Raw genomic sequence first — 56,661 nt, 5'->3', positions numbered from 1 at the left:
TCGTTGGCCCAATCCACCGCTTGTTCCAGCTCATCGAAACGGGTCACGGTGACCACCGGCCCGAACACTTCGCGCTGGACGATTTCATCGCCTTGCTTGCAACCGGCGAGCAGGGTCGGCTGGTAATAGAAGCCGGCTCCGGAATGCACCGCCGCACCGGTCACCCGTTCGATATGTGGCTGGCCGAGGGCGCGCTCGACGAAACTGGCCACGCGATCGCGCTGGCGGGTGCTGATCAGCGGGCCGATCTCGTTGTCGGCATCGCGTTTGCCGGCGAAACGCAGGCTGCTGACCGCCGCACCGAGTTCGGCCACCAGGCGGTCGTGAATACCGGCCTGGGCATACACCCGGCACGCGGCGGTGCAGTCCTGGCCGGCGTTGTAATAGCCGTAGGTGCGCACGCCTTCGACCACCGCTTGAATGTCGGCATCGTTGCAGACGATCACTGGCGCTTTGCCGCCCAGTTCGAGGTGCGTGCGCTTGAGGGTTTTTGCCGCGGCCTGGAGGATTTTCTGCCCGGTGACGATATCGCCGGTCAGCGACACCATGCGCACCTTGGGATGGCTGACCAGGTGACTGCCGACGCCTTCGCCACCACCGCAAACAATGTTGATCACGCCAGGCGGCAGGATTTGCGCCAGCGCCGGGGCCAACGCCAGGATCGACAGGGGCGTGTGCTCCGAGGGCTTGAACACCAGGGTGTTGCCGGCGGCCAGGGCCGGGGCGATTTTCCACGCCGCCATCATGATCGGGTAATTCCAGGGTGCAATCGATGCGACCACGCCAATCGGATCGCGCCGCACCATGCTGGTATAGCCCGGCAGGTACTCGCCGCTGAGCTGGCCGGTCTGGCAGCGCACGGCGCCCGCGAAAAAGCGGAACACATCGACCGTGGCGCTCAGGTCGTCCTGGCGGGCCAGGTGCAACGGTTTGCCGCAGTTCAGGGATTCGAGGCGGGCGAGCAGGTCGGCGTTTTTTTCGATGGCGTTGGCGATATCGAGCAACAGGTTCGAGCGTTGCTGCGGGGTGGTCCGCGACCAGCCGGCGAAGGCGCGGTGCGCTGCGAGGATAGCGGCTTCGACTTGGTCGGTGCTGGCTTCGGCGATGTGCGTCAACACTTCGCCTGTTGCCGGGTTGAGGATTGCCTCGACACGACCTTGCCCTGCGACTAATTCACCTTCGATCAACAATGCGGTGAACAACGGGGTCTGTGCGCCAGCCATTCTTCGGGTTCTCTTTTCTTGTGTGGCCATGCTGCTCCCTGTGACCGGGGCTGGCCGTCTTATATAGATACGACAAGACTAGTGCGCAGACCCGAGGTCGACAAATTCTAAATACTGAAGGTGGCGTTCGATTAAATAGATGGCTTGCGCCCGCCGTGGGGTTGCTCGCGCGCCACGGTCAGGAATGGGTCGACCAGTGCCGGACGCGCCGTGCCACGGCGCCAGGCGAGGCCGACATCGAGGGTCTGGCTCAGGTCGGCAATCGGCCGCGCTTCGATGATGTCGCCCTCCAGTGACCAGGGGCGGTAAGTCATGTCGGGCTGGATCGACACGCCGAGGCCGGCCGCCACCAGGCTGCGCACCGCTTCGGTCGAGGCGGTGCGCAGGGTGATGCGTGGTTGCAGGGAGGCGGCGGTCCACATGCGCTGGCCGTTGCGGTCCATTTCATCGACGTTCAATTGAATCAGCGGCTCGCGGGCCACGTCGGCGAGGTTGATGCTGTCGTGTTCCAGCAGCGGATGCTGGGCTGGCAGCCACAGTCGATGGGGCGAATGGGTCAGTACTTCGGTCTGCAGAGCGTGGCGGTCTTCGAGGTTGGAGAGGATCAACACGCCGACATCGATCTCGCCGCTGACCAGCAAGTGTTCGATGTACGGGCGTTCGTCTTCCATCACACGGATTTCGACGTTGGGGTAGGCGCGCTGGAAGCGCGTGAGCAAGTCCGCCAGGTAGTAACCGGCCACCAGGCTGGTCACCCCGACGATCAATTGCCCGGCCACCTGGTCGGTGCTTTGTTGCAGGCTGCGCTTGGCGTTGTCCACAGTGGCCAGGATCAAGTGCGCCTGGCGCAAGAACTGGTGCCCCTGATGGGTCAGGGTCATGCCCTTGGCGTGGCGATTGAACAGGCCGACGCCGATCTCCTGCTCAAGCTGCTGGATCGCCAGGGTCAGGGTGGACTGGGAGATGAACGCGGTTTGCGCGGCAGCGGAGATCGAGCCGGTCTCGGCCACCGCAATGAAGTGACGAATTTGACGCAGGGTCATCATGTGGCCGTACCGAGTGAGCGGTTTTATAGATTTTTTTGAGTGTATATCTTTTTTTCGATGGGGCGGCTGAGCCGTAGTGTTGGGCGCGCACTCCCAAGGCCTAATCATTTGCGGTTTTTTGCCGACTACTCTTGGGACTTCACAATCTTTGAGCTGGGAGGGTGCGCGATGAGTATCAGGAAAATGTCGCTGGCATTGGGACTGTCGCTGGGCCTGGCAGGAAGTTGCCTTGCGTCTGCGCCGATAATCCATTTCCAGGGTGCAATAGTGGAGGCGCCATGCAAGGTCTCTGTTACCGGCCAGGGTTTTGTATTGCGTGGCTGTCCGGGGAGCGCGCAAGGAGACCTGATCAGTGCGCAAAACCTGGAGCCAGTGGTAACTGTCAGTTCTCTCGACTCGCCAGCCGCCTTCGCCAGATTGCAGGTCAATGAGGGGCAGTACAGGTTGGTGGACGCTGCATCCAGACCGATCACTTCGGGCAACTATCGGATAACCCTGGCGTATCCCTGAGCATCATTGCCCCCGGGAATCTGCCGCCCCAGCAACATCTGGAAGCAAACCCGCCGAGAGTCGTCGGGCACTTTCGATCTAGTCTGATGGCCTTAGAGTGCGGTTGAACCCTTTTGTGGAGGCGGAAAATGATCACCCGTGGATTGCTCGACCAGTTGCTCAAGTCGGGCCAGGATTTGTTGCAAAAAAAGACCGGCTCGACGCAGAACCAGGGGGCGAACAGTGGCATCGGCAGCTTGCTCTCCGGTGCAGGCGGCGGTGCCCTGGCGGCCGGGGCCATGGGCCTGCTGCTGGGTAACAAGAAGGCGCGCAAGGTCGGGGGCAAGGTCGCTATTTACGGCGGGCTCGCGGCGCTAGGCGTTATTGCCTACAAAGCCTACGGCAACTGGCAGGCCCAGCAGGGCACAGCCCCGAGGACCGAACCGCAAACCCTCGATCGCTTGCCGACGGCGCAAGTCGAGCAGCACAGCCAGGCGATTCTCAAGGCCCTGGTGGCCGCGGCCAAGGCCGACGGTCATATCGACGCGCGCGAACGCGAGCTGATCGAAGGCGAGTTCAGCAAGCTCGACAACGATCAGGAACTGCAACACTGGCTGCATGCCGAACTGAACAAGCCGCTGGATCCGACCGATGTGGCCCGTGCCGCCAGGACCCCGGAAATGGCGGCCGAAATGTATATCGCCAGCGTGATGCTGGTGGATGAGGAGAGCTTCATGGAGAAGTCCTACCTCGATGAACTGGCGCGGCAACTCAAGCTGGACCCGGGGCTGAAGGCCGAGCTGGAGAATCAGGTGAGGCTGGCTGCGGTGTAACCCTCAAGACCGCCATCGCGGGCACGCCACGCTCCTACGGACAGGTTGACCTGTAGGAGCGTGGCTTGCCCGCGAAGAGATTTCGGGCACGCCCGACTTCTTGTTGGCCAATCCACGGTCCCTTTCCTGCGAAATGCCACTGGCACACTTCCCAAGCAATATCGGAAAATCCCCACCCAAAAGCCCATCCTGGATTTTTCCGCGGGATGAGAAGTGGTGCGCAACCGTCTTATAAATGAAACAGCGCCCTCGGCTATACTCCCCGCATTTCGAATGCCCCCGAGGACTGACTGTGAAGAACTGGACGTTGCGCCAACGCATTTTGGCGAGCTTTGCGGTAATTATCGCCATCATGTTGCTGATGGTGGTCGTCTCGTATTCGCGGTTGTTGAAGATCGAGACCAGCGAAGCCAGCGTTCGTGAGGATGCGCTGCCGGGCTTGTATTACAGCTCGATGGTTCGCGGCGCCTGGTCCGACAGTTATCTGCGGATGCTGGAGATGCTGGGACTGGAGCAGGGCCAGGGCTTCACCGCCAAGGATGCGGCGGACTTCAAGGACTTCTCCGCGCGCCTGCAAGAGCAGATGGAGCTTTATCGTGCCACGGTGACGACGGACGAAGACAAGGTCGAGTATGCCGCATTTGAAAAACTCCACGAGGACTACCAACGGATCCTGCTCGCCGTTACCGAGTTGCATAAACGCAATCAGGACGCCGAAGCCATCAGGATGTTCAACGAAGAGCTGACCCCCACCTGGACGGCCGGTCGAATGAAGCTCAGTGATATTCTGCGTCACAATAAAGCCGTGGCGGATCAGGATGTGGCGGCTATCGATGATGCAGTCGTCACCGCCAAAGTCATCATGGGCATTTCCCTGGTGATCGCAGTGCTGGCCGCCGGCCTTTGCGGCCTGCTGCTGATGCGCGCAATCATGGCGCCGATGAATCGCATCGTGAACATCCTCGAAATCATGCGCACTGGCGATCTGAGCTCGCGTCTCAATCTTGAGCGCAAGGACGAATTCGGTGCCGTGGAAACCGGCTTCAACGACATGATGACCGAGCTGACCTCCCTGGTGTCCCAGGCCCAGCGCTCGTCGGTGCAAGTGACCACCTCGGTCACCGAGATCGCTGCGACGTCCAAGCAACAGCAGGCCACCGCTACCGAAACGGCCGCCACCACCACTGAAATCGGCGCGACTTCCCGGGAAATCGCCGCCACCTCACGGGACCTGGTACGCACCATGACCGAAGTGTCCACCGCCGCCGACCAGGCCTCGGTGGCTGCCGGTTCCGGGCAACAGGGCCTGGCGCGCATGGAAGAGACCATGCATTCGGTGATGGGTGCGGCCGACCTGGTCAACGCCAAGCTGGCGATCCTCAACGAGAAGGCCGGCAACATCAACCAGGTGGTGGTGACCATCGTCAAGGTCGCCGACCAGACCAACCTGTTGTCGCTCAACGCGGCGATCGAAGCCGAGAAGGCCGGCGAATACGGTCGCGGTTTTGCCGTGGTCGCCACCGAAGTCCGGCGCCTGGCGGACCAGACCGCCGTTGCCACCTATGACATCGAACAGATGGTGCGTGAGATTCAATCGGCGGTGTCGGCCGGTGTGATGGGCATGGACAAGTTCTCCGAGGAAGTGCGCCGCGGCATGTTCGAGGTGCAGCAGGTCGGCGAGCAGTTGTCGCAGATCATCCATCAGGTCCAGGCGCTGGCGCCGCGGGTATTGATGGTCAACGAAGGCATGCAGGCCCAGGCAACCGGTGCCGAGCAGATCAACCACGCGCTGGTGCAATTGGGCGATGCCAGCAGCCAGACCGTCGAATCCCTGCGCCAGGCCAGTTTTGCCATCGACGAACTGAGCCAGGTGGCCGTAGGGCTGCGTAGCGGCGTTTCGCGATTCAAAGTCTGATGAGCGAACTCACGGCCAAGCGCACTGCCGTGAAGCAGGCCGCGCATGCGTTGTTCCTGGTGTTTCGCATCGGTCACGAGCGGTATGCCTTGCAGGCGATCGAGGTGGCGGAAGTAATGCCGCGCCTGCCATTGAAGCCGATTGCCCAGGCGCCGCACTGGGTCGCGGGGGTATTGGCCTATCGCGGCGCGGTGGTGCCGGTCATCGACCTCAGCGCATTGACCTTTGGCACGCCCGCGCAGGCGCGCACCAGCACACGCCTGGTGCTGGTGCATTACCGCCCGGATGCAACCGCCCCCGCGCAGTTGCTCGGGCTGATCCTGGAACGGGCCACTGACACCTTGCGATGCAACCCGGCGGATTTCCAACCCTATGGCCTGGACAATCCCCAGGCGCCGTACCTGGGCCCCGTGCGTGAAGATGCCCAGGGTTTGTTGCAATGGGTGCGGGTGGCCGATCTGCTGGACGATCAGGTGCGTGCGCTGTTGTACCCGACGCCACCCCTGGACCCGGTATCGCTGGAGCAGTGGCAATGAGCAGCGACCAGCGGTTTTTCGACTTCCTCAAGGAGCGCATCGGCCTCGACGTGACGTCTGTCGGCCCGGCGATCATCGAGCGTGCGGTACGTCAACGCAGTGCCGCGTCCCAGGTGCAGACGGCCGACGAGTACTGGCGCACCTTGCAGTGTTCCAGCGACGAGCAGCAAGCGCTGATCGAGGCGGTGATCGTCCCTGAGACCTGGTTTTTCCGTTACCCGGAATCCTTCGCCACCCTGGCGAAACTGGCGGCCAGGCGCCAGGCCGACCTCAACAACATGCGCGCCCTGCGAATTCTCAGCCTGCCGTGCTCCACCGGCGAAGAGCCTTATTCGATTGCCATGGCGCTGCTGGATGCCGGGTTCAAGCCGCACCAGTTCAAGGTCGAAGGCATGGACGTCAGCCCGTTGTCGGTGGAAAAAGCCCGGCGAGCGCTGTACGGCAAAAATTCGTTTCGCGGGCAGGACATTGCGTTTCGCGACCGCCATTTCACCGCCGAAGATGACGGCTATCGACTCAGCCCCCGGGTGCTGGAACAGGTGCACCTGCAGGTCGGCAATCTGCTCGATCCGGCCTTGCTCGCCAACGAGCCGCCCTATGACTTCGTGTTCTGCCGCAATCTGCTGATCTACTTCGACCTGTCGACGCAAAAACAGGTTTTCGAGGTGCTCAAGCGCCTGACCCATGTTGATGGCGTACTGTTTATCGGCCCGGCAGAGGGCAGCCTGCTGGGGCGCCTGGGCATGCGTTCGATTGGCATCGCGCAATCCTTTGCCTTCAGTCGCCATAGCGCGCCAGAGCCCGAGCCTCTACCGACATTCGTACCCACGCCGTTGCCGGTGCCACAACCTGTGCGCAGGATCGCGCCGGTGCCGACTCAACGGCGCCCGTTCGCCAGCGTTACGCAGGCATCGCGCTCTGTTGCTCCGAACAAATCCGACGCCGCCGCGCTGCTGGCCAACGTCGCCGCGCTGGCCAACGAAGGCCGAAGCGCCGAAGCCCGTGCCGCCTGCGATAACTATCTACGCCACCACGAACCGGTGGCCCAGGTGTTTTATTGGCTGGGACTGCTCAGCGATGTCGCCGGCAGCGTCCTTGAAGCCCAGGGTTTTTATCGCAAGGCGCTGTACCTTGAACCGCAACATGCCGACGCGTTGATGCACCTGGCCGCCTTGCTGCAATCCCAGGGCGATACGGCGGGAGCCCGACGATTGCAGGATCGCGCCGCCCGCAGTGAGCGCGCCGCCGACAGTGAGCGTAAACGATGATCGCCTCCGACTCCTTGAGCGTCACCCATGACGATGCCCAGGCCATCGACGACTGCTGGAACCGCATCGGTATTCACGGCGACAAGTCCTGCCCGCTGCTGATCGAACACATTCATTGCCGCAATTGCGCGGTGTACTCGGCGGCCGCCACGCGACTGCTGGATCGCTACGCGTTGCAGCAGGAAGACCGCGCGTCAGCGTCCGTTGCCGTCGAGAGCGAGGTGAAAACCCGTTCGCTGTTGATGTTCCGCCTCGGCGAAGAATGGCTGGGCCTGGCCACTCGCAGCCTGGTGGAAGTGGCACCGTTGCAGACCATTCACTCATTGCCGCATCAACGCTCCCGCGCCTTGCTCGGGGTGGCGAATGTGCGGGGTGCGTTGGTGGCGTGCCTCTCTCTGGTCGAATTGCTGGGGCTCGATAGCACCAGCAGCGTGGCCGCAGGCGTCCGGGTCATGCCGCGTATGCTGATCATCGCCGCCCACGGCGGTCCGGTGGTGGTACCGGTAGACGAAGTGGACGGGATTCATGCCATTGACGAACGCATCCTCGAGGCGGCGTCCCGCTCTGGCTCGCAGGCCAATGCCAGGTACACCCGTGGCGTGCTGCAATTCAAGGGTCGCAGCCTGCGTTGGCTGGATGAAGAGCAGTTGCTGTCCGCCGTGACCCGGAGTCTCACATGACCCCCGAGCAAATGCGCGACTCCTCTTTGCTGGAACTGTTCAGCCTGGAAGCCGAGGCCCAGACCCAGGTGCTGAGCGCAGGTTTGTTGGCGCTGGAGCGTGATCCGACCCAGGCCGATCATCTCGAATCGTGCATGCGTGCGGCGCATTCGCTAAAAGGCGCAGCCCGGATCGTCGGTGTCGATGCCGGCGTCAGCGTCGCGCATGTCATGGAGGATTGCCTGGTCAGTGCCCAGGAAGGGCGCCTGTACCTGCGTCCGGAACACATCGATGCGTTGCTGCAAGGCACCGACCTGTTGATGCGCATCGCGACGCCGAACAGTGTGTCGGGGCCTGCGGAAATCGACGCCTATGTCGCGTTGATGGGGCGCTTGCTCGATCCGATGGCCGCTGTGGTACCGAACCTGGCTCCCGCTGCACCTGCGATGGCAGAGCTGCAACTGGAAGCGCTCGTACCGGTGATGGAAGAGCCGGAGCCGCTGCCGGTCCCGCCGAAACAGTCCCGGCGCACCACCGAAAACGGCGAGCGCGTGCTGCGGGTCACGGCCGAACGCCTGAACAGCCTGCTCGATCTGTCGAGCAAATCCCTGGTGGAAACCCTGCGGCTCAAACCGCACCTAGCCACCATGCAGCGGCTCAAGCGCATGCAGAGCAACAGCCTGCGGGCCCTGGAAAATCTCAACGTCCATCTCAAGGACCAGGCCCTGAGCCTTGAAGCCCGGGAAGCCCTCGAGGATGCCCGCCGGCTCTTGTCTGAGTCCCAGCAATTACTGGTGGAAAAAAACGCCGAGCTGGATGAGTTCGCCTGGCAGGCCAGTCAGCGCGCGCAAGTGCTGTACGACACCGCCCTGGCTTGTCGCATGCGGCCGTTCGCCGATGTCCTGACGGGGCAGGTACGGATGGTCCGCGACCTCGGTCGCAGCCTCGGCAAGCAAGTGCGGCTGGAAATCGAGGGGGAGAAAACCCAGGTCGACCGTGACGTCCTGGAGAAACTCGAAGCGCCCCTGACGCACCTGCTGCGCAACGCCGTGGATCACGGTATCGAAACCCCGGAGCAACGATTGTTGGCCGGCAAGCCGGAGGAAGGCCTGATTCGTCTGCGCGCATCCCATCAAGCCGGCTTGCTGGTACTGGAACTGAGCGATGATGGCAATGGCGTCGATCTGGAAAAGGTCCGGCGCAGCATCGTCGAACGCCAATTGTCCCCGGCCGATACCGCCGCGCAATTGAACGAAGAGGAACTGCTGACCTTCCTGTTCCTGCCCGGCTTCAGTCTGCGCGACACGGTCACCGAAGTCTCCGGGCGAGGCGTCGGCCTGGATGCGGTGCAGCACATGGTGCGCCAGTTGCGCGGCGCGGTGGTGCTCGAGCAGACGGCGGGCGAGGGCAGTCGCTTCCATCTTGAGGTGCCACTGACCCTGTCGGTGGTGCGCAGCCTGGTGGTGGACGTCGGCGGCGAGGCCTATGCCTTCCCGCTGGCCCACATCGAACGCATGTGCGATCTGGAACCGGCCGATATCGTCCAGGTCGAGGGGCGCCAGCATTTCTGGCATGAAGGCCGGCATGTCGGGCTGGTCGCCGCCAGCCAATTGCTGCAGCGTCCGGCGAGCCCAGGCAGCCAGCAAACCCTGAAAGTCGTGGTGATCCGTGAGCGCGATACGATTTATGGCGTTGCGGTCGAGCGCTTTATCGGCGAGCGCACCTTGGTCGTGCTGCCCCTGGATGAGCGCCTGGGCAAGGTCCAGGACATCTCCGCCGGGGCTCTGCTGGACGACGGTTCGGTGGTGTTGATCGTCGACGTCGAAGACATGCTGCGTTCGGTGGACAAATTGCTCAACACCGGGCGTCTGGAGCGCATTGCGCGCCACAGCAACCAGGCCGTCGAAGTGACCCGCAAGCGGGTCCTGGTGGTCGACGACTCCCTGACCGTGCGTGAGCTGCAGCGCAAGTTGCTGCTCAATCGGGGTTATGACGTGGCCGTGGCGGTCGATGGTATGGACGGCTGGAATGCCTTGCGTTCGGAAGATTTCGACCTCTTGATCACCGACATCGACATGCCGCGCATGGATGGCATCGAGTTGGTGTCGTTGTTGCGCCGGGACAATCGCTTGCAATCGCTGCCGGTGATGGTGGTGTCCTACAAGGATCGTGAAGAAGACCGTCGTCGTGGACTGGACGCCGGGGCCGACTATTATCTAGCCAAAGCCAGTTTTCACGACGACGCCCTGCTCGATGCAGTGGTTGAGCTCATTGGAGGAGCACGGGCATGAAGATAGCAATCGTCAACGACATGCCAATGGCCGTGGAAGCCTTGCGCCGGGCATTGGCTTTCGAGCCGGCACACCAGGTGATCTGGGTCGCGGGCAATGGCAAAGAAGCGGTACAAAAGTGTGCCGAACAGACGCCAGACCTGATCCTGATGGATTTGATCATGCCAGTGATGGACGGTGTGGAAGCCACCCGGCGCATCATGGCGCAAACGCCCTGCGCGATCGTCATCGTTACTGTCGATCGCCAGCAGAACGTGCACCGGGTATTCGAGGCCATGGGCCATGGCGCGCTGGATGTGGTCGACACGCCGGCCCTCGGCGCGGGCAATGCCCAGGAAGCGGCGGCACCGTTGTTACGCAAGATCATGAACATCGGCTGGCTGATCGGCGATAAGGGCAATCGGGAGCGCTCGGCACCGAACCCGACGCGCAGCTCGGGCACGCGCCAGAGCCTGATCGCCATCGGTTCGTCCGCTGGCGGGCCGGCAGCGCTGGAACTCCTGCTCAAGGGGCTGCCCCGGGAATTTTCCCCGGCCATCGTGCTGGTGCAACACGTCGACCAAGTGTTTGCCGCCGGCATGGCCGAATGGCTCGGCAGCGCCAGCGGCCTGAATGTACGCCTGGCCCAGGAGGGCGAACCGCCGCAAGGCGGCACCGTGCTGCTGGCGGGCACCAACCACCATATTCGCTTGTTGAAAAACGGCACGCTGGCCTACACGGCCGAACCGGTCAACGAAATCTACAGGCCCTCTATCGATGTGTTTTTCGAGAGCGTGGCCAGTTACTGGCATGGCGATGCGGTCGGCGTTTTGTTGACCGGCATGGGGCGTGACGGGGCGCAAGGGCTTAAACTCTTGCGCCAGCAGGGCTACCTGACCATCGCACAGGACCAGCAGAGCAGTGCGGTGTACGGCATGCCGAAGGCGGCAGCGGCCATCGATGCCGCCGTGGAAATACGCCCGCTGGAAAAGATAGCGCCACGATTGCTGGAGATTTTCCCCAAGTGATCCTCTCAACCGCAATCCTGGCCCAAGTAATATTCAGGTGAACGCACATGAATGATTTACAGCTCGACGATTTCAAGACTGACGAATATGCCGCCATGGTGCTATTGGTGGACGATCAGGCCATGATCGGCGAGGCAGTACGACGCGGTTTGTCGAACGAAGAAAACATCGACTTCCACTTTTGCGCCGACCCGCACCAGGCCATTGCCCATGCGGTTCGTATTAAGCCGACGGTGATCCTGCAGGACCTGGTCATGCCCGGCCTGGACGGCCTGAGCCTGGTGCGCGAATACCGCAACCACCCGGCGACCAAGGACATTCCGATCATCGTCCTGTCGACCAAGGAAGACCCGCTGATCAAGAGTGCGGCGTTCGCAGCCGGGGCCAATGATTACCTGGTCAAGCTGCCGGACAACATCGAGCTGGTGGCGCGCATTCGCTATCACTCGCGCTCCTACATGACGTTGCTGCAGCGTGATGCGGCGTACCGTGCCTTGCGGGTCAGCCAGCAGCAGTTGCTCGATACCAACCTGGTGCTGCAACGCCTGATGAACTCCGACGGCCTGACCGGGCTGTCGAACCGTCGGCATTTCGATGAGTACCTGGAGCTTGAATGGCGCCGCTCGCTGCGTGAGCAGACCCAGCTGTCGCTGCTGATGATCGATGTGGACTACTTCAAGACCTACAACGACACCTTCGGCCACCTGGAAGGCGACGAAGCCCTGCGCCAGGTCGCCGCGGCGATCCGTGACGCCAGCTCCCGGCCTTCCGACCTGCCGGCCCGTTACGGCGGCGAAGAATTCGCCCTGGTGCTGCCCAACACCTCACAGGGCGGTGCGCGCCTGGTGGCGGAAAAACTGCGCATGACCGTGGCGGCGCTGAAGATCCCGCATATTGCCCCGACCGAAGGATCGAGCCTGACCATCAGCATCGGCCTGTCGACCATCACCCCGACAGCAGGCAGCAATTGCCGGGAATTGATCTCGGCGGCGGACAAGGGGCTGTACCTGGCGAAGAACAATGGGCGTAATCAGGTGGGCATCGCGTAGGCAGGCCTTTTCGGCCAAGCGGACTGCCGTTCCAGGCCGTTTGCCGTTATACTCGCCGGCTTTCAAAAGTTCGCCAACGAGTGCTGCCCGCCATGGAAATCAACCCGATCCTTAACACCATCAAGGACCTGTCCGAGCGCTCCGAAACCATTCGGGGGTATCTTTGACTACGATCAAAAGCATGAGCGTCTGACCGAAGTCAATCGCGAGCTTGAAGATCCGAGTGTCTGGAACAAACCTGAGTACGCCCAGGAGCTGGGCCGCGAGCGCTCTGCGCTGGCGCAGATCGTCGAGACGCTGGACGAATTGAACACGGGTCTGGCCGATTGCCGCGACCTGCTGGACATGGCCGTCGAAGAAAACGACGAAGGCGCAGTGGGCGATGTCGTCGCCGAGCTGGCCCGTCTTGAGGAAAACCTCGCCAAGCTTGAATTCCGCCGCATGTTCAGCCATGAAATGGACCCGAACAACGCGTACCTGGACATCCAGGCCGGTTCCGGTGGCACCGAGGCCCAGGACTGGGCCAACATCCTGCTGCGCATGTACCTGCGCTGGGCCGATAAACGCGGTTTCGACGCGACCATCATGGAGCTGTCGGCCGGTGAAGTCGCCGGGATCAAGGGCGCCACCGTGCACATCAAGGGCGAATACGCCTTTGGCTGGCTGCGTACCGAGATCGGCGTGCACCGCCTGGTGCGCAAGAGCCCGTTCGACTCCGGCAACCGCCGTCACACCTCGTTCTGCGCGGTGTTCGTCTCGCCAGAGATCGATGACAAGGTGGAAATCGAGATCAACCCGGCCGACCTGCGGATCGACACCTATCGTTCCTCCGGTGCCGGTGGCCAGCACGTAAACACCACCGACTCGGCCGTACGTATCACCCACGTACCGACCAATACCGTGGTCAGCTGCCAGAACGAACGTTCCCAGCACGCCAACAAGGACACCGCCATGAAAATGCTGCGGGCCAAGTTGTACGAGCAGGAAATGCAGAAACGCAACGCCGCGTCGCAAGCGCTGGAAGACACCAAGTCCGACATCGGCTGGGGTCACCAGATTCGCTCGTACGTGCTTGATGCGTCGCGGATCAAGGATCTGCGCACCAACATCGAACGTAGCGACTGCGACAAGGTACTCGACGGCGACATCGACGAATACCTGGAAGCCAGCCTGAAATCCGGGCTGTAAAAGACGCAATACAGCATCGGCTGATTCAACCCGATCCCTGTAGGAGCCAGCCCTGCTGGCGATCCTCGGGCCGCAAGGCCCGGGGGCAACGAACCTGATGGAATATTTAAAGACATGAGCGACCTAGAACTCGATCCGCAAGCCCTGCAACAGGAAGAAAACTCCCTGATCGCCCTGCGCAAGGAAAAGCTTGCTGCCGAGCGCGCCAAGGGCAATGCCTTCCCCAACGACTTCCGCCGCGAAAACTACTGCCAGGACTTGCAGAAGCAATACGCGGACAAGACCAAGGAAGAGCTGGCAGAGGCTGCAATCCCGGTCAAGGTTGCCGGTCGCATCATGCTCAACCGTGGCTCGTTCATGGTCATCCAGGACATGACCGGGCGCATCCAGGTCTACGTCAACCGCAAGACCCTGTCCGAAGACACCCTGGCAGCGGTGAAAACCTGGGACATGGGCGATATCATTGCCGCCGAAGGCACCCTGGCCCGTTCCGGCAAAGGCGACCTGTACGTTGAAATGACCCACGTGCGCCTGCTGACCAAATCCCTGCGCCCGCTGCCGGACAAGCACCACGGCCTGACCGACACCGAACAGCGCTATCGTCAGCGCTACGTTGACCTGATCGTCAACGAAGACGTGCGCCAGACGTTCCGCGTGCGTTCGCAAGTCATCGCCCACATCCGCAGCTTCCTGATGAAGCGTGACTTCCTGGAAGTGGAAACGCCGATGCTGCAGACCATTCCAGGCGGCGCGGCAGCCAAGCCCTTCGAAACCCACCACAACGCGCTGGACATGGAAATGTTCCTGCGTATCGCGCCTGAGCTGTACCTCAAGCGCCTCGTTGTTGGCGGCTTCGAGAAAGTGTTCGAGATCAACCGCAACTTCCGTAACGAAGGCGTCTCGACCCGTCACAACCCTGAATTCACCATGTTGGAGTTCTACCAGGCCTACGCCGACTACGAAGACAACATGGACCTGACCGAAGAACTGTTCCGTGAGCTGGCACAGCTGGTCCTGGGCAGCACCGACGTGCCTTACGGCGACAAGGTGTTCCACTTCGGCGAGCCGTTCGTGCGTCTGTCGGTGTTCGACTCGATCCTCAAGTACAACCCTGAGCTGACCGCTGACGACCTGAACGACATCGACAAGGCCCGCGACATCGCCAAGAAGGCCGGTGCCAAGGTGCTGGGCTTCGAAGGTCTGGGCAAGCTGCAGGTGATGATTTTCGAAGAGCTGGTCGAGCACAAGCTGGAACAGCCGCACTTCATCACCCAGTACCCGTTCGAAGTGTCGCCGCTGGCCCGTCGCAACGACGAGAACCCGAACGTCACCGACCGTTTTGAGCTGTTCATCGGTGGTCGTGAAATCGCCAACGCCTACTCCGAGTTGAACGACGCGGAAGACCAGGCCGAGCGTTTCATGGCCCAGGTGGCCGACAAGGACGCCGGCGACGACGAAGCCATGCACTACGACGCCGACTTCGTTCGCGCGCTGGAGTACGGCATGCCGCCGACGGCGGGTGAAGGCATCGGCATCGACCGCCTGGTGATGTTGCTGACCAACTCACCGTCGATCCGCGACGTGATCCTGTTCCCGCACATGCGGCCGCAAGCGTAAGTGTTTTAATTAAAAAGCCGCCTTTTCAGGCGGCTTTTTATTGCCTGTCTGGTACAAACGTATCAACTTGTTAGTTTCATCTGAGAGGAAAGACCTGTCGTGAATCGTGCAATGGCTCAAGAAGGTGCAGCGGGTATCGCCACTGCGGTCGCTGAAAGTGTTCAGTACCAGGGCCGCAAGGCCAGCCGGCAGGGCAGCGAGCAACGTCGACAGGACATTCTCGATGCCGCGATGCGCATCGTCGTGCGTGATGGCGTACGGGCGGTGCGGCACCGCGCGGTGGCTGCCGAGGCGCAAGTACCGTTATCGGCGACCACTTACTATTTCAAGGATATCGATGACCTGCTCACCGATACCTTCGCCCAATACGTGGAGCGCAGTGCGGCCTACATGGCCAAGCTGTGGGTGAACAACGAGGGCCTGCTGCGCGACATGATTGCCAGTGGCGACGGCAGTGCGCAGGCTCGATCAAAACTGGCGGACGACATTGCGCGGTTGATGACCGACTATGTTCACCGGCAACTGATCACCCGTCGTGAGCACCTGATGGCCGAGCAGGCGTTCCGCCAGGAGGCGCTGTTGAACCCGCGTCTGGCCGAACTGGTGCGTTCCCATCAACAAATCCTGCTGCAGGGCTCTTGCCAGCTTTTCCAGGTGCTGGGCTCTCGCGAGCCACAACAGGATGCCAAAGTGTTGACGGCGATAATCGGACGGATGGAATATCAGGGCCTGCTCAACGACGCCGAACCGGACGCCGAAGAGGAAATGCTCGGCATACTGAAGCGTTATATGCATTTGGTGCTGGCGTCGGTATAACGCGATCCCTGTACCGATCGTTCCCTCGCAGAGCGTGGGAACGCTCATTAGCAGCGGTGTGTTCAAAGGGAGTGTTGAATGAGAGTCTGGCGTGTCGTAGTGATCGCCTTGTCGTTCTTGCTGCTCAGTGGTTGCCTGGTGACCTTCAAGGAGCCGCTGCCCACCAGTGAGCCCGCACCTAAAGGGTTGCTCGGCAAGTGGAGCAGCACCAACGCCTGGGGTGAGCCGGTGAACCTGGAACTGACGCGCATCGGCGACAATCGCTATCAGGCGGTGAGCTACTTCAGGGCCAAACCCAAGGAGCGCGAAGCCTACCCCTTCACCGTGTCGCGCCACGGCAGCCGCTGGTATCTCTCGGCGAAAGTGCCGGCCCGGTTCGGCGGGCACTTCACCATCGGCGGATTCGAACTCACCGATAAACATGAACTGGTGGTCTACAACCTCGACCTCGAGCAAATCAAACAGGCGCTTGGGCAGGAAGCCCTGAGTGGCGAGAGCTTTCAGACCGACGATGGCGATGGCGTATTGATCAGCAGCCATATGGATCAGGTGTCCGCCTACCTCGATGACCCGGCCAATTCCGATGTGTTCGTCGAAGTGGTGCGTTACCAGCGCCAGGCCAAAGCCAAGTAACCGCAGCACAGAAGATTTCTACAGGAGTTCCGGGTGGACGATTACCAGCAGTCGATACGCATTTTGTCCGATCGCATTGTGCTGGCGCAGACGCCGATTCGCGTCCTCGATGCGGTGAAGTGGGACGACAACATCCGCAAGGGTTTCCTCAAGGCCAAGGGCAAGGAAATGCCGGCGGTGGACCGTGACTACTACCTCAACCGTCCACTGGCCTTCGATTCCAGCAAGGTCAAGCTGGAGTTCCAGAACATCGAGCGCGACATCACCCGCCAGCTTGGCCAGTTCAACCCGGTCGGGCAGATCATGCGCCGCATGTGCAAGGAATATCGGATGGTGGTGCGCATGCTCGAAGCGCGCGGCACCGAGGATTTCGGCCTGATTTCCCAGGAGCTGTACGGCGCTGCCTCCGACGCGTTCCATGCCGGCGACCCGACCCTGTCCGACCTGGGCATGATGCTGTCCGAATACCTGAACAACATCGACGGTCGTGGCGACCTCAAGGATGAGCCAAAGACACTGACGGCCAAGGATGCGGTCGACCTGTTGCAACATCGCTTGAACAAGGTATTTGGCGAAGCCGAGGAAACCATCCGCGTGTTCGAGTCTGACGGCATCGTCGCCGATGCGGCGGCCGGCGCCGACTACATCAAGATCCGCTCTGATGCGATGTTCAATCAGCGCGATGTGCGCGCCCTGGAGGTCCACGAAGGGCTGGTGCATGTCGGCACCACCCTCAATGGCCTGAACCAGCCGATCTGCACCTTCCTGTCCAAGGGGCCACCCTCGTCGACGGTGACCCAGGAAGGCCTGGCGATCCTGATGGAAATCATCACCTTCGCCTCGTACCCCAGCCGCCTGCGCAAGCTGACCAACCGCACGCGGGCCATTCACATGGTTGAGGAGGGCGCGGATTTCCTGCAGGTGTTCGAGTTCTTCCGCGAACAAGGTTTCGAGATGCCCGAGAGCTACAGCAACGCCAGCCGCGTTTTCCGTGGCTCGGTGCCGACAGGTCTGCCGTTTACCAAAGACTTGTCCTACCTCAAGGGCTTCATCATGATTTACAACTACATTCAACTGGCCGTGCGTAAAGGCAAGCTGGAGCAGATACCGCTGTTGTTCTGCGGCAAGACCACCCTGGAAGACATGCGCACCTTGCGCCAGTTGGTGGATGAAGGCCTGGTGGTACCGCCCAAGTACCTGCCGGAACAGTTCCGTGACATGAACGCGTTGTCGGCGTGGATGTGCTTCTCCAACTTCCTCAACCACCTGAGCCTGGACCGGATCGAGGCGGATTACTCCAATATCCTGTGATCCCCTGTAGGAGCTGGTTTGCCAGCGAAGAATGATAACGCGGCGTATCAGCTACGGCGCGGTGAGGCATTCGCTGGCAAGCCAGCTCCTACAGGGTGTGCTGTTATCCATTCCCACTATCGCGAGGTTTCACCGGATGAGACTCCTCGGCATCCTCTGCCTTCTCCTGGCCCTGAGCGGTTGCAGCTCACTGCTGTTCTACCCCGAACCCGGCCAGTTGTTCACCCCGGAAAAAGCCAAGCTCGAATACCGCGATATCACCCTGATCACTGCCGATGGCCTCAAGTTGCACGCTTGGTGGCTGCCGGCCAAAAAAGGCGTCGAGGTCAAAGGCACGGTGTTGCACCTGCACGGCAACGGCGGCAACCTGCCCATGCACCTGGGCGGGAGTTGGTGGCTGCCTGAACAGGGTTACCAGGTACTGCTGGTGGATTATCGCGGCTACGGCTTGTCCGAGGGCGAGCCGAGCTTGCCGGCGATCTACCAGGACATCGACGCCGCGTTCAAATGGCTCGACCAGGCCCCCGAGGTCAAGGGCAAGCCGCTGGTCCTGCTGGGCCAGAGCCTTGGCGGTTCGATGGCGGTTCACTACCTGGTGCAACACCCCGAGCGGCAAAAACAGCTCAAGGCGGTTGTGCTCGACGGTGTGCCCGCCAGTTACCGCAGTGTCGGTCGTTATGCGCTGAGCAATTCATGGGTGTTCTGGGCGTTTCAGGTGCCGCTGTCCTGGCTGGTGCCCGATGGCGACAGTGCAATCAACTCCATGGCGCAGCTCAATGGCGTGCCGAAACTGATCTACCACAGCATCGACGATCCGCTCGTGCCTCTTTCCAACGGCATCCGTCTGTATCAAGCTGCGCCGCCGCCCAGAGTGCTGCAACTGACCCGTGGCGGTCACGTGCAGACATTCGCCGACCCGGTCTGGCGCAAAGTCATGCTGCGTTATCTCGATGACCCGCAGCATTTCAACGGCCTGCGCCGCCTGGGTGAAATCCCCAATTATCCGGCGCCCGAACCTTCTGAAGATGAACCACCAGAGAGCCCGCAATGAGTGAAGAACGTAACGCCATCCCGCTGATCATCACCGGTATCTGCAGCATCCTCGGCACCGTCGCAGCCCTGTGGTGGTACGGCTACCTGCACTTCGCCAAGCCAGAGGATGCGTTGCTGCTCAACGAATTCACCATGCTCAAGACCGTGCCGGGCGAAGACTACAAAGTCTCCCTGGAACCGGCGGCCCAGGTGGCGCAGTGCATCGATGGCGTGCTGGTGCTGTTTGATACCGAACAGAAAGGCCTGACCGGTGTGCTGGTCAACAACAAGAAAAAAGCCGTGCGTTGCATGGGGCAGGAAACGCCGCAGAAGCTGGAGCAATAACCCGATTATTGCTGGCAACACAGAACCAATGTGGGAGCGAGCTTGCTCGCGATGGCGGTGTAACATTCAACATGGATGTTGAATGTCATTGCCTCATCGCCAGCAAGCTGGCTCCCACAGGGGTTTGTGTAACGAGTGCTTATTGCGTGTTGGCACTCACCGCCGAACGCGGAATCACCGGCTGGTTGTCATTGGAAATGGTCACTTCCACCCGACGGTTCTGTGCCCGACCCGAAACGCTGGTGTTATCCGCAACCGGATATTCCTTGCCATAACCCTGGGCGACGATGCGCGTTGGATCGACACCCATCTTCACCAGTGCCGTGCGCACGGAGCTGGCGCGGCGCTCCGACAGGGACTGGTTGTGCGACGCGGTACCGGTGCTGTCGGTGTAACCCTCGACAATCACTTTGCGGTCCGGGTTTTCCTGGAGGTACTGCGCCAGTTTGTTGATGTTCATCAGGCCGTTGGATTTCAGCTCGGCCTTGTCAGTGGCGAACAACACATCACCGAAGGTCACCAGCGTGCCGCGATCGGTTTGCCTGGCGTTGAGGCTGTCCTGCAACTGCTTGATCTGTTGGTCGCGCGCGTCCAGACGTGCCTGGGCCCGTTGTGCGGAAGCGTTTTTCAGGTTGGCTTCGGCGGTGCGCAGGGCGATGGTCTGTTTCGCCACTTCCACACGCTGGTTGGTCAGGTAGGCCAACTGGTCGACCTTGGCCTGGTCCTCTTTATCCAGATAAGCCTTGTCGGCCTTGTCCAGGTAATCACTGGCTTCCTTGGTTTCCAGCGCCGCGACTTTGCTTGCCTGTGGGTTGGCTTGCAGGCCGGAATAGTTGGTGCGCGCCTGTTCCAGGTTGGCGTTCGGTGGTGTGGAGCATGCGGCCAAAGCAACGCTGGCGGCCAGCAACGCAGGGATCATCAAATGTTTTGAATTCATGGTTTTCGTCCTTTTAATCGAGTAAGAATTACGTCGTGCCGCGCCGTTATTGAACGGTGCGCTGGCTTTCCTGACGCAGTTCCTGAACCCCTTTCTGAGAGTCCTTCACAGACTGTTCGGCTTTCATCGCCTGGGCTTTGCGCTCGGCCACGCGAGCGTCCCACTCAGCCTGTTCGGCCAAGATCTTGGCTTGATCGTATTTTTTGTCGTGCATGGCAATTTCGGCTTGCTTGAGTTTGTCCTGCGCAGCCTTCATCTCCACCGCAGCGAATTCGGTACCACCGGCGCTGACAGCGTTGTTGACCGCTGACTCGGTGACGGCGAACTGCTCGGTGGGCGGGTGTCCGGCGCAACCGGCCAGCATGAGGCCGGAGCCGAGGGCCAGGGCCGTCATTTTCAAGCCGTGCAGGGAAGAGGATTTGCCAGTTCGGGTTTTCATCGTTTTCAACTCCATTGGGCTAACTCCTGAGCAACGTGAACATCCATCCTGGGCAAAGAGCCGAAACCGTATTTCAAGGCGTTTTGAAACGGCCGTCCCAGGCGTGGTTACTGGGTTGACCCGAGGCGTTTTTTGAAAGTTCAGAGAAATTAGCCTGCTACCGAAAAAACTTCGACGCGGTGGGCAGGGCTCCATATCGAGGATCGTGGTAACAGACACGGCTGTTCACGACCCTCGAAAGGGTCGCAAACAGTGGTTTTCAGAAGGAGGGGAATGCGCAGAACTCAGTGTTTCTGCTTGTCGTCAGTCGCCGACAAGTCGTGCAGGTGACGACGGGACAAGGCGAGAAAACGTGGGGTAGGGCCGATGTCTTCGTACAGCGGATCGCCTTCTTCGTCAGTGGCCACTACGGTCGTACCTTTCACATAGGGAAAGCTTTTTTCCAGTTCTTCCAGGGCGGCCCCGATCAGTTCTCCCAGCAGTTCTTCGGGATGCCGCTTGGGGTACATCTCGATGATCGCCGCAAGCCGTGCGGCAGCCTCCACGTCCAGGTGAATCGAATAGCCTGTGTCGGTCAGGCGACCTTTGGCGTTTTCTTCCCAGTGGTTGGCAAGCTCGCGGATTTTCATAATGACCTCATTGCGCTCCTGCTCCTGGCAGGCGGGGAATGTCCGGCAGGTGCCGGCGGCAGCCGTTGTACGGCTTATTGTTGAGACTAGCTTCAACGGCAAAGGTTTACAGTCCCTTCGTCGTCTTGCTTGTAAGAACCGGTCTGGAGCGGCACTCTTAAGGTTCCTGGTCGACCGGATTTTTCGCTGGAGAACTGTTGATGACCGATATTGATGCACGCTTGCGCGAAGACGTTCACCTGCTCGGTGAGTTGTTGGGCAACACCATTCGTGACCAGTACGGGGACGGCTTTCTCGACAAGATCGAGCAGATCCGCAAGGGCGCCAAGGCCGACCGTCGCGGTTCCATGGACGCTGAACTGAGCGCCAGTCTCAACCAATTGACGGAGGGCGAACTGCTGCCGGTGGCGCGGGCGTTCAACCAGTTTCTCAACCTGGCCAACATCGCCGAACAGTACCAGCTGATTCACCGTCGCGAAGAGTCCCAGGCCGCGCCATTCGAAGCGCGGGTGCTGCCGGAGTTGCTCGCCCGCTTGCGCGGCGAAGGTCATGGCGCCGAGTCCCTGGCCCGGCAGTTGGGACGGCTGGAAATCGAGCTGGTGCTCACGGCGCACCCGACCGAAGTCGCGCGCCGCACGCTGATCCAGAAATACGACGCCATCGCCGCGCAACTGGCGGCCCAGGACCATCGCGACCTCACCGGTGCCGAGCGTGAGCAGATCAAGTCGACGTTGCAGCGCCTGATCGCCGAAGCCTGGCACACCGAAGAAATCCGCCGCACGCGCCCGACACCGGTTGACGAAGCCAAATGGGGCTTCGCAGTGATCGAGCATTCGCTGTGGCAAGCGATCCCCAATTACCTGCGCAAGGCCGACCAGGCCCTGCACGCCGCCACCGGCCTGCGCTTGCCATTGCAGGCAGCACCGATTCGCTTTGCCTCGTGGATGGGCGGCGACCGTGACGGCAACCCGAACGTGACGGCGGCGGTGACCCGTGAAGTGCTGCTGCTGGCGCGCTGGATGGCGGCCGATTTGTACCTGCGCGATGTCGATCACCTCGCTGCCGAGTTGTCGATGCAGCAAGCCAGTGAAGCGTTGAAGGCCAAGGCTGGCGACAGCGCCGAACCCTATCGCGCGGTGCTCAAGCAACTGCGCGAACGCCTGCGCGCGACGAGAAACTGGGCGCACACCGCGTTGTCGACGCCAACGCCTGCACCGGCCGATGTCTTGCAAAACAACCGCGAACTGCTCGACCCGCTGGAGCTGTGCTATCACTCGCTGCATGAGTGCGGCATGGGCGTGATCGCCGACGGTCCGTTGCTTGATTGCCTGCGCAGGGCCGTGACGTTCGGCCTGTTCCTGGTACGCCTCGATGTGCGTCAGGACTCGTCGCGCCATACCGCGGCCATGACTGAAATCACCGATTACCTGGGCCTCGGTCGCTATGAAGACTGGAGCGAAGAAGAGCGCATCGCCTTCCTGACGCGCGAACAGAATAACCGCCGGCCATTGCTGCCACCTCACTACAAGCCCTCGGCCGACACTGCCGAAGTGCTGGCGACCTGTCGGGAAATCGCCGCAGCGCCAGGCGCGTCGCTGGGCTCTTACGTGATTTCCATGGCCGGTGCCGCTTCCGATGTGCTGGCCGTGCAGCTGTTACTCAAGGAATCCGGGGTATTGCGGCCGATGCGCGTGGTGCCACTGTTCGAAACCCTCGCCGACCTCGACAACGCCGGCCCGGTGATCGAGAAGCTCTTGTTGCTGCCGGGCTATCGCGCGCGTCTGCAAGGCCCGCAGGAGGTGATGATCGGTTATTCCGACTCGGCCAAGGACGCAGGGACCACGGCCGCCGCCTGGGCCCAGTACCGGGCGCAGGAGCAGTTAGTGGATATCTGCCGTTCACACGACGTGGAACTGCTGTTGTTCCATGGTCGCGGTGGCACCGTGGGACGGGGTGGCGGCCCGGCTCACGCGGCGATTCTGTCGCAGCCGCCGGGTTCGGTCGCCGGGCGTTTCCGCACCACCGAGCAGGGAGAAATGATTCGTTTCAAATTCGGCCTGCCGGACATCGCCGAGCAAAACCTCAATCTGTACTTGGCCGCGGTGCTCGAAGCGACCTTGCTGCCACCGCCGCCGCCCACTCCTGAGTGGCGCCACTTGATGGACGAACTGGCCGCCGATGGGGTCAGCGCCTACCGTGCCGTGGTGCGGGAGAATCCACAGTTCGTGGAGTATTTCCGTCAGTCCACGCCGGAACAGGAACTCGGCCGCCTGCCACTGGGCAGTCGCCCGGCCAAGCGCCGTGCCGGCGGCATCGAAAGCCTGCGGGCCATCCCATGGATCTTCGGCTGGACCCAGACACGGTTGATGTTGCCGGCCTGGCTTGGCTGGGAAGCGGCCCTGAGCAAGGCGTTGGAGCGCGGTGAAGGCGAACTGCTGCAGCAGATGCGCGAGCAATGGCCGTTTTTCCGCACGCGCATCGACATGCTGGAGATGGTCCTGGCCAAGGCTGACGCGGATATTGCCCGGTCCTACGACGAGCGTCTGGTCGAACCGGACTTGCTTCCTTTGGGTGCGCATTTACGCGACCTATTGTCGCAGGCATGCGCCATCGTTCTTGGGCTGACCGGTCAGTCGCAGCTGCTGGCACATAGCCCAGCCACCCTTGAATTCATCCGCTTGCGCAACACCTACCTCGACCCGCTTCATCTATTGCAGGCCGAGTTGCTGGCACGATCGCGGCAGCCGGATGTGGCACAGGACAGCCCGGTAGAACAGGCGTTGCTGGTGTCTGTGGCGGGGATTGCCGCCGGTTTGCGCAACACCGGCTGAGGATATTTGCCGTGCTTTTGGGCATCCGGCGCGTGCGCCGGATGCGGTTCAATGGCGGCGGTAAAAGTGCTGCCAGGCGACAGTTAATGTTGGGGTTGCGACTTGGGGAACCGGGTTGCGAGGTCACCACAGGCAGTGGTTTCTCCGACTTTTGGCGGCTTGTGTGGGCGCAGCCTGCTGTGTATCTTGATCAGCCTTTGGCCGTTTGGGCGGTCACGACCCTATTTTTGAGATTGGCCCCACGAGGCGAATCTGACGTTATCCATATAAAAATTGAGGAGCACATCGATGCGCGTCATTCTGCTGGGAGCTCCCGGGGCCGGTAAAGGTACTCAGGCTAAGTTCATCACCGAAAAATTCGGCATTCCGCAAATCTCCACCGGCGACATGCTGCGTGCCGCGGTCAAGGCTGGCACCGAGCTGGGCATCAAGGCCAAGAGCATCATGGATGCTGGCGGCCTGGTATCCGATGACCTGATCATCGCCCTGGTCAAGGACCGTATCGCCCAGTCCGACTGCGCCAACGGTTTCCTGTTCGACGGTTTCCCGCGCACCATTCCCCAGGCTGAAGCCTTGGTGACTGCCGGTGTCGAGCTCGATGCTGTGGTTGAAATCGCCGTTGAAGACGAAGAGATCGTGCAGCGTATCGCCGGTCGCCGTGTTCACGAGGCCAGCGGTCGCGTTTACCACATCGTCTACAACCCGCCGAAAATCGCTGGCAAGGACGACATCACCGGCGAAGAACTGGTGCAGCGCAAGGACGACACCGAAGAAACCGTGCGTCATCGCCTGTCGGTCTACCATTCGCAGACCAAACCGCTGGTGGACTTCTACCAGAAGCTGTCGGCTGCCAACGGCAAGCCGAAGTACAGCCATATCGAAGGTGTCGGTTCGGTTGAAGCGATCACCGACAAGGTGCTGGCTGCCCTGAGCTGAAAACAGCTTGATCTTCTACGGCCCGCTTGCGGGCCGTAGTTGTTTATACTGACGGACTTTTTTCTGATCTCTCTTGTGGAAACATCGATGAGCACCTTGCTGGCCCTGGACACCGCGACTGAAGCTTGCTCTGTTGCCTTGCTGCATGACGGCAAAGTGACGAGCCATTACGAGGTGATTCCGCGCCTGCATGCACAGAAGCTGCTGCCGATGATCCAGCAGCTGCTCGCCGATGCCGGCACCACCCTGCAAGCAGTCGATGCCATCGCCTTCGGTCGCGGGCCGGGTGCGTTCACCGGCGTGCGGATTGCCATCGGCGTGGTGCAAGGCTTGGCGTTTGCACTCGATCGCCCGGTATTGCCGGTGTCGAACCTGGCCGTGCTGGCCCAACGCGCCTATCGCGAACACGGCGCCCGCCAGGTCGCGGCGGCCATCGATGCGCGGATGGATGAAGTGTATTGGGGCTGCTACCGCGAAACGGCAGGGGAGATGCGCCTGGTCGGCGCTGAAGCGGTATTGCCACCGGAAGTCGCTGCATTGCCGGTCGATGCCAGCGGTGAGTGGTTCGGTGCGGGCACCGGTTGGGGTTATGCCGAGCGTATCGCCGTCGCCCTGAGTGGGCAGGACGCGGGCATGCTGCCTCATGCCGAAGATTTGCTGACCTTGGCGCGATTTGCCTGGGAGCGTGGCGAAGCGATTGTGGCCGATGAGGCGCAGCCGGTTTATCTGCGCGATAAAGTGGCGACGCCGAAGGCGCGTTAATTTCCGCGACCGATTTGGTCCCATCGCGGGCAAGCCCGCTCCCACAGGATCTCCACTAACCCTGTGGGAGCGGGCTTGCCCGCGATGGCGATCTATCTGACGAAGCCAATCGTCTGTTTCTAACCCCGCGTTTTAAACCTTTTGCCTTTTATGTGTTCTAGTTATCACTCGGCAGTTTGCGATGTGGGTTATGTGCCACTAGACTGCCATTACTGATACCGAGCATGCACCTATGCGTATAGACGGCGTTTCCTCTCAGTCCTATCCCATCAATCGCAAGCCTCGCAAAGGTCCGCGGGTGGAAGACGAGCCCGTCGATATCGAAGGCGAGCTGGAATTCGCGACCGAAGAACAACTGGCTGCCCGTGCCGCTAAAGCCGCTGCGCAAAAGCTGAGCAATCTTCCCGCCCGTCAGCAGGACATGCTTTATCACCGCGCGATGAGCAAAAGCGTGGCAATGGCGCTGGCCAGTTACCTGAGCACCGCCAGTTTCGTCGATTGGGATGCGCAAGTGCTGGGCCTCGACCTGTACATCTGATGTTGCCTTACTACCTCGGTTGCCCGTCCTGGAGCGAAAACGCCTGGCGTGATTACCTCTACCCGCCAGCCGCCAGGCCTGCCGATTTTCTGAATCTCTATTCCCAAGTGTTCAACGCCGTGGAAGGCAATACGACCTTCTACGCCAGTCCCTCTGCCAGTACTGTGCAACGATGGGCTGAGGTCATGCCCGCACACTTTCGCTTCACCGCCAAGTTTCCCCGCGAGATCAGCCACGGCGGTGACCTGCGCGAACAACTGACCGCCGCCGACACCTTCACCCGATTGCTCAGCCCGCTGGGCGAGCGGGTGGCGCCGCTGTGGCTGCAACTATCCAAGGGCTTTACGCCACAACGCTTGTCCGAGCTGGCCGGATTCATCGATGCGTTGCAGCGGCCACTGGCGGTTGAAGTGCGGCATGACGACTTCTTTGCCAAGGGCGAGAACGAGCGGACGCTCAATCGCCTGTTGCTCGATCGGGGTGTCGAGCGCATCTGTCTTGATCCCCGTGCCTTGTTCAGCTGTACCTCGACCGAGCCCTCGGTGCTGCACGCCCAATCGAAGAAGCCCCGCGTGCCGCCGCGCCCGGCAGCATTCACGCAGTTCCCGCAGGTGCGTTTCATCGGTCATCCGCAGCTTGAGGCCAATGAACCGTTTCTGGTGCCGTGGGTGGAGAAAATCGCCCTGTGGATCGAAGAGGGCCGTACGCCCTACATCTTCCTGCACACCGCCGACAATGTGCTCGCGGCGAAGCTGGCACAACGTTTTCACGCGCGCCTGATGCTGCGTCTGCCTGGCTTGCCGGCGCTGCCTGAGCTATACAGAGAGCCCGCGGCGGAGCAACTTGGCTTGCTCTGAAACGGACCCGTTTCCCTTCAGAGGAGCCTGCCAATGGATGCGCAAACCCTTCGAGCCCAAGCGTTCAGAGCCTTGCACGAACGCGATGGGGCCTTTGTGATTCCCAATCCGTGGGATGCCGGTTCGGCAAAGATGCTCGCGAGCCTGGGTTTCGAGGCGCTGGCGACCACCAGCGCCGGATACGCTTTTTCCAAGGGCCGCCCCGATGGCGGCCTGACGCTGGACGACACCCTGGCCAACGTCCGGGCAATTGTCGCCGCCACCGACCTGCCGGTAGCGGTCGATCTGGAAAACGGCTTTGCCGATGATCCCGCCGAATGCGCGCAAAGCATTCAGGCAGCCGCGGCCGCCGGTGCCGTCGGCGGTTCGATCGAAGACTTCACGGGCCGTCCGGACGCTCCGATTTATTGCTTCGAACATGCCGTGGCGCGCGTCGAGGCCGCCGTCGCTGCCGCTCGCAGCCTGCCTTTCGCGTTTACGCTGACCGCCCGGGCCGAGAACTATCTGCATGGCAAAACGGATCCGGCCGATACGATCCGCCGCTTGCAGGCGTTTGCCGAAGCCGGTGCCGATGTGTTGTATGCGCCAGGGTTGCGCAGCGCTGAAGAGGTATTGGCCGTGGTTCGCGCCGTGGCGCCGAAACCGGTCAACGTGTTGATGTCCGGTGGTTTGAAGCTTTCGGTCGAGCAACTGAGCGAAATGGGCGTCAAGCGCATCAGTGTCGGCTCGGCGCTGGCCCTGGCGGCGCTAGGCGAGTTCTACCGCGCCGCCGAAGAGATCAAGACGGCGGGCACGTTCGGTTTCACGTCGCGCTCCATGCCGTACGCCCAGGCCAATCAGTTTTTCAAAGGCTGACGGTGCGGTTTCGCGGGTGGCTGCTGCTGATGCTGTTGATCATTGCAGCGGCAGGAGTGGGCACCTGGCGCGGCTGGATCTCCCTGCCGCCGCAGTGGAATCCCTGGGCGCCGCTGGACGTCAAGGCCGAACCCAACCTGCTGACCCGCTACAAACTGATGCGACTGCGCGCTGATCCGCAGCTGTGCGATCAGGCCTTGAGCAGCTCCGGATTGCGCGTGAGCCATCAAGCCGACAGCCCGGACGCCAAATGTCCACTGACCAATGCCCTGCGTGTGCAGGGCAGTGACGTGGCCCTGAGCAGCAGTTTCCTCGCCAGCTGTCGACTCGCTGTTGCATTTGCCCTGTTCGAGCATCACGCGCTGCAACCGGCGGCGCAAGCGGTCTACGGGCAAGCGGTCACGCGGGTCGACCACCTCGGCAGCTTTGCCTGTCGCAATGTCTACAGTCGCGAGAATGGCAGGCGTAGCCAGCATGCGTCAGCCAATGCGCTGGACATCGCCGGTTTTCGCCTGGCTGACGGCCGGACCATCAGCGTGCTCAAGGATTGGCCGAAGGATAATCAGGATGCCAGATTTTTACGGCAGGTCCGCGATGGCGCTTGCGGCCTGTTCAGCGTGGTGTTGAGTCCCGATTACAACGCTGCCCACCGCAATCACTTTCATCTGGATGTCGGGCCGTGGTGGGTCTGTCGTTGAGTTTTATGCGGCGAGGCGCAGGTTCTGCAGGATGATCGGGCGTGCCCAACCGTTATCGAAATCGAATTGCTTCTGTTGCTCCACCAATTCTTCAGGCGAGAACGGCGGGAACGGCTTGTCCAGCAGATCGAGTTCGAACTCGGCGATGGGCAGGTGCAGCGGGCGCGGTTGCGGCGCCGGGCCGGCTTCTGGCAACGGTTGACCGGCGGCGAGCACGATCGGACGCACCCAGCCGCTCTCGAAGTCCTGCTGTTGTTGCTGGGCAACGATTTCTTCGGCGGGGAAAGGCGGGAATGGTTTGTCGGCCAGGTCCAGTTCGAACTCGGCAATCGGCAGGAACAGCGGCTCGGGCGGGCGAACTTCGTTGTCCTTCACATCGCATTCGCGCTGGGAAACGATGTGCGCCAGCAGGTCACTGCCAATGGTGGGTTCAACCGGGCTTTGCAGATCGACCGGTGGAAAATTCAACGATTGTGGTAGTACTTCACCCGACTGTTCGGCCAGTGCACGGGCAAAGAAATCCTGCCAGATGTGACTGACGCCGCTCAGTGCCTGGGTATTTCGCAGGTTGTAATCGCCGTAGGGCGAGATAAAACCTGTGATTGTGGGTTGAATGTCTGACATTTCTCTCGGTCGACGCTCAGCTCTGGCAAAATGCTCGATAGTTTTGTTATCGGCCGTTTTTGCCGATCATTAATTTTTTGAGCGTGTTTTCCGATGATTGATCAACCTGCGGCCTGCCGCATCCATGTCGAGGCGCTGGGCGCGGCCTTCGAGCCCCAGGCCGAGCAATGGGCCGAGCGTCTGGGCCTGCCGCTGCAAGTGGCGGATGGCGAGTTCGCGTTGCAGGTGGGTGACCAGGGTTTGCAACTGCAACAGCTGGGGCCGGATGCGCCCGGCCCGGTGCGGGTCGATTTCGTCGAGGGTGGCGCGGCGCATCGCCGGTTGTACGGTGGCGGCAGCGGGCAGATGATCGCCAAGGCCGTCGGCATCGCCCAAGGCGTGCGCCCGCGTGTGCTGGATGCCACCGCGGGACTGGGCAAGGATGCGTTCGTGCTGGCCAGCCTTGGCTGCGAGATGAGCCTGATCGAGCGTCAGCCCTTGATCGGTGCCTTGCTCGAAGATGGCCTGGCCCGGGGCGCGGAAGATTTCGACGTAGCGCCCATCGTGGCGCGCATGCGCTTGCTCAAGGGCAACTCGATCGAGGTGATGCGCAATTGGGAAGGCGAACCACCGCAGGTGATCTACCTCGACCCGATGTTCCCCCATCGTGAGAAAACCGCGTTGGTGAAAAAGGAAATGCGCCTGTTCCGCCCGCTGGTGGGAGATGATCCGGATGCGCCGGCGTTGCTCGCCGCGGCATTGGCTTTAGCCAGCCACCGGGTGGTGGTCAAGCGTCCGCGCAAGGCGCCATGCATTGAGGGGCCCAAGCCCAGTCATGCGCTGGATGGCAAATCCAGCCGGTATGACATTTATCCGAAGAAAGCGCTCAAGCCATAAGTTGAAGCTGATCGTTCCCACGCTCTGCGTGGGAATGCAGCCCGGGACGCTCCGCGTCCCATTCGAGAGCTGGAACGCGGAGCGTCCCCTGAGGCGTTCCCACGCAGAGCGTGGGAACGATCACCGCTAGGGCCGATATGCCCGCATAAACAACCCCACCACTTCCTGCACATGGCTCTCGGCCGCGTCCCCGGTCAGCGGCTCACCGCAGCCATACAGCAAGCGAAAATTCGCCGCGCCCTTGAGCAGGCAGAAAAAGTGTTCCGCCGCATTACGCGGTTTGTCGATGCACAACACGCCACTCTGGTCGACCTTGGCCAGCAACCGCTCCATGCCGTGCAGCATGCGTTGCGGCCCGGCTTCGAAGAAGATCAGCGAGAGTTTCGGGTCCTGGCTGCCCAGGGCCATGATCAATCGGTGCAGGTTCACCGACTCGTCGCTGTTGATCAGCTGGTGAAAGCCGCGGGCGATGTTCAGCAGCACCGTTTCCACTGGCACGCCTTCCGGCAATTCAAAGAACAGCGACGGCAACTGCTCCTCGCACTTGGCCATCACGGCGGCGGAGAACAGCGTCTCCTTGTCGTTGAAGTGGCTGTAGACCGTGAGCTTCGACACCCCGGCCTGCGCTGCGACAGCATCCATGCTGGTGTTGGCATATCCCTTGGTCAGAAACAGCGTCTTCGCTGCATCGAGGATCGCCTGGCGCTTGGCCAGATCCTTGGGGCGGCCCGGGCCATTGGGTGCTGAAAGATTGTTCGGCATATTCGCTTTTATTACTGGACTGGTGAGTTTGCTATTAATAACATACTCGTCAGTATAATTATTCCAAGCACCATTGGCGAAAGGTCCTTCACCATGTTCCGCTATGCCTTGCCCCTCGCGTTGCCAGTCACCCTGGCGTTTTTATTGACCGCGTGCGGTCACGAAGAGGCGCCTGTCGTCAGCATTCGACCGGCCATGGTGGTCCAGCCAGAGCCTTCGACCCAGGCGATGGAAAGTTATCCCGGTGAAGTTCGCGCCCGCTTTGAGCCGGACCTGGCGTTCCGCATTGGCGGGAAAGTCAGCCGACGACTGGTCGACGAAGGGCAGCGGGTCAAGGCCGATCAACCGCTGGCGGAGCTCGATCCCCAGGACGTGCGCCTGCAACTGGAGGCCACCCGCGCCCAGGTCGCGGCCGCCGAGGCCAACCTGAACATGGTGCGCGCCGAGCGTGATCGCTATAAGACGTTGATGGAGCGCCAGCTGGTCAGCCGCTCGCAGTACGACAATCACGAAAACCTGTACCGGTCCGGTGAAGCGCGTCTCAAACAGATCAAGGCCGAGTTCAACGTCTCCACCAATCAGGCCAGTTACGCGGTGTTGCGGGCGCCGCAGGATGGCGTAGTCGCCAAGCGATCGGTGGAAGTCGGGCAAGTGGTCGCGGCCGGGCAAACGGTGTTTACCCTGGCCACCGATGGCGAGCGTGAAGTGTTGATCAGCCTGCCGGAGGCAAGCTTCGGCCGCTTCAAGGTCGGCCAACCGGTTTCGGTGGAACTCTGGACGCAACCGGATCAGCGCTTCGTCGGGCACATCCGCGAACTGTCGCCGGCCGCCGATCCAAAGTCGCGCACCTTCGCTGCGCGTATCGCCTTCAATGCGGGCAAGGTGCCGGTCGAACTCGGCCAGAGTGCCCGTGTCTTCGTGCAGACCGCCCAAGCCGTTGCGTTGTCAGTGCCACTGTCGGCGTTGACTGCGGAAAACGGCGTGACCTATGTCTGGGTGGTAAGCGCCAACAACACCTTGAAGAAGACCCCGGTGCGGGTCGGCGCCTTCGGTGAGAAAACCGTTCCGGTCCTCGAAGGTCTCAATGCCAGCGACTGGGTGGTGGCCGCCGGTGTCCATGTGCTTCTCGACGGGCAGCCCGTGCGCCCGGTGGATCGCTCCAACCGCGTGGTCAATCTGGCGGACAAGGAGTAATCCCCGATGGGTTTCAATCTTTCCGCCTGGGCGCTGCGCAATCGCCAGATCGTCCTGTTCCTGATGCTCTTGCTGGCGATCGTCGGCGCACTGTCCTACACCAAGCTGGGTCAGAGCGAAGACCCGCCGTTCACCTTCAAGGCCATGGTGATCCGCACCAACTGGCCAGGGGCGACCGCACAGGAAGTCTCGCGCCAGGTCACCGAACGCATTGAAAAGAAGCTGATGGAAACCGGCGAGTACGAGCGCATCGTGTCGTTCTCCCGCCCGGGTGAATCACAGGTGACGTTCATCGCCCGAGACTCCATGCACTCGGTGGATATACCGGAACTCTGGTATCAGGTGCGCAAGAAGGTCAGCGACATTCGTCATACCCTGCCGCCGGGTATTCAGGGGCCGTTCTTCAACGATGAATTCGGTACCACCTTCGGCAACATCTACGCACTGACCGGCGAGGGTTTCGACTACGCCGTGCTCAAGGACTACGCCGACCGCATCCAGATCCAGCTGCAGCGGGTCAAGGATGTGGGCAAGGTCGACCTGCTCGGCTTACAGGACGAAAAGATCTGGATCGAGCTGTCCAACGTCAAGCTCGCCACCCTCGGGTTGCCGTTGGCGGCGGTGCAACAAGCCCTTGAGGAACAGAATGCGGTGTCCACCGCCGGCTTCTTCGAAACCACCAGTGAGCGATTGCAGCTACGGGTCTCGGGGAATTTTCAGACGGTCGATGAGATCAAGAACTTCCCGATTCGCGTCGGCGATCGTACGTTCCGCATCTCCGATGTCGCCGACGTGCGCCGCGGTTTCAACGATCCTCCGGCACCGCGCATGCGCTTCATGGGTGAAGACGCCATCGGCCTGGCCGTGGCCATGAAGGACGGCGGCGACATTCTGGTGCTGGGCAAGGCCCTGGAAATCGAGTTTGCCCGCATCCAGAAGAATCTCCCGGCGGGCATGCAGCTGCGCAAGGTCTCCGACCAACCGGCCGCCGTGAAAACCGGGGTTGGCGAGTTCGTCCAGGTGTTGGTCGAAGCGTTGGCCATTGTGCTGTTGGTGAGTTTTTTCTCCCTCGGTGTGCGCACCGGCATGGTGGTGGCCCTGGCCATTCCGCTGGTGTTGGCGATGACCTTCGCCTGCATGTATTACCTGGGGATAGGCCTGCACAAGATCTCCCTCGGCGCCCTGGTGCTGGCGCTGGGCTTGCTGGTGGACGACGCCATCATCGCCGTGGAAATGATGGCGATCAAAATGGAGCAGGGCTTCGACCGCATCAAGGCGGCGAGCTATGCCTGGACCAGCACCGCCTTCCCGATGCTCACCGGCACGCTGATCACCGCCGCCGGTTTCCTGCCGATCGCTACCGCGCAATCGGGCACCGGTGAATACACCCGTTCGATCTTTGAAGTGGTGACCATTGCGCTGCTGGCGTCATGGGTGGCAGCGGTGCTCTTCGTGCCTTATCTGGGGGAAAAACTCCTGCCGGACCTGGCGAAAATTCACGCGGCCAAACATGGCACTGACCAACCCGACCCCTACGGCACGCCGTTTTACCAGCGCGTCAGGCGTCTGGTGGAGTGGTGTGTGCGCTGGCGTAAAACCGTGATCACGGCGACGGTGGTGCTGTTCATTGCTTCCATCGTGCTGTTCCGTTTTGTGCCCCAGCAATTTTTCCCGGCGTCGGGCCGGCTGGAGTTGATGGTCGACCTGAAGCTGGCCGAAGGCGCGTCCCTGAGTAACACGGCCGAGGAGGTCAAGCGCCTCGAAGCGTTGCTCAAGGACAAAGCCGGGATCGACAATTACGTGGCCTACGTCGGTACCGGCTCGCCGCGTTTTTACCTGCCCCTGGATCAACAATTGCCGGCGGCGAGCTTCGCCCAGTTCGTCGTCCTGGCGAAAACCATCGAAGAGCGCGAATCCCTGCGCGCCTGGTTGATCATGACCCTCAACGAACAATTCCCAGCCTTGCGCTCGCGGGTCACGCGTCTGGAAAACGGCCCGCCGGTTGGCTACCCGGTGCAGTTCCGGGTGACCGGCGAGCACATCGAGGAAGTCCGCGCACTGGCCCGCAAAGTCGCGGCCAAGGTTCGCGAAAACCCCCATGTGGTCAACGTCCACCTGGATTGGGAAGAGCCCAGCAAGGTCGTCTATTTGAACATTGATCAGGACCGTGCACGGGCACTGGGGGTGAGCACGGCGAACCTGTCGAAGTTCCTGCAGAGCTCGCTCACCGGTTCCAGCGTCAGCCAGTACCGCGAAGACAACGAGTTGATCGAGATCCTGTTGCGCGGCACCTTGCATGAGCGCACCGAACTGTCGCTGCTGCCAAGCCTGGCGGTGCCGACCGACAACGGTCGCAGCGTCGCCCTGTCGCAGATCGCGACTCTGGAATACGGCTTTGAAGAGGGCGTGATCTGGCACCGCAATCGCCTGCCCAACGTGACGGTTCGCGCCGACATCTATGGCAAGGAACAACCGGCGACCCTGGTGCAGCAGATCATGCCGACCCTTGATCCGATCCGCGCTGAACTGCCTGATGGCTATTTGCTGGATGTCGGCGGTACGGTCGAGGATTCGGCGCGCGGGCAGAACTCGGTGAAGGCTGGCGTGCCGTTGTTCATCGTGGTGGTGTTGACGTTGCTGATGCTGCAGTTGCGCAGTTTCTCACGCACGGCGATGGTGTTCCTGACGGCGCCCCTGGGGTTGATCGGGGTGACGTTGTTCCTGATGGTGTTCCGCCAGCCGTTCGGCTTTGTCGCCATGCTCGGGACCATCGCGTTGTCAGGGATGATCATGCGCAACTCGGTGATTCTGGTGGATCAGATCGAGCAGGATATCGCTGCCGGGCTCAAGCCATGGCAAGCGATCATCGAAGCCACGGTCCGCCGCTTCCGGCCGATTGTGTTGACGGCGCTGGCGGCGGTGCTGGCGATGATTCCGCTGTCGCGCAGTGTGTTCTTCGGGCCGATGGCAGTGGCGATCATGGGGGGGTTGATTGTGGCGACGGCGTTGACGCTGTTGTTCCTGCCTGCGTTGTATGCGGCCTGGTTCCGGGTCAAGAAAGAACCGGCTTGAGTTCGTTGGACTTGGCGGCCTTTGGGCCGACCAAGCTCTGGTTTTTCGAGTACATATCCGTTAGCGCAGCAATGGATATGTACACGGTCAACAAAACACAGGTCGGCTCCCAGGCCGCCTCTTGATTGATCGTTCCCACGCTCTGCATGGGAATGCCGCCGGGGACGCTCCGCGTTCCGCTGTCGACGCAAGGCTTGAGTCCTGCGTGCTGTGACGCGCAGCGTCTCGGGATGCATTCCCACACGGAGCGTGGGAACGATCAGGGTTGTGGCTTAGAGCGTGCCGAACACCTTCTTCGCCAAACTGGTCGCCGCCGCCGCCGGGTTCTGGCGGATGGTTTCTTCCTGTTTGCCGATCATTTCGAACAAACCGTTCAACGCTTGCTCGGTCACGTAGTTTTCGACGTTGGCACTCTTCGCGTCGATCACGCCCATGGTCGCGGCCTGCCCGGCGAATGAGTTGTACTGCTGGGCCAAGCCAACCTGGTCGGTGGCTTGCTTGACGATCGGCAGGAACTTGGCGCGGATCTGTTCGCGGCTGGTCTTGTTCAGGTACTGGGTGGCCGAGTCATTGCCGCCACTGAGGATGCCCTTGGCATCGTCGACCGTCATCTTCTTCACGGCGTCGACGAGGATCGGCTGGGCCTGGACCACGGCGGTTTCCGCCGCCTTGTTCATGCTGGCTTCCAGTTGATCGACCTGATCACCCATGCCGAACTGTTTCATTTTGCTGGCCACTTTGCCCAGTTTTCCCGGCAGTTCGATCTTCACGTCCGGGTTGTTGCTGAAGCCACCCGGGGTGCCGAGTTGTTTCACGGCCAGCTGCGCGCCTTGGGTCAGGGCGTCCTTGAGACCGCCGGTGGCGTCTTTCTGCGACAGGTCGCTGAGGGACAGTGCCAGGGCGCTGGCAGAGATCATCAAGCCTGCGCACAGGCCGGTAAAACGTAGAGTAGGGCGGAGCATGGCAAATCCTTTTTCAAAAAGACTTAACGGGCCGCGTCAACGCGGACCTTCACGGGCTGTGGATCGGAGCCGTCCAGGCGTACGGCGTGATTCTCGGTGGTGATGAACAGCAGTTTGCCATCGACTTCGATACGCGCGTTGATCGAGTAACGGTGATTGGGCTCGATTTTCTGAGGGTCGTAGCTCAGGTGGAACGGCAGGGGCACCTGGCCTTTGACCGGGCCACGTTGTTCGTCAATGACCTTCGCCGGGGCGTCGGCGAGTGAGATGTCTTGCAGGCTGACGCTGAGGATTGCCGTCGGTGGCAGCGCGATACGTTGCAGGTAGAACACTTCGCCATCGAGGGATGCCTTGGGCGCCGGCGTCGGGTGCTGGCAGGCTGTCAGCAGTACAGCCGCTGCAATCAGGGATAGTTTTTTCATTGGGGGATCTCTGTATCGACGGCGCCAGAACCGACTGGCGCCTTGATCAATCTAGACGGTTTGTTCGGGCGGTGCGGGTTGGTCGGCGGCATCTTCACTGCGGTGCAACGCCACCTGGCGGATCGACAGGCGAATCTCCGCCGGCAGCACCCGCTTGGCCGCGCCTTCTGCCAGTTCGCCGAGCAGCTCGTGATAACCCAGCTTGCCTGCCTCGTCGCGCTTGAGCACTTCAAGGTCGAGCAGGGTCTGGATGAAGTGGCGGAACAGGCTCTTGTCGAAGAATTCCGGGGCGTTCAGGCCATGCAGGATCGACAGGCGCTGGGCCATGACCGTGCACAGGTCTTCCAGTTCTTCGGCGCTGATGCTGTTCTGGCCGCTGTTGAGCAGCAGGGAAACGGTCATGTAGAAGCGCTGCAAGGTCTGGGCGATGCTTTTCGACAGCAGCGTCAACAACACGAAATGCCGCGAGCTCGGTGCCGGGCGCAGGTAAACCTCGTTCTCGAAACGCAGCAAGCCTTGCTCGACAAACGCTTGCAGCCATTGGTCGATCACTGCATCCAGTTCTTCCAGCGTCCAGCGGATAAACAGCTCTGCTTGCAGGTACGGATACAACGCGCGGGTGTAGCGCAGGATCTGTTCGCGGCTCATGCGCGAGGCGCTCTGGAAGAAACTCGCCAATAGTGCCGGCAGCGCGAAGATGTGCAGTACGTTGTTGCGGTAGTAGGTCATCAGGACCGCGTTCTGCTCGTCCAGATACAGGATCTTGCCCAACGCATCGCTCTGTTCGGACAGCAGGTGCATGTCTTTCACATGCTCGATCAACGCTCGGCCATCACCTTCCGGCAGGGTGGTGTGGGGCGAATACGGGACCTTACGCAACAGTGCCAGGTACAGATCAAGCACCCGCGCCATGGCGCGATCGTCCAGGGCCAGGCGACTGGTGGACAGCAGCGCCAGCGCGACCAGGTTGACCGGGTTGATCGCCGCCGCTTCGTTCAGGTGCTGCGCGACTTTTTCACCGAGGCGGTTGGTGGTTTCGTTCAGCCAGGCCGGTTTGAACTGCGGGCCCAGCTCCTGTTCGCGCCAGTCCGGCTGCTCACTGTCGAGGAACTGCGCCAGTTTGATCGGCTCACCGAAGTTCACGGCGACTTGACCGAAGCGCTGCTTGAGCGCACCGATGACCTTGAAGATGTCGAAGATTGATTCTTTCTTCTTGCTCGCGCCACGCAGTTCGCCAAGGTAGGTCCGGCCTTCCAGCACGCGCTCGTAGCCGATGTACACCGGCACGAAGACGATGGGCACGCGCGACGAACGCAGGAAGCTGCGCAAGGTAATCGCCAGCATCCCGGTCTTCGGTTGCAGCATGCGCCCGGTGCGCGAACGGCCGCCTTCGACGAAGTACTCCACCGGGAACCCTTTGGTGAACAGGGTGTGCAGGTACTCGTTGAATACCGAGGTGTATAGCGGGTTGCCCTTGAAGGTACGACGCATGAAAAACGCACCGCCGCGACGCAGCAGGCCGCCGATCCCGGGCATGTTGAGGTTGATCCCGGCGGCGATGTGCGGCGGCGTCAGGCCATTGCGAAACAGCAGGTAGGACAGCAGCAGGTAGTCGATGTGGCTGCGGTGGCAGGGTACGTAGATCACTTCGTAACCCGGGGCGACCTTCTGCACGCCTTCGATGTTGTTGACCTTGATGCCGTCGTAGATCTTGTTCCAGAACCAGCTGAGCACCACTTCCATGAAGCGGATCGCGGTGTAGGTGTAGTCCGAGGCGATCTCGTTGCCATAGCGCAGGGCCTGGGCCTTGGCTTTCTCCGGGGAGATGTTCTCGCGCTCGGCTTCGTCGAGGATCGCTTGCTTGACCAGCGGCTGGTTGACCAGGCCCTTGACCAGGTTGCGCCGGTGGGAAATGTCCGGGCCGATCACCGCCGCCTTCAGGTTGCGAAAGTGCACCCGCAAAATTCGCTGGGCCATGCGCACGGTGAGCTCAAAGCCTTTGTTGTGATCGATCAGTTCACGCAGGTGGATGGGCGCGGAGAACTGCACGCGGGTCTTGCGCCCCAGCACGATGATGCTCAGCAGGCGGCGCAGGCGCCCGGTGACCGCCCAGCTGTCGGCGAACAACAGTTTCCACGGGCTGTTTTCGCTGTCAGGCGACTGACCCCAGAACACACTGACCGGAATGATCTGCGCGTCTTCCGCGGCGTCCTGACTCAAGGCGCTGACCAGGCGGGTCAGGGTTGGCGGGGCGCCGCGCTTGTCCTGGCGACCGAGCCAGTCTGGATCCGGGGTCAGGTAGAAGAACGCGGCCGGTTCCAGCAGGTTGCCCACCGAGACAGGCAGCACCGGGCGCGGAAGGCCGGCCTTGGTGCATTCGGTGTCGACCACGGCAAGGTCGGTCAGTGAAGGGTTTTGCAGGACGTAGAACACCGGGCGACTGCGGTCGAGGTTGAGGGTGAACGACGACTGGTTGATCGTCTCCGAGCGAACCCAGAGGTACAACAGTCGGCGCAGGGTGCCAAACACAAGACGGCGGAACGGGGAGCGGGTCATACGGCTTCTGCGTGAGTGAATAAAACCAAGCGTTTGCTCGGGAGTGTGACAGTGTGCCGGATTCGTCGAAAATCGGCAAAAAAGCAGTCAACCAATCTGTAGTTGAGTGTTTCTGTGTCTGTCATATACTCGGCCGCTCAAAATAAAAACAAGGGGGTACTGAGATGGCAACGCGCGAAACCGGCAATGTGAAGTGGTTCAACGACGCCAAGGGCTACGGCTTCATTCAACGCGAGGACGGGGTGGACGTGTTCGTGCACTACCGCGCGATTCGCGGCGAGGGGCACCGCTCGCTGACTGAAGGCCAGCAGGTCGAGTACGGGGTGGTGACCGGCGAGAAGGGTTTGCAGGCTGAGGATGTGGTGGGTCTGTAAACCGATTCTTCAGATGCCAAAAAAACACTGTGGGAGCGAGCTTGCTCGCGATGAGGCCGTGTCAGTCGACATCAACATCGACTGATCCACCGCAATCGCGAGCAAGCTCGCTCCCACAGGTTTTACGTATAGCTTTTAGGCAGTTTTCCAGGTGATCTCTTCTTCACCGTCGGCGCTGATGCGAATCCAGCGATCCGCCGTCTCCTCACCTTCTTCCTCGACCCAGCTGCCCGGTGCGCAGCGCACTTCGACGTTCAGCGCGGCAAAAGCGGCGCGGGCGCAGGCGATGTCGTCGTCCCACGGCGTCTGGTCGCTTTCCAGGTACAGGCTGTTCCACTTTCCTACAGCCTTGGGCAACCAGGTCACCGGCACGTTGCCGGCCTTGCACTTGTAGGTCTGGCCTTTCTGCACCCAGTCGGTGCAAGGGCCCAATGCCGTGCCGAGCCAGGCCGAGATGGCCTTGTGGTCGACGTCGGCGTCTTTCAGGTAAATCTCGATATCGGGCTGGCGCATGGATGTCCTCACTGCGTGTCTGAAAAATCCATTCGCGGATTTAGCCGGCCTCGGGCCGTTGCCCAAGACCAAAAAGGGTTGAAGTTATTGAAGTACGAAATAATCGTAGCGCATCGACACGGTGACCTCGAAAGGCTCGGCCTGCTCGATGACCGCTGCCCGGCGTTCGGCACTGGCGCGCCAGCCGTGGGGTGTCATGGCCAGCAGGTTCGCCCGGTCCTGGCCACTGGCAAGCGTCAGTTTGAATGTCAGGGTTTCGCTATGGGCCAGCGCCATGCCCTCGGGCACCAGATCCAGATGCTTGTCGTCGATGTACTCGCGGACTTCGTCGTACAGCCGCTCACGTAGTTCCATCAGGTGGCCGCTGGTAGGCCCGACTTTCATCAGGCCGCCGCCGGGGCTGAGCAGGCGCTTGGCTTCTTCCCAGTCCAGCGGGCTGAAAACGCTGGCCAGGAACTGACAGCTGCCCGACGCCAGCGGCACGCGGGCCATGCTGGCGATCAACCAGGTGAGCTTGGGATTGCGTTTGCAGGCACGCTTGACCGCTTCCCGGGAGATGTCCAGGGCGTAGCCGTCGGCGTCCGGCAAGGCATCGGCGATTTGCGCGGTGTAGTAACCCTCGCCACAACCGATGTCTACCCAACGCTGTGGTGCGTAACCTGCCGCCAGCTGCGCCAGGCGCTTGGCTACCGGCGCGTAATGGCCGGCGTTGAGGAAGTCGCGGCGGGCTTCGACCATCGCCTGGTTATCCCCAGGGTCGCGGCTGTTCTTGTGCTGCACCGGCAACAGGTTCAGGTAACCCTGGCGCGCACGGTCGAAACGGTGCCCGGCGGGGCAGGCCACGCCGTTGTCCACCGCACTCAGCGGTTCGCTGCAGATCGGGCAAGCGAGCATCAGGCGAGCAACTTGACGAGGGTCTGGTAGTAGATTTCGGTCAGCACATCGAGGTCGGCCGCCAGCACGCGCTCGTTGACCTGGTGGATGGTCGCGTTGACCGGCCCCAGTTCGACCACTTGCGTGCCCATGGTCGCGATGAAGCGACCGTCGGACGTGCCACCGCTGGTGGACGCATGGGTTTCACGCCCGGTGATGTCCTTGATGCTCGACGACACGGCGTCGAGCAGCGCGCCCGGTTCGGTGAGGAACGGCAGGCCCGACAGTGCCCAGTCGATGTGCCAGTCCAGGCCATGCTTGTCGAGGATGTCGGCGACGCGCTTTTGCAGGCCTTCGACGGTCGACTCGGTGGAGAAGCGGAAGTTGAATACAGCGACCAGGTCACCCGGGATGACGTTGGTCGCGCCGGTGCCGGAGTTGAGGTTGGAGATCTGGAAGCTGGTCGGCGGGAAGAAGTCGTTGCCGTGGTCCCAATGCTCGGCGGCGAGTTCCGCCAGGGCTGGAGCAGCGAGGTGGATCGGGTTCTTCGCCAGGTGCGGATAGGCCACGTGGCCCTGCACGCCGCGCACGGTGAGCTTGGCGCCGAGGGAACCGCGACGACCGTTCTTGACCACGTCACCGACCAGGGTGGTGCTCGACGGTTCGCCGACGATGCACCAGTCCAGGCGCTCCTTGCGCGCGACCAGGCGTTCAATCACAGCCTTGGTGCCGTGGTGCGCCGGGCCCTCTTCATCGCTGGTGATCAGGAACGCGACCTTGCCCTTGTGATCCGGGTAGTCGGCGACGAAACGCTCGGCCGCCACGGTCATGGACGCCAGGCTGCCTTTCATGTCTGCCGCGCCACGGCCACAAAGCATGCCGTGCTCGTCGATCACCGCGTTGAACGGGTCGATCTGCCAGGCGGTCACGGGACCTGTCGGCACCACGTCGGTGTGGCCGGCGAAGCACAGCACCGGGCCATCGTGTTTGCCGTGGGTGGCCCAGAAGTTATCCACATCTTCGATGCGCATCGGTTCCAGCATGAAACCGGCATCGCCCAGGCGCTGCATCATCTGCTTCTGGCAATCGGCGTCGACCGGCGTCACGGACGGACGGCGGATCAGGTCGATGGCGAGTTGAAGGGTCGGCGAAAGGTCGGCGTGGGCCGTCATGGAAAAAACTCCGGAAGCTCTTAATGTGGGAGCGAGCTTGCTCGCGATGGCGCAACCACGCACAACATAAATGTTGAATGTGACGGACTCATCGCGAGCAAGCTCGCTCCCACAGGAATTGTGGTCAGGCCATTGGGGCAAGCCCTGCAAAATGGCGGTTATCTTAAAGCAAAACGGCGACCATTGGCCGCCGTTTAGTGCATCGGTGAAGATTTAGACCGCTGGCGCCGTTTCGGTTTCGCCCGAAGGTTTGGGCAGCGACGAAAGGAACGCCATGATCAGCGCCGCCAGGTACGGCAGCGACTGCACCAGCAACATGGTGACCCAGAAGCGCATGTCGTTGCTCGGCATGCCGTTCACCAGGAAAATCCCCAGCGCCGCACCCCACAGCAACAGCATGATGAACACCTCTTCCCGGGCTTCCGAAATCGCCACCCAGAAGCCGTGGTTATCGGCATTCTTCGGTGTGCGGAAAAACGGAATGCTGCTGGTGAAGAAGCCGTACAGCACCGCTTTGGCGATGGTGTGCGACAACGCGAGTCCCGCCAGCGCCGCGCAGAACGCATCCTTGAGGTTCACGCCTACGGCGCGACGGTAGAGGAAGATGATCTTGCCGACCTTGAACACGAACAGCGCCAACGGCGGGATCGCGAAAATCAGCAGCGGCGGATCGACCCGCTGCGGCACTATGATCATCGCCGCCGACCACAACAGCGCGCCAACGGTGAAGAAGATGTTCATGCCATCCGCGACCCACGGCAACCAGCCCGCGAGGAAGTGGTAGCGCTGACCGCGGGTCAGTTCGGTGTCCTTGCCGCGCAGCAGGCTGCGGGTGTGACGCTTGATGATCTGAATCGCACCATAGGCCCAGCGAAAACGCTGTTTCTTGAAGTCGATAAAGGTATCGGGCATCAGGCCCTTGCCGTAGCTGTCGTGGTAATACGCCGCCGACAGGCCTTTTTCGAATACGCGCAAGCCCAGTTCGGCGTCTTCGCAGATGCACCAGTCGGCCCAGCCCAACTCTTCGAGCACCGAGCGCCGGGTCATGGTCATGGTGCCGTGCTGGATGATCGCATCACGGTCGTTACGGGTGACCATGCCGATATGGAAGAAGCCTTTGTATTCCGCGTAGCAGAGCTTCTTGAAGGTGCTTTCGTTCTGATCGCGGTAATCCTGCGGCGACTGCACCACGGCGATCTTCGGATCGGCAAAGTGCGGCACCATGTGCTTGAGCCAGTTGGGGTGCACGCAGTAATCGGAGTCGATCACCGCGATCACTTCGGCATCCTTGGCGGTGTGCGGGATCAGGTAGTTCAGCGCGCCGCCCTTGAAACCGGCCAACGGCGCGACGTGGAAGAACTTGAAGCGCGGGCCGAGGGTTTCGCAGTAGTCGCGCACCGGTTCCCAGACGGCCGGGTCCTTGGTGTTGTTGTCGATAATCAGGACTTCGAAGTCCGGATAGTCCAGGTTCGCCAGGGCGTTGAGGGTCTGTTTGACCATCTCCGGTGGCTCGTTGTAGCACGGCACATGGATCGAGACTTTCGGTCGATAGCTGGAATCGCCGACCACCGGCAGGAATTCCCGGCGCCGCTTGTGGATCCACACCGCTTCGGCCAGTTCGTGAGCCTCGGTCAGCAACACGATGAACACCCCGAGCGCGCCGAGTGCGAGCAGCAAGCCCACCGTCAGGCTGAACCAGGTGCTGTACTGCTGGCTGTAGTCATAGCCGATCCATACCAGCACCGAACCGCAGAGGAATGCGATAAAGGTCAGGAAGGTGCGGCCACGCTGGCGCAGGGCCGAGCCGTCGATCATCAGCAGGGTCAGCGACAGCAGCGCCAATACCACCGAACCGATGGCCAGCACGCGCCATTGCGGAATGGCGACCACCGGGCCTTCGAAGTTGAATTTCTGCTGGCGCGCGGCGTTGAACACACCCCAATAAGCGCCCACCGAACCTTCGTCGCTGACCTTCCACGGCTGGTCGAAGGCTTCGATCACAAAGTAGTTGAAACCCTGGCGGTTGAGCTTGTTGACCAAGGTCCGCAGATAGATCGCCTGGTCTGCCGGCGATGCATCGGCGCCACCGCGCATGCGGCCGTTGCTTGGCCAGCCCACTTCAGACAGCAGCAACGGTTTTTTCGGGAACATCTTTTTCAGGTCGCGGGCGCGGTCGAGGACGAACTGCCCGGCCTTGTCCATCGGGATGAATTCCCAGTAGGGCAGCACGTGGGCGGCGATCAGGTCGACGTGCTTGGCCAGTTCCGGGTGTTCTTCCCAGACGTGCCACTGTTCGGACGTGGTCACCGGCACCTTCACCGCGGTGCGGACGCGATCAAGGATCACACTCAGTTCGGCGGCGGTGATTTCCTTACGGAAAATCGCTTCGTTACCGACAACGACGCGCACGACGCTGCGCGAAGAGTTGGCGATTTCGATGGCGCGGGCGATTTCCCGCTCGTTACGTTCCAGGTCCGGGCTGATCCAGATCCCCAGTGTCACCCGCAGGCCGAATTCTTCCGCCAGCTTGGGGATGTTCTCCAGCGTGCCGTCGACCGAGTAAGTACGGATGTTATCCGTCAGCTTGCTCATGATCTCCAGGTCGCGACGCATTTGATCGTCGGTCGGGTACTGCTCTTTTTGTGGGAATTGACCCTGCTGGAAAGGTGAGTACGAGAAACCGGAGATCTGCTCTGGCCAGTCGGGCGCGGTCACCGGGCGATTGATCAGCGCCCAGAAGCCGGTAAACAAGGCAGCGATGGCGAGCACCACCACCAGGTTGAGTCCAAATTTACGCGATGACATAGTTATTTCGGGTTCCAAAGACTGTGGAACGAAGGAACGGTCGGACCGCCAAGGGGCGCGAATCCTACACCTCGCATTCTCTGAACCTACAGCGGACAGGGAATTACCCGACATTGGGCAATTTGATTTCACATAAGTTCTTACACTTACCGCTTGAAGCCTAAAATTTAGTGCCGCGAAGCCCTATACTGCGCGCCGGTTTTTGAGGTGATGGTCATGAGTACAGAAGATCCGCGGTTTGCAGGCATCGCCCGTTTGTATGGCATCGAGGGCCTTGAACGCTTGCGCGCGGCGCACGTGGCGATTGTCGGCGTTGGTGGCGTTGGCTCCTGGGCGGCGGAAGCCATGGCCCGTTGTGGTGTTGGCGAGATTTCGTTGTTCGACCTGGACGATGTCTGCGTCAGCAACGCCAACCGTCAGTTGCACGCGCTGGACAGCACCGTCGGCAAACCCAAGGTCGACGTGATGGCCGAGCGCCTGCGCGGGATCAACCCGGATTGCACGGTGCACGCGGTGCCGGATTTCGTCACCCGCGAGACCATGGCCGAATACATCACCCCGAACATCGATTGCGTGATCGACTGCATCGACAGCGTCAACGCCAAGGCAGCGCTGATTGCCTGGTGTAAACGGCGCAAGATCCAGATCATCACCACCGGCGGCGCGGGCGGGCAGATCGACCCGACGCTGATCCAGGTTTGCGACCTCAACCGTACGTTCAATGACCCGCTGGCGTCGAAAGTGCGCTCCACCTTGCGCCGCGACTATGGCTTCTCACGCACCGTGACCCGTCACTACAGCGTGCCGTGCGTGTTCTCCACCGAGCAACTGCGCTACCCGAAACCCGATGGCAGCATTTGTTTGCAGAAGAGTTTCGTCGGCGATGGTGTGAAGCTTGACTGCGCTGGTGGTTTTGGCGCGGTGATGATGGTGACGGCGACCTTCGGCATGGTCGCGGCGACCAAGGCGGTGGACAAGATCGTGGCGGGTGTGCGGCGGCCGGCGGAGCGGGTTAAACCTCAGGCCTGAGTGTTGCTGCTGATGGCCACGTCGCGAGCAGGCTCGTCCACAGGGGAATGCATTCCAATGTGGGAGCGAGCCTGCTCGCGAAGGCGATCAACCCGCCAACTCATTCATTCGTTGTAATACGGCGTTGAGGCCATTGCTACGCGACTGGGATAACTGGCGACCCAACCCCAGCTGATTGAACCAGTCCGGCAAATCCACCTGCTGCAACTCAGCCGCCGACAACCCGTTGACCCGCGCCAGCAGCAACGCTACCAAGCCGCGAATCAAGCGTGCATCGCTGTTGGCCCTGAACAGCCAGTGGCCATCCTGCAACTCGCCCACCAGCCACACCTGGCTTTCGCAGCCGTGCACCCGGTTGGCCTCGCACATTTGCTCATCGCTCAAGGCGGGCAGGCGTTCGCCCCACTGCATCAGCAGACGTGCCCGTTGTTCCCAGCCGGGCGCCCCCTGAAAGGCTTCGAGTGCTGTCACGGCTTCGGCAGGCAGGCTCATCGCAGCAGCTCCAGTGCTTGATCCAGCGCTTCAAAGAACCGCTCCATGTCTTCGCAATCGTTATACAGCGCCAACGACACCCGAATCGCTCCGGCCAGGTGCAGGCTTTTAAGCAGCGGCATGGCGCAGTGATGACCGGCGCGCACCGCAATGCCTTGTTCGGTCAGCAGGTGCGCCAGATCAGAATTATGTACACCCTCGACGGTAAAACTCGCCAGCGCCACTTGCGGCTTGCCCAGCAGGCGGATGCCGTTGCGCGCCTCGAGTCCCTTGAGCAGACAGTCATGCAGCGCCGCTTCGTGGGCGGATACGGCGTCCTGATCGAGCCCGGCAAGGTAGTCCAGGGTTGCCCCCAAGCCAATGACGCTGGAAATCGGCGGCGTGCCGGCTTCGAATCCCAGCGGTGCAGGGCGGAAGCGCGCGTCGTGATAGTTGGCGTCCAGCACCATCTCGCCGCCGAACTGCCAGGGGCGTAGCTGTTGCAGCGCTTCATGGCGCCCGAACAACACGCCCAGGCCATCGGGGCCGTAGAGCTTGTGGCTGGAAAATACGTAAAAATCGCACCCCAGTGCCTGCACGTCATGCCGGCCATGGACCACGCCCTGGGCGCCGTCGATCACGGTGAGTGCGTGATGCGCCTTGGCCATCGCCAGCAGTGCGGGCAGGGGTTGCCAGGCACCGATCACGTTGGACAACTGGCTGACTGCCAGCAGCCGCGTGCGTGGGCCGATCAATCCAGTGGCGGCTTCGAGGTCGATCACGCCGTCGGCATCCAGTGGCAGGATCACCAGTTTCAACTCGCGGCGGTGCGCCAGTTGCTGCCACGGCAGCAGGTTGGCGTGGTGTTCCAGGGCGCTGATGACAATTTCATCGCCCGGATGGAATAGAGGCTCCAGGCCATAGGCCAGGAGGTTCAGCGCAGAGGTCGCACCGTGGGTGAAAATGATCTGCCCGCTGTCACCGGCGTTGAGCCATTGCGCGGCTTTGCGGCGGCTGTCCTCGAACGCCTGGGTGGCGTGGGCGCCGGGCAGGTGTTGCGCCCGATGCACGTTGGCCGCGCCATTGGCGTAGTAATGCGCCAGGGCGTCGAGCAGGGCTTGAGGTTTCTGTGTAGTGGCGGCGTTGTCCAGATAGGTCTGGCCTTGCCGTTGCAGGGCGGCGATGGCCGGAAAGTCGGCGCGCCAGGGGGAGAGAATCATCATGCTATCGGGCCCTGGTAAACATGGGCGGGTGTACGCCGAACCTGTGTAGGAGCGAAGCTTGCTCGCGAAGGGGCCTTTGAGGCCGCTAAACGCTTCGCGGGCAAGCCACGATCCTACAAGGTTATCGTGTGACGTTCTGCTTAGTTGTGAGCGTGCAGCGCTTCGTTCAGTTCGATGGCCGATTTGTGGGTTTTGCATTCCACGGCACCGGTTTGCGAATTGCGACGGAACAGCAGGTCGGTCTGGCCAGCCAGCTCACGGGCCTTCACGACCTTGACCAGCTCATTGTTCTCGTCCAGCAGCGCCACCTTGGTACCGGCCGTCACGTACAGGCCCGACTCAACGGTGTTGCGATCGCCCAACGGGATGCCGATACCGGCGTTGGCGCCGATCAGGCAGCCTTCGCCAACCTTGATCACGATGTTGCCGCCACCCGACAGGGTGCCCATGGTCGAGCAACCGCCACCCAGGTCCGAACCCTTGCCGACGAATACGCCAGCAGAGACGCGGCCTTCGATCATGCCCGGGCCTTCGGTGCCGGCGTTGAAGTTGATGAAGCCTTCGTGCATCACGGTGGTGCCTTCGCCCACGTAGGCGCCCAGGCGCAGACGCGCGGCGTCAGCGATACGCACGCCGGCCGGTACGACGTAGTCGGTCATTTTCGGGAACTTGTCCACCGAGAACACTTCCAGCAGCTCGCCGCGCAGGCGGGCTTCGAGTTGATGCTCGGCCAGTTCGGACAGGTCGATGGCGCCCTGGCTGGTCCAGGCGACGTTTGGCAGCAGCGGGAACACGCCAGCCAGGTTCAGGCCGTGTGGCTTGACCAGGCGATGGGACAGCAGGTGCAGCTTGAGGTAGGCCTCAGGCGTGGAGGTCAATTGTGCGTCTTCGGCCAGGACCGTTGCGACCAGCGGCTTGTGGCTCTCGGCCAGGCGGGTCAGCAGGGCGGCCTGGGCAGCGTCGACGCCTTTCACGGCTTCAGCCAGTTGCGAGGCTTGGGCGGTGGTGAAGGTGATGGCCTGGTTACCTTCGGTGTAGCCCAGGATCGGCGCGATGGCAGCGACCAGTTCGGCCGACGGGTTGAGCAATGGCTGTGCGTAGAACACTTCCAGCCAGGCGCCTTGACGGTTTTGAGTGCCGACACCAAAGGCCAGGCTGAACGGGGTAGTAGACATGTTGATACCTCTAGCAAATTGAAACGGGCTGCTTACTTGAGCGCGGCCGCGTAGATATCTGGCTTGAAGCCAATCAGGGTTCGGTCACCGAGATCGAGCACCGGGCGCTTGATCATCGAAGGTTGTGCGAGCATCAGTTCGATGGCTTTCGACTGGTCGAGATCGGCTTTGCGTTCGTCGTCGAGCTTGCGAAAGGTCGTGCCTGCACGGTTCAACACCACTTCCCAGCCGTGCTCGTTGCACCATTGGGTCAGGTGTTCACGGTCGATACCGACCGCTTTGTAATCATGAAAGTCATAGCTGACAGCGTGTTCATCGAGCCAGGTGCGCGCCTTTTTCATGGTGTCGCAGGCTTTGATGCCGAAAAGGTGCAACGTTTTACTTGAAACGGTCAAGGAATCGCCCCCTTTACAGGTGTCGGAAATAAAAGGTGCCGGATTATGCCATGACCGGACGGTTTCGCGGCGGTCCTGGTCGATTTGCCTCCGCGCAACCTGTGGGAGCGGTGCTGCAGGCTGGTTGGTGACCCTGTGCGACATTGGTGCAAGGGTCGCGCACAGTCTAAGTGGCTAATATGGCACTTCAATGCTGTCGATTGTCCGGGAATCCCGTTTTATGCAAACCGCCTACACCGTCCTGATCCTGTTGATGCTGGTGGGCGTTTCGCGCCTGCTCGGACGGGTGATCCCGCTACCATTGCCGTTGGTACAAATTGCCGCAGGCGCCTTGCTGGCTTGGCCGACCCTGGGCTTGCATGTGGCGCTGGACCCTGAATTGTTTCTGTTTCTGTTCCTGCCGCCACTGTTGTTTTCCGACGGTTGGCGCATGCCCAAGCGAGAGTTCTGGCGCCTGCGTGGACCGATCCTGACCCTGGCCGTGGGTCTGGTGCTGTTTACCGTGGTCGGTGCCGGGTACTTCATTCACTGGTTGCTGCCGAGTATCCCGCTGCCGGTGGCGTTTGCGCTGGCTGCGGTGCTGTCGCCCACGGACGCCGTGGCGGTGTCGGCGATCTCCCAGAATCGCTTGCCGACGCCCTTGATGCACATCCTGCAGGGCGAGGCCTTGATGAACGATGCCTCGGGTCTGGTGACGTTCAAGTTCGCCCTGGTGGCGGCGGTGACCGGGGTGTTTTCGCTGGCCAACGCCAGTGTCACCTTTGTGTTGATTGTGTTGAAAAAGTCGGTACTTCCAGACTGCCCGCGTACTGACTGCTCAAAATGCCTTTTTTGCGCGCAGCTACGCGAAATCTGAGCCCGGAATCCTCTGCACAAAGTAAAGATTTCAATCTCAAGCGCTTACTTTTCTGCCGTGGAAACCATGGCCGACTTTTTCAACAGAATCTGTTGGTGGCGGTCGGTGGCCTGGCGATTGGCGTGGCCTTGAGCTGGTTGGTGGGGCGCCTGCGCTCGTGGATGATTGCCCGCGGCTGGGATGACCCGGCCACCCACGTCGTCTTCATGTTGTTGCTGCCGTTTGCCGCCTACGTGCTCGCCGAGCGCGTGGGTGCGTCGGGCATCCTGTCGGCGGTAGCGGCGGGGATGATGCAAAGCTGGCTCGATCTGCTGCCGCGCCAGACCAATACGCGGCTGCTCAATCGCAGCGTCTGGTCATTGCTCGAATTCGCCTTCAATGGCTTGATTTTTCTGCTGCTGGGTTTGCAGTTGCCGGACATCATCAAGGCCGTGGCCAGTCATGAAGCCTCGCTGTGGCCGACGTTGCTTTATCGCTGCGTCGATGTGCTGGCGATTTTCCTGGTGCTGCTGGTGTTGCGGTTCGTCTGGGTGCAGAGCATCTGGCGCCTGTCCATTATGTTGCGGCGCTGGCGCGGCAAGGATGAGATCACCCGGGTGCCGAGCGCGCGTTCCTGTTGGTTGCTGACCGTTGGTGGCGTGCGCGGGGCGGTGACGCTGGCAGGTGTGATGTCGGTGCCGATGCTGATGGGAGCCGACGCGTTTCCCGAGCGTGACCTGCTGATCTTCATCGCTGCCGGGGTGATCCTGCTGTCGTTGATCGCCGCGTGCGTGGCCTTGCCGTTGCTGCTGCGTGGCATAGAGAAAAGCCCGGACGACAAGCGTCGCAATGAAGTGCAAGACGCCTGGCGCAAAACCGCCGAAGCGGCCATTCATGCCCTTGAAACCGAAGAGGTCAACCCACAGGACGCCACTCAAGCGGCGCTGGCGGTAGAACTCAAGGCGCGAATCATGTCCGAGTATCGGCATCAGCTGGAGGTGTTCAATGACTCGGCCGAAGCCCAGGCATTGGCGTTCCAGATGGATTTGCTGGAGCGCCGTTTGCGCTTGAAGGCGCTGCGGGCGCAGCGCCTGGCGTTGTACAGCCTGAGTCGACAGCACCAGATCGGCGATGACGTGTTGCGCGAGGTCCTGGGTGAGCTTGACTTGAGTGAAGCCAAGCTCGGTCAGGTGAAGTGACGGGCAGTTAACCGCGACGCTGGATGAAATCGCGAATGCGCTCGGCCGCTTCCACGCACTCGGCCAACGGCGCAACCAGCGCCATGCGCACTCGCCCGGCGCCCGGATTGACACCCTCGACATCCCGCGACAGGTAGGAGCCCGGCACCACGGTCACATGCTCCTGCTCGAACAGGTCGCGGCAGAAGGCGGCGTCGTCACCGGCTACATTCGGCCACAGGTAGAAACTGCCATCGGGACGTTGTACGTCCAGAACCGGGCTGAGGATTTCCAGTACGGCGTCGAACTTCTCACGATACAGCGCACGGTTGGCGCGTACATGCACTTCGTCGTTCCACGCAGCAACGCTGGCCAGTTGGGTCTGAACCGGCATCGCGCAGCCGTGGTAGGTGCGATAGAGCAGGAAGCCCTTGAGGATATCCGCGTCACCGGCAACAAAACCGGAACGCAGGCCCGGCAGGTTGGAGCGCTTGGACAGGCTGTGGAATACCACGCAGCGCTTGAAGTCCTGGCGACCCAGTTCCGCGCAGGCGCTGAGCAGGCCTGGCGGTGGGGTTTGTTCGTCGAAGTACAGTTCGCTGTAGCACTCGTCCGCAGCGATCACGAAGTCGTATTCATCTGCCAGTGCGATCAGTTTTTTCAGGGTTTCGGCCGGGATCAGCGCGCCGGTCGGGTTACCCGGCGAGCACAGGAACAGGATCTGGCAGCGTTTCCAGATGTCCGGTGAAACGGCATCGAAATCCGGATTGAAGCCGTTTTCGTCCAGGCATGGCAGGTAGTGCGGCTTGGCTCCGGCGAGGAACGCGGCGCCTTCGTAGATCTGATAGAAGGGGTTCGGGCTGACCACCAGCGCGTCGTCGCCACGGTTGACCACGGTCTGGGTGAAGGCGAACAGTGCTTCACGGGTGCCGTTGACCGGCAGCACGTTGCGCGCCGGGTCGATCCAGCCGCTCGGGACGCCGAAGCGACGCTCGCACCAGGCGGCGATGGCTTCACGCAGGGCCGGGATGCCGAGGGTTGTCGGGTACACGGCCATCTGATCCAGGTTGCTTGCCAGGGCTTCGGCGACGAAGTTTGGCGAGCGGTGTTTCGGTTCGCCGATCGACAGCGCGATAGGGCGCTTGTCCGGGTTGGGCGTGACGCTGCCGAGCAGGGCGCGCAGCTTCTCGAACGGGTAGGGTTGCAGCTGGGTCAGAGCGTTGTTCATGAAGGCCTCGATCAATGTGGGAGCAAGCCAGCCGCTCCCACAGGGGGATATTGTTTGATTCAGATACTGATGCGCGACAGTTTGATATCGGGTTCCTGGTTGACGCTCAATTGTTCGACGATTGCATCCTGCAAACGACTGCACAGCAACGGGTCGGACAGCGGCTGGTTGTTCGCGTCGGTGATGAAGAACACGTCTTCCACGCGTTCGCCGAGGGTGGCGATCTTGGCGTTCTGCAGCGACAGGTTGAACTCCAGGAAGATCGTACCGACCCGCGCCAGCAGGCCAGGGCGATCGGGAGCGGTCAGTTCCAGCACGGTCACCGGACGCTGGGCGTCGTTGTGGATCGTCACCTGTGGTGCAAAGGCGAAATGCTTGAGCTGGCGCGGCACCCGACGCTGGATGATGGTCGGGTAATCGTCCGGATTGCGCAGGGCTTCGGTCAGGCCGTCACGGATCTGCTTGACCCGTGCCGGGTTATCGCCGATCGAATCGCCGTCGGTGTCGAGCACGATGTAGGTGTCGAGGGTGAACTGGCTGCTGGAGGTGATGACCCGGGCGTCATGGATGTTCAGGTTGAGCTGGTCCATCGCGGCCACGGTCACGGCGAAGAAGTCGTGCTGGTCCGGTGCGTAGATGAAGATCTGCGTGCCGCCCTCGAACTCGCGTTGGGTGGTTTCCTTGATCAGTACCAGCGGCCCGCCGTCGGCCGGCTGCTGGAGGATCGCATCGCTGTGCCAGGCGACGTCGCCGGCGGTGTGGCGCAGGAAATAGTCATCACCCAGTTGCGCCCACAATTGCTCGACGTCGTCCGGGTCGGTCCCGCCGCGCACCAGGATGTCCAGCGCGGCGCTCTGGGTCTGGCGGATCTGCTCTTCGCGGTCCACCGGGTTTTCCAGGCCGCGACGCAGGGCGCGCTTGGTTTCGGTGTAGAGCTGGCGCAGCAGGCTGGCCCGCCAGGAGTTCCACAGCGTCGGGTTGGTGGCATTGATGTCGGCGACCGTCAGCACGTACAGGTAGTCGAGGCGTGTTTCATCGCCCACGGTCTGGGCGAAATCATGGATCACCTGCGGATCGGACAAATCCTTGCGCTGGGCCGTGGTCGACATCACCAGGTGGTTCTGTACCAGCCAGACGATCAGGCGGCTGTCCCACACCGGCAGTTGATGGCGCTGGCAGAAGGCCTCGGCGTCCACCGCGCCGATATCCGAGTGATCGCCATGCCGGCCCTTGCCGATGTCGTGGTACAGGCCGGCCAGGTAGATCAGTTCAGGCTTGGGCAGCTTGGCCATGAGCTTGCTGGCCAGCGGGAATTTTTCCGAGACCTGGGTGTACTGCAGCTTACGCAGGTGCTTGATCAGGTTCAGGGTGTGAGCATCAACCGTATAGATGTGGAACAGGTCGTGCTGCATCTGGCCGACGATGAAACCGAATTCCGGCAGATAACGCCCGAGAATGCCGTAGCGGTTCATCCGGCGCAGGTTGCGGTGGATGCCGATCTTGCACTTGAACAGCTCGATGAACAGGCTGGTGTTGCGTATGTCGTTGCGGAAGTCGTCGTTGATCAGGTGCCGATTCTCGCGCAGCAGACGAATGGTGTCGGCGCGCACACCCTTGATTTCCGGTTGCTGGGCCATCAGCACGAAGATCTCGAGCATGGCGAACGGCGTACGGCGGAACACATTGTCGTTGCGCGCCTCGATATAGCCGTCGTGCAGCTGGAATCGCGAGTTGACCGGTTGTGGCGGCGCCGCATCCTCCGGCGCGAGGATGACTTCCTCGAAGTGCTGGATGATCAGGTCGCTGAGCTGGGCAATGCTCATGACCACGCGGAAATACTGCTGCATGAAGTTCTCGACGGCCTGCTTGGCGTCGTCGCCTTGGAATCCCAGCAGCCCGGCAATGGTGCGCTGGTGATCGAATAGCAGGCGGTCTTCGGAGCGACCGGCGAGCATGTGCAGTGCGTAGCGCACCTTCCACAAGAACTCCTGGGAGGAGGCCAGCAGGGCGTTCTCGCTTTCGACCAGGAAACCTTCGCCGGCCAGTGCCCGCAGGTTCAGGGTGCCGTACTCGCGACGGGCCACCCAGAGGATCGTCTGGATATCCCGCAGTCCGCCGGGCGAGCCCTTGACGTTGGGTTCCAGGTTGTATTCGGTGTCGTTGTACTTGTGGTGCCGGGCTTTCTGCTCGGCGCGCTTGGCCAGGAAGAAGTCCTTGCTCGGCCACATGTGCGCGGTGCTGGTGACATCCAGCATGCGCTGGCGCAGGTGTTCGGGACCGGTGATGGTGCGGCTTTCCATCAGGTTGGTCACGACCGTCAGGTCGGCGCGGGCTTCCTCGGCGCACTCGTCGACCGAGCGAACGCTCTGGCCGACTTCCAGGCCGATGTCCCACAGCAGGGTCAGGAAGCGCTCGATGGGGTCGCGGAAAACCTCGTGGTCCGCACTGTCGAGCAGGATCAGCAGGTCGATATCGGAATAAGGATGCAATTCGCCACGACCGTAGCCGCCGACCGCGACCAGCGCGATGTCGGCGTCCTCGCTCCAGTTGAATTGCTCCCAGGCCTTTTGCAGGATGTTATCGACGAACCAGGCGCGGTCCTCGATCAGGCGTCGAATGTCCCGGCCGCTGCGAAAGCGCCCGTCGAGCACTTCGCGGGCTTGGCGGATCGCCTTCTTGAAGGCTGCGATCGGGCTGGCCTTCAGGGCCAGTTCAGCCTGGAACTGGCCACGATCGAAGAGTTCGGGATCCACCTGCGGCATCGATTGCTTTCCTTTCTATAGGCTGGGTACGGTGACGGGATCAGGCCGAAACGCGGGGGATGGTGTCATCGCTGCGCAGGGTGAAGATCTCGTAGCCGGTTTCGGTCACCAGCAAGGTGTGTTCCCACTGGGCCGACAGCTTGCGGTCCTTGGTGATCGCGGTCCAGCCATCGCCCAGCACCTTGGTGTCGGCGCGGCCCTGGTTGATCATCGGCTCGATGGTGAAGGTCATGCCGGCCTTCAGTTCCATGCCGGTGCCGGCACGGCCGTAGTGCAGGATCTGCGGCTCTTCATGGAACACCTTGCCGATGCCGTGGCCGCAGAACTCGCGAACCACCGAAAAGCCGTTTTTCTCGGCGTGCTTCTGGATGATTTCACCGATGTCGCCCAGGCGGCAGCCGGGCTTGACGATCTCGATTGCCTTGTACATGCATTCCTGGGTCACTTGCGACAGGCGCTCGGCCCAGACCGGCACGGTGCCGACGTGGAACATGCGGCTGGTGTCGCCGTGGTAGCCGTCCTTGATGACGGTGACGTCGATGTTCAGGGTGTCGCCATCCTTGAGCGGCTTGTCATTCGGGATGCCGTGGCAGACCACATGGTTGATCGAGGTGCAGATCGACTTCGGATAGCCCTTGTAGTTCAGCGGGGCAGGGATGGCCTTCTGTTCGTTGACGATATAGTCGTGACAGATCTGGTTCAGCTGATCGGTGGTGACGCCCGGCTTGACATATTCGGCAATCATTTCCAGCACATCGGCGGCCAGTTTGCCGGCGATGCGCATTTTTGCGATGTCCTCGGGGGTTTTGAGGGTGACGGTCATACAGGCTCTCTCTGCGCTCAATGGCGCTTTGTGACGAAAAGGGCGTTGCGCGATCGATCTTCGCAGCCCTGAAAAACGCGATTCTAACAGACGATCAACGCAAATCCGCGGCTCCGTAGATCGCTTCTCTCTATAGAATGGCGCATTCCGGGCCGATTCCAAGGGATGGTGGCGTGCAATTGCCTCGATTTCAGAATCCGGGTTCCGTTTTTTCCTGCCCTGTGGTATAAAATGCGCCGCTTTCCGGGGATGCCCCGAAAAGCTTAAATCCACACACGTGTCGACACGATGACCTGGGTGCCGCAAGCGAAATGCTGGTGGTTGGTCATTGGGATACGTGGAGGCCAAACCCGACTTATTAAGGAACTATCATGTCCCAAGTCAACATGCGCGATATGCTGAAGGCCGGTGTGCACTTCGGTCACCAGACCCGTTACTGGAACCCGAAAATGGGTAAATACATTTTCGGCGCGCGTAACAAGATCCACATCATCAACCTTGAAAAAACCCTGCCAATGTTCAACGAAGCTCTGACTTTCGTAGAGCGTCTGGCCCAGGGCAAAAACAAGATTCTGTTCGTCGGCACCAAGCGTTCCG

The 56,661-nt window shown here is 61.4% G+C and carries 49 protein-coding genes and 1 pseudogene (1 of these 50 only partly in view); 29 read left to right on the top strand and 21 right to left on the bottom strand.

Translation table 11 applies throughout. The annotated features are described in order from the left end of the window. Window positions 1–1,223: the 5' portion of a gamma-aminobutyraldehyde dehydrogenase gene (locus tag ACIO0C_RS27170; RefSeq protein WP_401316884.1), read on the bottom strand. Its footprint begins 235 nt before the window's first position; the window shows 1,223 of its 1,458 coding nt (coding positions 1–1,223); its start codon is at window positions 1,221–1,223; its stop codon lies off the left edge, out of view. Window positions 1,224–1,354: 131 nt separating this feature from the next. Further along, window positions 1,355–2,269, bottom strand: a complete 915-nt coding sequence (locus ACIO0C_RS27165; RefSeq protein WP_401316881.1) for a LysR family transcriptional regulator — start codon at window positions 2,267–2,269, stop codon at window positions 1,355–1,357. Between the two features lie 638 nt (window positions 2,270–2,907). Between ACIO0C_RS27165 and ACIO0C_RS27160 the strand changes: the two genes are divergently transcribed. From ACIO0C_RS27160 to ACIO0C_RS27090, 15 genes are all read left to right on the top strand, one after another. Beyond that, window positions 2,908–3,591: a tellurite resistance TerB family protein gene (locus ACIO0C_RS27160; RefSeq protein ID WP_401316879.1), complete on the top strand. Its 684-nt coding sequence runs from the start codon at window positions 2,908–2,910 to the stop codon at window positions 3,589–3,591. Window positions 3,592–3,883: 292 nt separating this feature from the next. Next, entirely contained in the window at window positions 3,884–5,506 is a 1,623-nt protein-coding gene (locus ACIO0C_RS27155) for a methyl-accepting chemotaxis protein (RefSeq protein WP_401316877.1), read from the top strand. Next, a complete protein-coding gene (locus ACIO0C_RS27150; protein ID WP_401316874.1) occupies window positions 5,506–6,042 on the top strand; it encodes a chemotaxis protein CheW in 537 nt (178 codons plus the stop codon). The genes ACIO0C_RS27155 and ACIO0C_RS27150 overlap by 1 nt, the downstream gene beginning before the upstream one ends. Continuing rightward, window positions 6,039–7,310 (top strand): CheR family methyltransferase, encoded by a 1,272-nt coding sequence (locus ACIO0C_RS27145; RefSeq protein WP_401316871.1) that lies wholly within the window; start codon window positions 6,039–6,041, stop codon window positions 7,308–7,310. The genes ACIO0C_RS27150 and ACIO0C_RS27145 overlap by 4 nt, the downstream gene beginning before the upstream one ends. Continuing rightward, window positions 7,307–7,990, top strand: a complete 684-nt coding sequence (locus ACIO0C_RS27140) for a chemotaxis protein CheW (protein WP_401316868.1) — start codon at window positions 7,307–7,309, stop codon at window positions 7,988–7,990. The genes ACIO0C_RS27145 and ACIO0C_RS27140 overlap by 4 nt, the downstream gene beginning before the upstream one ends. Further along, window positions 7,987–10,260, top strand: coding sequence for a hybrid sensor histidine kinase/response regulator (locus ACIO0C_RS27135; protein WP_401316865.1), 2,274 nt, complete (start codon window positions 7,987–7,989; stop codon window positions 10,258–10,260). The genes ACIO0C_RS27140 and ACIO0C_RS27135 overlap by 4 nt, the downstream gene beginning before the upstream one ends. Continuing rightward, window positions 10,257–11,267 (top strand): chemotaxis response regulator protein-glutamate methylesterase, encoded by a 1,011-nt coding sequence (locus ACIO0C_RS27130; RefSeq protein ID WP_401316862.1) that lies wholly within the window; start codon window positions 10,257–10,259, stop codon window positions 11,265–11,267. The genes ACIO0C_RS27135 and ACIO0C_RS27130 overlap by 4 nt, the downstream gene beginning before the upstream one ends. Before the next feature lie 47 nt (window positions 11,268–11,314). Beyond that, window positions 11,315–12,316, top strand: a complete 1,002-nt coding sequence (locus tag ACIO0C_RS27125; RefSeq protein WP_401316860.1) for a diguanylate cyclase domain-containing protein — start codon at window positions 11,315–11,317, stop codon at window positions 12,314–12,316. A gap of 92 nt (window positions 12,317–12,408) precedes the next feature. Further along, window positions 12,409–13,504, top strand: a protein-coding gene (gene prfB / locus ACIO0C_RS27120; RefSeq protein WP_401316857.1) for a peptide chain release factor 2 whose coding sequence is annotated in 2 segments (ribosomal slippage) — window positions 12,409–12,480 and window positions 12,482–13,504 — 1,095 coding nt in all. Because the reading frame shifts where the segments join, the coding sequence is not laid out codon by codon here. Between the two features lie 114 nt (window positions 13,505–13,618). Then, window positions 13,619–15,121, top strand: a complete 1,503-nt coding sequence (gene lysS / locus ACIO0C_RS27115; RefSeq protein ID WP_401316855.1) for a lysine--tRNA ligase — start codon at window positions 13,619–13,621, stop codon at window positions 15,119–15,121. A 99-nt stretch (window positions 15,122–15,220) separates the two neighbouring features. Then, on the top strand, window positions 15,221–15,937 hold the full coding sequence (locus ACIO0C_RS27110; RefSeq protein ID WP_008058741.1) for a TetR/AcrR family transcriptional regulator: 717 nt from the start codon (window positions 15,221–15,223) through the stop codon (window positions 15,935–15,937). Between the two features lie 78 nt (window positions 15,938–16,015). After that, window positions 16,016–16,570, top strand: a complete 555-nt coding sequence (locus ACIO0C_RS27105) for a hypothetical protein (protein WP_401316853.1) — start codon at window positions 16,016–16,018, stop codon at window positions 16,568–16,570. Window positions 16,571–16,603: 33 nt separating this feature from the next. Next, window positions 16,604–17,881, top strand: a complete 1,278-nt coding sequence (locus ACIO0C_RS27100) for a flavohemoglobin expression-modulating QEGLA motif protein (protein WP_057716204.1) — start codon at window positions 16,604–16,606, stop codon at window positions 17,879–17,881. 136 nt (window positions 17,882–18,017) lie between these two features. Further along, window positions 18,018–18,932, top strand: a complete 915-nt coding sequence (locus ACIO0C_RS27095; RefSeq protein WP_401316849.1) for an alpha/beta hydrolase — start codon at window positions 18,018–18,020, stop codon at window positions 18,930–18,932. Beyond that, window positions 18,929–19,258 carry a hypothetical protein gene (locus tag ACIO0C_RS27090; RefSeq protein ID WP_020799650.1) on the top strand — a complete coding sequence of 110 codons (330 nt, stop codon included), beginning with the start codon at window positions 18,929–18,931 and terminating at the stop codon, window positions 19,256–19,258. The genes ACIO0C_RS27095 and ACIO0C_RS27090 overlap by 4 nt, the downstream gene beginning before the upstream one ends. Window positions 19,259–19,397: 139 nt before the next feature. On the opposite strand, the gene ACIO0C_RS27085 is transcribed toward ACIO0C_RS27090, so the two are convergent. The 3 genes from ACIO0C_RS27085 to ACIO0C_RS27075 all read right to left on the bottom strand — a co-directional run bounded on the left by ACIO0C_RS27085 (window position 19,398) and on the right by ACIO0C_RS27075 (window position 21,263). Next, a complete protein-coding gene (locus ACIO0C_RS27085) occupies window positions 19,398–20,195 on the bottom strand; it encodes an OmpA family protein (protein WP_401316846.1) in 798 nt (265 codons plus the stop codon). A 46-nt stretch (window positions 20,196–20,241) separates the two neighbouring features. After that, the gene (locus ACIO0C_RS27080; RefSeq protein WP_401316844.1) at window positions 20,242–20,649 is read right to left on the bottom strand and encodes a DUF4398 domain-containing protein; all 408 of its coding nucleotides are present in this window, start codon (window positions 20,647–20,649) and stop codon (window positions 20,242–20,244) included. Between the two features lie 269 nt (window positions 20,650–20,918). Next, window positions 20,919–21,263, bottom strand: coding sequence for a pilin assembly protein (locus ACIO0C_RS27075; protein ID WP_401316841.1), 345 nt, complete (start codon window positions 21,261–21,263; stop codon window positions 20,919–20,921). Window positions 21,264–21,463: 200 nt separating this feature from the next. On the opposite strand from ACIO0C_RS27075, the gene ppc reads away from it, so the two are divergent. The 7 genes from ppc to ACIO0C_RS27040 all read left to right on the top strand — a co-directional run bounded on the left by ppc (window position 21,464) and on the right by ACIO0C_RS27040 (window position 28,740). Continuing rightward, complete coding sequence (gene ppc, locus ACIO0C_RS27070) at window positions 21,464–24,094, top strand: phosphoenolpyruvate carboxylase (RefSeq protein ID WP_401316839.1); 2,631 nt, start codon at window positions 21,464–21,466, stop codon at window positions 24,092–24,094. A gap of 288 nt (window positions 24,095–24,382) precedes the next feature. Continuing rightward, on the top strand, window positions 24,383–25,030 hold the full coding sequence (gene adk / locus ACIO0C_RS27065; protein ID WP_020799645.1) for an adenylate kinase: 648 nt from the start codon (window positions 24,383–24,385) through the stop codon (window positions 25,028–25,030). A gap of 87 nt (window positions 25,031–25,117) precedes the next feature. Further along, complete coding sequence (tsaB, locus tag ACIO0C_RS27060; RefSeq protein WP_401316836.1) at window positions 25,118–25,792, top strand: tRNA (adenosine(37)-N6)-threonylcarbamoyltransferase complex dimerization subunit type 1 TsaB; 675 nt, start codon at window positions 25,118–25,120, stop codon at window positions 25,790–25,792. A gap of 232 nt (window positions 25,793–26,024) precedes the next feature. Continuing rightward, window positions 26,025–26,330, top strand: a complete 306-nt coding sequence (locus ACIO0C_RS27055; protein ID WP_401316834.1) for a hypothetical protein — start codon at window positions 26,025–26,027, stop codon at window positions 26,328–26,330. Then, window positions 26,327–27,187 (top strand): DUF72 domain-containing protein, encoded by an 861-nt coding sequence (locus ACIO0C_RS27050; RefSeq protein ID WP_401316896.1) that lies wholly within the window; start codon window positions 26,327–26,329, stop codon window positions 27,185–27,187. Before ACIO0C_RS27055 ends, ACIO0C_RS27050 begins: the two co-directional genes overlap by 4 nt. Before the next feature lie 33 nt (window positions 27,188–27,220). After that, entirely contained in the window at window positions 27,221–28,042 is an 822-nt protein-coding gene (locus ACIO0C_RS27045) for an isocitrate lyase/phosphoenolpyruvate mutase family protein (protein WP_401316832.1), read from the top strand. A 29-nt stretch (window positions 28,043–28,071) separates the two neighbouring features. Then, entirely contained in the window at window positions 28,072–28,740 is a 669-nt protein-coding gene (locus ACIO0C_RS27040; protein WP_401316830.1) for an extensin family protein, read from the top strand. A gap of 3 nt (window positions 28,741–28,743) precedes the next feature. On the opposite strand, the gene ACIO0C_RS27035 is transcribed toward ACIO0C_RS27040, so the two are convergent. Then, complete coding sequence (locus ACIO0C_RS27035) at window positions 28,744–29,364, bottom strand: energy transducer TonB (RefSeq protein WP_401316828.1); 621 nt, start codon at window positions 29,362–29,364, stop codon at window positions 28,744–28,746. 93 nt (window positions 29,365–29,457) lie between these two features. Between ACIO0C_RS27035 and ACIO0C_RS27030 the strand changes: the two genes are divergently transcribed. After that, window positions 29,458–30,240 (top strand): class I SAM-dependent methyltransferase, encoded by a 783-nt coding sequence (locus ACIO0C_RS27030; RefSeq protein WP_401316826.1) that lies wholly within the window; start codon window positions 29,458–29,460, stop codon window positions 30,238–30,240. A gap of 126 nt (window positions 30,241–30,366) precedes the next feature. On the opposite strand, the gene ACIO0C_RS27025 is transcribed toward ACIO0C_RS27030, so the two are convergent. Further along, window positions 30,367–31,002 (bottom strand): TetR/AcrR family transcriptional regulator, encoded by a 636-nt coding sequence (locus ACIO0C_RS27025; protein WP_401316823.1) that lies wholly within the window; start codon window positions 31,000–31,002, stop codon window positions 30,367–30,369. A gap of 93 nt (window positions 31,003–31,095) precedes the next feature. Between ACIO0C_RS27025 and ACIO0C_RS27020 the strand changes: the two genes are divergently transcribed. Further along, window positions 31,096–32,196 carry an efflux RND transporter periplasmic adaptor subunit gene (locus ACIO0C_RS27020; protein WP_401316820.1) on the top strand — a complete coding sequence of 367 codons (1,101 nt, stop codon included), beginning with the start codon at window positions 31,096–31,098 and terminating at the stop codon, window positions 32,194–32,196. Window positions 32,197–32,202: 6 nt separating this feature from the next. Then, window positions 32,203–35,268: an efflux RND transporter permease subunit gene (locus ACIO0C_RS27015; RefSeq protein WP_401316818.1), complete on the top strand. Its 3,066-nt coding sequence runs from the start codon at window positions 32,203–32,205 to the stop codon at window positions 35,266–35,268. A 272-nt stretch (window positions 35,269–35,540) separates the two neighbouring features. Here ACIO0C_RS27015 and ACIO0C_RS27010 read toward each other — a convergent pair whose 3' ends face one another. The 3 genes from ACIO0C_RS27010 to plsB are packed head-to-tail and all read right to left on the bottom strand — an operon-like array spanning window position 35,541 to window position 39,208. Continuing rightward, window positions 35,541–36,230, bottom strand: coding sequence for a DUF4197 domain-containing protein (locus tag ACIO0C_RS27010; RefSeq protein ID WP_401316816.1), 690 nt, complete (start codon window positions 36,228–36,230; stop codon window positions 35,541–35,543). A 23-nt stretch (window positions 36,231–36,253) separates the two neighbouring features. After that, window positions 36,254–36,652: a YbaY family lipoprotein gene (locus tag ACIO0C_RS27005; RefSeq protein WP_401316814.1), complete on the bottom strand. Its 399-nt coding sequence runs from the start codon at window positions 36,650–36,652 to the stop codon at window positions 36,254–36,256. Between the two features lie 51 nt (window positions 36,653–36,703). Continuing rightward, window positions 36,704–39,208 (bottom strand): glycerol-3-phosphate 1-O-acyltransferase PlsB, encoded by a 2,505-nt coding sequence (gene plsB / locus ACIO0C_RS27000; RefSeq protein ID WP_401316811.1) that lies wholly within the window; start codon window positions 39,206–39,208, stop codon window positions 36,704–36,706. Window positions 39,209–39,372: 164 nt separating this feature from the next. On the opposite strand from plsB, the gene ACIO0C_RS26995 reads away from it, so the two are divergent. Next, complete coding sequence (locus ACIO0C_RS26995; RefSeq protein WP_008035470.1) at window positions 39,373–39,582, top strand: cold-shock protein; 210 nt, start codon at window positions 39,373–39,375, stop codon at window positions 39,580–39,582. Window positions 39,583–39,717: 135 nt separating this feature from the next. Here ACIO0C_RS26995 and ACIO0C_RS26990 read toward each other — a convergent pair whose 3' ends face one another. The 4 genes from ACIO0C_RS26990 to ACIO0C_RS26975 form a co-directional block, all read right to left on the bottom strand. Beyond that, window positions 39,718–40,095 (bottom strand): hypothetical protein, encoded by a 378-nt coding sequence (locus tag ACIO0C_RS26990; protein ID WP_046816499.1) that lies wholly within the window; start codon window positions 40,093–40,095, stop codon window positions 39,718–39,720. Between the two features lie 84 nt (window positions 40,096–40,179). Next, window positions 40,180–40,989, bottom strand: coding sequence for a putative RNA methyltransferase (locus ACIO0C_RS26985; protein ID WP_401316807.1), 810 nt, complete (start codon window positions 40,987–40,989; stop codon window positions 40,180–40,182). After that, window positions 40,989–42,140 carry a succinyl-diaminopimelate desuccinylase gene (gene dapE, locus ACIO0C_RS26980; protein WP_401316804.1) on the bottom strand — a complete coding sequence of 384 codons (1,152 nt, stop codon included), beginning with the start codon at window positions 42,138–42,140 and terminating at the stop codon, window positions 40,989–40,991. The genes ACIO0C_RS26985 and dapE overlap by 1 nt, the downstream gene beginning before the upstream one ends. A 213-nt stretch (window positions 42,141–42,353) precedes the next feature. Beyond that, complete coding sequence (locus ACIO0C_RS26975) at window positions 42,354–44,945, bottom strand: glycosyltransferase (protein WP_401316801.1); 2,592 nt, start codon at window positions 44,943–44,945, stop codon at window positions 42,354–42,356. Between the two features lie 210 nt (window positions 44,946–45,155). Between ACIO0C_RS26975 and tcdA the strand changes: the two genes are divergently transcribed. Beyond that, a complete protein-coding gene (tcdA, locus tag ACIO0C_RS26970; RefSeq protein WP_401316799.1) occupies window positions 45,156–45,974 on the top strand; it encodes a tRNA cyclic N6-threonylcarbamoyladenosine(37) synthase TcdA in 819 nt (272 codons plus the stop codon). Between the two features lie 87 nt (window positions 45,975–46,061). Here the strand turns inward: tcdA and ACIO0C_RS26965 are convergent, their stop codons facing one another. From ACIO0C_RS26965 to ACIO0C_RS26950, 4 genes are all read right to left on the bottom strand, one after another. After that, on the bottom strand, window positions 46,062–46,466 hold the full coding sequence (locus ACIO0C_RS26965; RefSeq protein ID WP_401316797.1) for a SufE family protein: 405 nt from the start codon (window positions 46,464–46,466) through the stop codon (window positions 46,062–46,064). Continuing rightward, entirely contained in the window at window positions 46,463–47,668 is a 1,206-nt protein-coding gene (locus tag ACIO0C_RS26960) for an aminotransferase class V-fold PLP-dependent enzyme (protein WP_401316794.1), read from the bottom strand. The genes ACIO0C_RS26965 and ACIO0C_RS26960 overlap by 4 nt, the downstream gene beginning before the upstream one ends. 140 nt (window positions 47,669–47,808) lie before the next feature. Then, a complete protein-coding gene (gene dapD, locus ACIO0C_RS26955) occupies window positions 47,809–48,843 on the bottom strand; it encodes a 2,3,4,5-tetrahydropyridine-2,6-dicarboxylate N-succinyltransferase (RefSeq protein WP_401316792.1) in 1,035 nt (344 codons plus the stop codon). 32 nt (window positions 48,844–48,875) lie between these two features. Then, the gene (locus ACIO0C_RS26950; RefSeq protein ID WP_008057297.1) at window positions 48,876–49,238 is read right to left on the bottom strand and encodes an ArsC family reductase; all 363 of its coding nucleotides are present in this window, start codon (window positions 49,236–49,238) and stop codon (window positions 48,876–48,878) included. Between the two features lie 220 nt (window positions 49,239–49,458). Here ACIO0C_RS26950 and ACIO0C_RS26945 point away from each other — a divergent pair. Next, window positions 49,459–51,272, top strand: a pseudogene (locus ACIO0C_RS26945) (cation:proton antiporter). A 7-nt stretch (window positions 51,273–51,279) separates the two neighbouring features. Here ACIO0C_RS26945 and dapC read toward each other — a convergent pair. From dapC to map, 3 genes are read right to left on the bottom strand one after another with little or no spacing between them, the layout of a single operon-like run. Next, window positions 51,280–52,479, bottom strand: coding sequence for a succinyldiaminopimelate transaminase (dapC, locus tag ACIO0C_RS26940; RefSeq protein ID WP_401316789.1), 1,200 nt, complete (start codon window positions 52,477–52,479; stop codon window positions 51,280–51,282). A gap of 59 nt (window positions 52,480–52,538) precedes the next feature. Further along, a complete protein-coding gene (locus ACIO0C_RS26935; protein ID WP_401316787.1) occupies window positions 52,539–55,241 on the bottom strand; it encodes a [protein-PII] uridylyltransferase in 2,703 nt (900 codons plus the stop codon). 40 nt (window positions 55,242–55,281) lie between these two features. Next, window positions 55,282–56,064 (bottom strand): type I methionyl aminopeptidase, encoded by a 783-nt coding sequence (map, locus tag ACIO0C_RS26930; RefSeq protein ID WP_008057306.1) that lies wholly within the window; start codon window positions 56,062–56,064, stop codon window positions 55,282–55,284. Between the two features lie 371 nt (window positions 56,065–56,435). Here map and rpsB point away from each other — a divergent pair. Then, window positions 56,436–56,661 (top strand): 30S ribosomal protein S2 (gene rpsB / locus ACIO0C_RS26925; protein ID WP_401316783.1); only part of this gene is annotated, 226 nt, incomplete at its 3' end.

Origin of the sequence: Pseudomonas sp. NPDC087336, from assembly GCF_044744285.1 — a bacterium.
Classification (GTDB): domain Bacteria; phylum Pseudomonadota; class Gammaproteobacteria; order Pseudomonadales; family Pseudomonadaceae; genus Aquipseudomonas.
Note: the sequence above shows the minus strand (reverse complement) of the source record. Positions and strands in the feature narration are given on the sequence as shown.

What these genes read in the sequence shown, in the direction of transcription:
- ACIO0C_RS27165 (WP_401316881.1), bottom strand. Translation starts at nt 2,269, where the DNA reads ATGATGACCCTGCGTCAAATTCGTCACTTCATTGCGGTGGCCGAGACC.
- ACIO0C_RS27160 (WP_401316879.1), top strand. Translation starts at nt 2,908, where the DNA reads ATGATCACCCGTGGATTGCTCGACCAGTTGCTCAAGTCGGGCCAGGAT.
- ACIO0C_RS27150 (WP_401316874.1), top strand. Translation starts at nt 5,506, where the DNA reads ATGAGCGAACTCACGGCCAAGCGCACTGCCGTGAAGCAGGCCGCGCAT.
- ACIO0C_RS27145 (WP_401316871.1), top strand. Translation starts at nt 6,039, where the DNA reads ATGAGCAGCGACCAGCGGTTTTTCGACTTCCTCAAGGAGCGCATCGGC.
- ACIO0C_RS27140 (WP_401316868.1), top strand. Translation starts at nt 7,307, where the DNA reads ATGATCGCCTCCGACTCCTTGAGCGTCACCCATGACGATGCCCAGGCC.
- ACIO0C_RS27135 (WP_401316865.1), top strand. Translation starts at nt 7,987, where the DNA reads ATGACCCCCGAGCAAATGCGCGACTCCTCTTTGCTGGAACTGTTCAGC.
- ACIO0C_RS27130 (WP_401316862.1), top strand. Translation starts at nt 10,257, where the DNA reads ATGAAGATAGCAATCGTCAACGACATGCCAATGGCCGTGGAAGCCTTG.
- ACIO0C_RS27125 (WP_401316860.1), top strand. Translation starts at nt 11,315, where the DNA reads ATGAATGATTTACAGCTCGACGATTTCAAGACTGACGAATATGCCGCC.
- lysS (WP_401316855.1), top strand. Translation starts at nt 13,619, where the DNA reads ATGAGCGACCTAGAACTCGATCCGCAAGCCCTGCAACAGGAAGAAAAC.
- ACIO0C_RS27105 (WP_401316853.1), top strand. Translation starts at nt 16,016, where the DNA reads ATGAGAGTCTGGCGTGTCGTAGTGATCGCCTTGTCGTTCTTGCTGCTC.
- ACIO0C_RS27095 (WP_401316849.1), top strand. Translation starts at nt 18,018, where the DNA reads ATGAGACTCCTCGGCATCCTCTGCCTTCTCCTGGCCCTGAGCGGTTGC.
- ACIO0C_RS27090 (WP_020799650.1), top strand. Translation starts at nt 18,929, where the DNA reads ATGAGTGAAGAACGTAACGCCATCCCGCTGATCATCACCGGTATCTGC.
- ACIO0C_RS27085 (WP_401316846.1), bottom strand. Translation starts at nt 20,195, where the DNA reads ATGAATTCAAAACATTTGATGATCCCTGCGTTGCTGGCCGCCAGCGTT.
- ACIO0C_RS27080 (WP_401316844.1), bottom strand. Translation starts at nt 20,649, where the DNA reads ATGGAGTTGAAAACGATGAAAACCCGAACTGGCAAATCCTCTTCCCTG.
- ACIO0C_RS27075 (WP_401316841.1), bottom strand. Translation starts at nt 21,263, where the DNA reads ATGAAAATCCGCGAGCTTGCCAACCACTGGGAAGAAAACGCCAAAGGT.
- ppc (WP_401316839.1), top strand. Translation starts at nt 21,464, where the DNA reads ATGACCGATATTGATGCACGCTTGCGCGAAGACGTTCACCTGCTCGGT.
- adk (WP_020799645.1), top strand. Translation starts at nt 24,383, where the DNA reads ATGCGCGTCATTCTGCTGGGAGCTCCCGGGGCCGGTAAAGGTACTCAG.
- tsaB (WP_401316836.1), top strand. Translation starts at nt 25,118, where the DNA reads ATGAGCACCTTGCTGGCCCTGGACACCGCGACTGAAGCTTGCTCTGTT.
- ACIO0C_RS27055 (WP_401316834.1), top strand. Translation starts at nt 26,025, where the DNA reads ATGCGTATAGACGGCGTTTCCTCTCAGTCCTATCCCATCAATCGCAAG.
- ACIO0C_RS27045 (WP_401316832.1), top strand. Translation starts at nt 27,221, where the DNA reads ATGGATGCGCAAACCCTTCGAGCCCAAGCGTTCAGAGCCTTGCACGAA.
- ACIO0C_RS27040 (WP_401316830.1), top strand. Translation starts at nt 28,072, where the DNA reads ATGCTGTTGATCATTGCAGCGGCAGGAGTGGGCACCTGGCGCGGCTGG.
- ACIO0C_RS27035 (WP_401316828.1), bottom strand. Translation starts at nt 29,364, where the DNA reads ATGTCAGACATTCAACCCACAATCACAGGTTTTATCTCGCCCTACGGC.
- ACIO0C_RS27030 (WP_401316826.1), top strand. Translation starts at nt 29,458, where the DNA reads ATGATTGATCAACCTGCGGCCTGCCGCATCCATGTCGAGGCGCTGGGC.
- ACIO0C_RS27025 (WP_401316823.1), bottom strand. Translation starts at nt 31,002, where the DNA reads ATGCCGAACAATCTTTCAGCACCCAATGGCCCGGGCCGCCCCAAGGAT.
- ACIO0C_RS27020 (WP_401316820.1), top strand. Translation starts at nt 31,096, where the DNA reads ATGTTCCGCTATGCCTTGCCCCTCGCGTTGCCAGTCACCCTGGCGTTT.
- ACIO0C_RS27015 (WP_401316818.1), top strand. Translation starts at nt 32,203, where the DNA reads ATGGGTTTCAATCTTTCCGCCTGGGCGCTGCGCAATCGCCAGATCGTC.
- ACIO0C_RS27010 (WP_401316816.1), bottom strand. Translation starts at nt 36,230, where the DNA reads ATGCTCCGCCCTACTCTACGTTTTACCGGCCTGTGCGCAGGCTTGATG.
- ACIO0C_RS27005 (WP_401316814.1), bottom strand. Translation starts at nt 36,652, where the DNA reads ATGAAAAAACTATCCCTGATTGCAGCGGCTGTACTGCTGACAGCCTGC.
- plsB (WP_401316811.1), bottom strand. Translation starts at nt 39,208, where the DNA reads ATGACCCGCTCCCCGTTCCGCCGTCTTGTGTTTGGCACCCTGCGCCGA.
- ACIO0C_RS26995 (WP_008035470.1), top strand. Translation starts at nt 39,373, where the DNA reads ATGGCAACGCGCGAAACCGGCAATGTGAAGTGGTTCAACGACGCCAAG.
- ACIO0C_RS26990 (WP_046816499.1), bottom strand. Translation starts at nt 40,095, where the DNA reads ATGCGCCAGCCCGATATCGAGATTTACCTGAAAGACGCCGACGTCGAC.
- ACIO0C_RS26985 (WP_401316807.1), bottom strand. Translation starts at nt 40,989, where the DNA reads ATGCTCGCTTGCCCGATCTGCAGCGAACCGCTGAGTGCGGTGGACAAC.
- dapE (WP_401316804.1), bottom strand. Translation starts at nt 42,140, where the DNA reads ATGACGGCCCACGCCGACCTTTCGCCGACCCTTCAACTCGCCATCGAC.
- ACIO0C_RS26975 (WP_401316801.1), bottom strand. Translation starts at nt 44,945, where the DNA reads ATGTCATCGCGTAAATTTGGACTCAACCTGGTGGTGGTGCTCGCCATC.
- tcdA (WP_401316799.1), top strand. Translation starts at nt 45,156, where the DNA reads ATGGTCATGAGTACAGAAGATCCGCGGTTTGCAGGCATCGCCCGTTTG.
- ACIO0C_RS26965 (WP_401316797.1), bottom strand. Translation starts at nt 46,466, where the DNA reads ATGAGCCTGCCTGCCGAAGCCGTGACAGCACTCGAAGCCTTTCAGGGG.
- ACIO0C_RS26960 (WP_401316794.1), bottom strand. Translation starts at nt 47,668, where the DNA reads ATGATGATTCTCTCCCCCTGGCGCGCCGACTTTCCGGCCATCGCCGCC.
- dapD (WP_401316792.1), bottom strand. Translation starts at nt 48,843, where the DNA reads ATGTCTACTACCCCGTTCAGCCTGGCCTTTGGTGTCGGCACTCAAAAC.
- dapC (WP_401316789.1), bottom strand. Translation starts at nt 52,479, where the DNA reads ATGAACAACGCTCTGACCCAGCTGCAACCCTACCCGTTCGAGAAGCTG.
- ACIO0C_RS26935 (WP_401316787.1), bottom strand. Translation starts at nt 55,241, where the DNA reads ATGCCGCAGGTGGATCCCGAACTCTTCGATCGTGGCCAGTTCCAGGCT.
- map (WP_008057306.1), bottom strand. Translation starts at nt 56,064, where the DNA reads ATGACCGTCACCCTCAAAACCCCCGAGGACATCGCAAAAATGCGCATC.